We start from the raw sequence: 57671 nt of genomic DNA on the forward strand, positions 1-57671 counted from the left end.
TCAGGTCGCCGGGCGATTCGGCGGTGCCGGCCAGCAAGCTGCCCAGCATCACGGTGGAGGCGCCGGAGGCGATGGCCTTGGCGATGTCGCCCGAGTACTGGATGCCGCCGTCGCCGATCACCGGGACCCCGGCCGGGCGGCAGGCCTGGTCGGCCTCGTAGATCGCGGAGATCTGCGGTACGCCGACCCCCGCGACGATCCGCGTGGTGCAGATCGAGCCCGGGCCGACGCCGACCTTGACCCCGTCCACCCCCGCGTCCACCAGCGCCTGCGCGCCCGCGCGGGTGGCCACGTTGCCGCCGACGATGTCGACGGTGTCGCCCAGCTCCTTCTTCAGCAGCCGCACGGCCTCCACCACGGCGCGGGAGTGGCCGTGGGCGGTGTCCACCATGAGCACGTCGACCCCGGCCTCGGCCAGCGTCATCGCGCGCTTGTGCCCGTCCGGTCCGACGCCGACCGCGGCGCCGACGATCAGCCGCCCGTCGGTGTCCTTGGTGGCGTTCGGGTACTGCTCGGTCTTGACGAAGTCCTTGACCGTGATCAGCCCGCGGAGCTTGCCCGCCCCGTCGACGATCGGCAGCTTCTCGATCTTGTGCCGGCGCAGCAGGCCCAGCGCCGCCTCCGCGGTGACCCCGACCTGCGCGGTGACCAGCGGGGCCTTGGTCATCACCTCGCTGACCAGGCGGGTGAAGTCCACCTCGAACCGCATGTCGCGGTTGGTGATGATGCCCACCAGCGAGCCGGCGGCGTCGGTGACCGGCACGCCGGAGATGCGGAACCGGGCGCACAGGGCGTCGACCTCGGCCAGCGTGTCGTCCGGCGAGCAGGTGACCGGGTCGGTGACCATGCCGGCTTCCGAGCGCTTCACGACCTCGACGGCCGCGGCCTGCTCCTCGATCGGCAGGTTGCGCTGGAGCACGCCGATCCCGCCCTGGCGCGCCATCGCGATCGCCATCCGGCCCTCGGTCACGGTGTCCATCGCGGCGGAGACCAGCGGGATGTTCAGCGTGATGTTGCGGGTGAGCCGGGTGCTGGTGTCGACCCCGCTGGGCACCACGTCGGATTCGGCCGGCAGCAGCAGCACGTCGTCGAAGGTCAGGCCGAGCATCGCGAACTTGCTCGGCACGGGGGCGGTGATGCTTTCGCTGGTCATAGCGGGCGAAGGGCCTTCCTGGCAGGGGTGTGCGGAGTCGCGGGGGCTGGCGACCTACGGGGCTGGGCCTTCCCCTCATGATATCCGGGCCGGACCCCCGACCTGGGCGGGTGGGGACGCCCACCGCGTGAGCAGGTACCGTGCAGGCCGTGCCGCACGACGTGTTGCCCCCAGACCCGTTCGCGGATGATCCGGACGATCCGGCCCGGGCCTTCCTCGACCCCGAAGACCACCTGGACGAGCCGATCAGCGCGGACGAACGCACCGAGCTGTTGGCCGACCTCTCCGATCTCGCCGTCTACCAGGCCCTCCTGGAGCCGCGGGGCGTGCGCGGCATCGTCGTGGACTGCGGCGAATGCGACGAGCCCCACTACCACGACTGGCACCTGCTGCGGGCCAGCCTCGAGCAGTTGCTGGCCGACGGGCGCATGCGCCCGCACGAGCCGGCCTTCGACCCCAACCCCGGCGACTACGTGAGCTGGGACTACTGCCGCGGCTTCGCGGACGGGGTCACGGCCAACGAAAGCGCCTACTGAACCGGCTGGAGCTTGATCCACGGCCTCGGTGACTTTGCTCACCGAGGCCGTTCTTGTGTCCGGACACCGGATTTTTCCGGCGTTGTCACCGACGAAAGCAGGGCCCCGGCGGACGCGGTCCGCTGGGGCCCTGCTCAATCGAAACGGGTCTACTGGGGGCTTCGGGGCCTACGGGGTCTGCGAAGCCCCGTCGCTCTGCGCCTCGCCGCTGGTGTCGTTGCGCGGGCTGCCGCTGTTGCCGCCCGAGCCCGGGTTGCTGCCGGTGACGCCGGTCGGCGTGGTGGGCGGGGTCGTGGTCGTGTCGCCCGTGCTCGGCGGCGGCTGCTCGACACTGGTGACCGGCGGCAGCGGGCTGGCGCTGCCGCCCGTACCGGGCAGCGAGGTGGGCTGACCGGTGACCTGCGGCGATCCGGTGGTGGCGGGGTTGTTCGCCGGCGGCTTGGCCGTCGGGTTCACCGGGTTGCCGCCCGGGTTGGGCGCCGCCGGGTCGTCGAGCTGCGCGGCGAGCTGGCGGTGCTGGGCCAGCAGCTCGTTGCGGTTGTCGTCGTCGGTGACCTGGCTGAGCGCGGCCTGCGCGTCGTCGAGCGCCTTGCGGGCGTCGGAGAGGCGGTTGTCGGCCAGCGCGAGGTTGGCCCGCTCCAGGTCGAGCTTCACCGCGGCGGCGGCTTCGACCGAGTGGGCACGGTCGGCGTAGAGGACCTTCGTCAGACCCCAGAGCGTGTCGCCCGGCTGCGCGTCACGCGCGGCCAGACCGGTGCCGGTGAAGGCGATCGCGGCGGCGGCGCACGCGGCCGCGACCGGCACGAAGAACCGGCGGCGGTGCCCGCGCTGGGAGTGCCGTTGCGCCAGCGACGCCGTGCGGACGGTGGTGACCGCGGTGCCGACGTCGACCAGCTCGGACAGCGGCTCGCTGTCGATGTCGCGCCGCCAGGCCAGCAGCAGGGCGTTGAGCTCCTGGTCGCCGAGGCCGTCGGCGATGGCCGGGTCCGTGCCCCCGAGCGCGTCCAGCAGCGCGTCGTCGGCCTGGATGGCCGACAGGTCACCGTCGGCTTCGGCGTCGAACGCCGTCATGCCGCTCGGCCACGCGGATGGCGACAGGTCACGGTCGTCCTCACGATCGGTCACTCAGATCACCTCCTCGGCGGCGAGCACCTTGCGCAGGCGGGCCAGGGCTCGGTGCTGGGCGACGCGGACCGCGCCCGGTGTCGAGCCGACGGCCTCCGCGGTCTCCTCCGCCGAAAGCCCCACCACGACCCGCAACACGACGATCTCCCGTTGCTTGTCCGGCAGTACCTGCAACAACTGCGACATCCGCTCGTTCAGCTCACCCTGCAGCGCGCGCTGCTCGGGTCCGACCCCGCCCTCGACCTCGTCGGGGACTTCGGCGACGGGCTCAGCCCGGTTGCGAGCCGCCGCGCGGTGCGCGTCGGCCACCTTGTGCTGGGCGATGCCGTAGACGAACGCGAGGAAGGGGCGCCCCTGGTCGCGGTACGAAGGCAAGGCCGTGAGCACCGCGAGACACACCTCCTGCGCAACATCGTCGGCAGAAGCGAAGGACCGCTCCTGCCTGCCAACCCGAGCACGGCAGTACCGCACTACGAGAGGACGGATGGCCGCCAGCAACCGCTCGACCGCTTGAGGGTCACCCTCAACAGCAGCGGCGACTGGCTCATCCAGTCCATCCCCCACATTGGCCATCGCAGACAACAGTCCCAGTGTTACGTGTAGGCGTGCATAGAATCCGGCGCGTGGTCATCCTGTCCGACCGCCGATGACAGTTACCGTACCGTCGGCGACCCCCCGGACAACCGCCAGAGGTGGTCCCCGGCGCGCCGGGTTCGCCGCGACCGGGAAAACCCGGGTTTTACAGGCACTTGTCCGGTGCTTGCCCACTCTCGCCGATTCCGGCCGAACGGCTGGCCAATGCGGTGCGCGAACGGCCCGAGCGGGGCGGCGACCGGCCCGGGCGGTGGGGGCGACGGCTTCACCCGTGACCGGGAACACACAGGTACGGGCCAGGGCGCGAACCCTGGCCCGTCGTCACCGTGCGGCCGACCGCGACACCGCTGGAGAGCGTTTGCCCCGGGAGCCGGCCGAGGCTCGTGAGCTTCCGCCGGCCGGAGACCTCAGGAGGCGGGAAGCCTCAGGAGACGAGACCGCGGCGGAAGCCGTGGGCCACCGCCTGGGCCCGGTCGCGGACCCCGAGCTTGCGGAACAGCCGCCGCGCGTGGGTCTTCACCGTGTCCTCGGACAGGTAGAGCTCACGGCCGATCTGGCCGTTGCTCTTGCCCTGGCTCATGCCGCGCAGCACCTGCAGCTCGCGCTCGGTGAGCTGCACGCCGGGGTCCGAGGGCTGGCGCGGGGCCGGCACCGAGGTGCTGGCGAGGGTGTGGGCCAGTGCGGCGACCAGTTCGGGCCGCGAGGCGTCCCAGCGCAGGTACCCGCGGGCTCCGCCGGCGATCGCCGCGGCGATGCTGCCCGCGTCGTCCGGGGCACCGAAAACGATGACGTTCGCCTGGGGGTTCGCGGAGACGAGCCTTCGCGTGGCTTCGACGCCCGTCGGGACCGCGCGCTGCGTCCCGACCAGCACGACGTCGACCGGCTGACGGGTGTACCGGGCCAGCAGCTCGTCACCGTGCGCTACGCAGTCGATGCGACTGACCCCTGGGACCGCGGACATCACGCGGGTGAGCCCTTCGCGGACACTGCGTCGGTCGTCGCAGATCAAGACCGTCGTCACGGGGTTTCCTTCCTGCAGCCGGGTGACATTCCACTTCCCCTATCGGACGCTTTAGCCCGAACCTTGACACGATCCGGTGGCTTTTTTTGAAGTTTCTTAGCCCGGATGCCGGAACGCCCACTCCGGGAGGCTCAACCGGACCCGGTGGGAACCCACGGCGAATCCTGTGCGGTACGCATCACGCAAGGATCGACGCGTCGTAACACTGCGTGCAACACTTCGCGGCTTCTGAATCGATACTCCTCGGCGTGTCGGGCCCCGAGATCAGCGGCAACGCGCGTGGCAACCCAAATAAGCGAAAAGAGTTCGCATTTTTCGGCTTCCTTCAATGCGCTTTCGACCAGGGTGAGCCCGGCGGCCCGGCCCTCGGCGTCACCGGCCGCCGACAGCGCGACCCCGAGCACGATGTCCGATTTCACCCCGTGCCGCCGCGCTCCCCGTTCCCGTGCGATTTCCGCCGCCCGCCGCGCCGGGGCGACGGCCTCGGCGGGCCGCCCGGCCGCCAGCTCGATCTCGGCCCCGACCCAGCCGGCCCGCACCGCCGCCCGCCACCGCCCGTCCTCGGCCACCGCCCGGGCCGCCAGCCGCCGCGCCGCCGCGATCCGGCCCAGGGCGAGGTTGTCGGCCGCCAGGCCGAGCAGCGCATCGGCCCGGGCCCCGGGGTAGTCGAGGCCGTCGGGATCGGCGGCCGAGGGGGCGGCGGGGTCGGCGCGGGTGGCGTTGACGGGGGTGGAGTCGGCGGGGCGGCAACGGATGGGGTTGCCGGAAGTGGGGTCGGCGCGGGTGGCGTTGACGAGAGCGGGATCGGCGGCAGCGGGATCGACGCGGGTGGGGTCGGCCGCAATGGAGCCGGTGGAGATGGGGTTGGCCGAGGTAGGGCCGGTGGCGGGGGTGGAGTCGGCAGGAGCGGGATCGCTGGCGGAATCGTCGGGATCGGGATGGGGAGCGGCGGCGGGGATGGGGCCGGTGGGGTCAGCAGCAGCGACGGCGGGGGTGGAGGTGGCGGGGGCGGTGGGGGTGAGAGCGGCGGCAGGGGCGGCGGTGGGATTGAGGTGGGTGGGGCCGACGCGGGTGGGGTCATGGGGTTGGCCGGGCTGGAAATCTTGGCTGAGTTCCGGGCTGGCGACGGAGGCGGGATCGGCGGGAACGCCGCTCGGGAGGCTCGGGGCGAGATGGCGGCCGCGGGCGGTGGGATCGGCGTAGCGGTCGCCTTGCGGGTCGGAGGCCGGTTCCGAGCCCTCAGGGGCGGCCCCACTCACGGACGGGCCGCCCAGTCGGGGGCGGGCCGAGGGCGGGGTCGCGGTGCCCAGTACGAGCGCCAGGGCCTCGCCGTCCAGGGTTCGGGCCGCGGTGTGGCCGCCGAGCTGGCGGCGGTGGGAGGCCAGCGTGGTCGCGGCCAGGGAGGCCAGCAGCGGGTCACGGCTCCGGCGGAGGTCCGCCAGGGCCGTGGCGGCCGCGGCGTAACGGCCCTGGGCGCCCAGCACGATCGCGGCCAGCAGCCGGTTCCACGGCGCGGCCGAGGGCGGCGCCGTGATCGGCGAGGGCGGCGGCGGGTGGGCGCCGAAGGCCAGCGCGCGCAGGGTGTGTTCCTCCACCCGTACTTTCTAGCGCGCCCCACCGACAAAATCCTTTGCGCCGATCACGGCCACGGCCAAGCAGCCGAGCCGACGCGGCCACCAGAGCGTCCCGTCCGGCCCGGCCGTCCGGTCTAGTCCGGCGTTCCCACCAGCACGTGCTCCACCCGGTCGGCGGCGGCCGGGAGGTCCGGCAGGAGTTCGACCCGGTCCGGCAGCGTTGCCGGGTCCCAGCCGGGGCCGCAGGCGAACAGGCGGCTGCGGTGGCGGCCTCGGGAGACCCGGGTGAACAGGCGGGGGTCCGCCACCGTCCGGCGGTGGGCCCAGAGCACCACGGCGGCGGGCGCGCTGCGCCGGACGGCCACCGTCAAGACCTCCGCCGGCAGTGGTGCGCCGAACAACTGCGTGCCGATCCGGCGGCCCGCCAGCGCCGCCGCCAGCGCGTACGCCGGGTTGCTGTCCCGCTCCTCCGGCACGCAGCTCAGCAGCACGGGCCGGAGGTTGCGCGGGTGCTCCAGCACCGGGGTCGCGCGGACGAGCGACGCGTGTACGCACTCGGCCAGCAGGTACTCGACCTCCGCCCCCGCGCTGACACCGCGCCAGCGCGCGCCCAGTGCCGTCAGCACCGGGTCGATCACGCCGGACCAGGCGGCGAGCACGCCCAGTTCGCCGATGGCGTCGGCGAGCATGCGCTGGACGGCGCCGACGTCCATGGCCAGCGCGGCCGTGCTCAGCCTGCGAGCCAGCCGGGACGGCACCTCGCGGTCGTGGGAGGTGTCCTCGGAGGTCGGCGGCAGGTAGCGGGACGCGTCGCCGCCGGACCGGTCCGCGTGGTCGGGGCCGGGCCGATCCGGACCCGCCTCGGTCTCGGTGTCAGTCTCGGCCGGGTCCAGGTCGTCGGCCTGGGCTCGTGGCATGTGCTCCAGGGCGAAGCGCGCGGCCTCCGCCGTCGACGCGCCGCGGAGCAACGCTCGCTGCATGAGTTCCAGACGTCCGATGTCGGAGCTGCCGTACCGGCGGTGACGGCCGTCGGTGTGCCGGCTGGGGCCCAATCCGTAGCGGCGGTCCCAAGTACGAAGGGTGGACGGGGCGACCCCGAGCCGGCGAGCGACCGAGGCCACCGGCAGGGTGGGTTCTCCTTCGCTCGACCCGGATCCCACCGGCCCAATATCCAGGCCGGGGCCGGTCCCGGCAACCGGAGCCAAAAGCCCTGCTCACACGTACGGGGGATGCCTAACGGCTGAATCGGCCCGGATCCCTTGAACAACTATTGGCGCGCTTCTAACGTTACCGCCGTTGCACCGAATGGAGTATCGGCACCACAGCAGAGCAGCTAATGGCATCGACCGGATGACGGAGGCGGTCAGGATGGCGGACACGCGCAGGCTCCCCGGCCCCAATGCGGACATGTGGGACTGGCAGCTGGAGGGGTCGTGCCGGGGGATGGACAGCGCGTCCTTCTTTCACCCGGACGGCGAACGGGGGCCGGCGAGGGCACGGCGCGAGGCCAGGGCCAAGGCGGTCTGCCTGGCCTGTCCGGTTCTGGAGATGTGCCGGCGGCACGCCCTGGCCGTGCACGAGCCCTACGGGATCTGGGGCGGGCTGTCGGAATCGGAGCGGGAGAACCTGATCAAGCAGGACAAGCGAGCACTGAGTCTGTCCAACGGCTGAGCCTGTCCAACGGCTGAGCCTCATCCCCCGAGCACGAAAAGGGGCGGCGTCCACCTCGGGCGCCGCCCCTTTCCCGTCCCCTCGACCCGATCGCAGCACCCGGTCGCACGAGAACGGGGCGGCACCCCCGAAGGAGTGCCGCCCCGATTCCCGGTGCGGTGCGACCGAAGTGACTAGTGCGAGTGGCCGTGGCCCGTTTCGCCCTCTTCCTCGGCCGGCTTCTCGACGACGGCGCTCTCCGTGGTGAGCACGAGGCGGGCGATGGACGCCGCGTTCGCGACCGCGGAGCGGGTCACCTTGACCGGGTCGACGATGCCGGCCGCGATCAGGTCGGTGAGCTCGCCGGTGGCGGCGTTGAAGCCCTGGCCCCAGGACTGCTCCTTGACCTTGTTCACGATGACGGCGCCTTCGTGGCCGGCGTTCGTCGCGATCCAGAACAGCGGGGCGGTCAGCGCGTCGCGCACGATGCGCACGCCGGTGGCCTCGTCGCCGGAAAGGTCCGACTCGAGCCCGGTGAGCTCCTTGACCGCGTGCACCAGCGCCGAGCCGCCACCGGGGAGGATGCCCTCCTCGACGGCTGCCTTCGTGGACGCGACGGCGTCCTCGATGCGGTGCTTGCGCTCGTTGAGCTCGGTCTCGGTGGCCGCGCCGACCTTGATCACGGCCACGCCGCCGCCGAGCTTCGCGAGCCGCTCCTGCAGCTTCTCGCGGTCCCAGTCGGAGTCGGTGGTCTCGATCTCCTTGCGGATCTGCGCGGTGCGGGCGGACAGCGCGTCCTTGGTGCCGCCGCCGTCGACGATCGTGGTGTCGTCCTTGCTGACGACGATCCGGCGGGCACGGCCCAGCGAGCCGAGGTCGGTCTCGGACAGCTTGCTGCCGATCTCGGCCGAGACGACCTCACCACCGGTGACGACGGCGAGGTCGTCCAGGAACGCCTTGCGGCGGTCGCCGAAGAACGGCGCCTTGACCGCGACGGCGGTGATCGTCTTGCGCAGCGAGTTCACCACGAGGGTGGACAGCGCCTCGCCGTCGACGTCCTCGGCGATGATCAGCAGCGGCTTCTTCGCCTCGACGACCTTCTCCAGCACCGGGAGCAGGTCCGCCAGCGACGAGATCTTCTCGCGGCTCAGCAGGATGTAGGCGTCCTCGAGGACGGCCTTCTGGTCCTCGGGGTTGGTGGCGAAGTGCGCCGACAGGAAACCCTTGTCGAACTGCACGCCCTCGGTGACCACCAGCTCGGTCGCCAGGGTCGACGACTCCTCGATGGTGATGACGCCGTCCTCGCCCACGCGCTCGACGGCCTCGCCGAGCAGCTGGCCGATCGCGGCGTCGCGGGAGGTCACGGTGCCGACCTGGGCGATGTTCTCGCGGCCCTTGACCGGGGTGGCCTTGGCCTTGAGGATCTCGACGACCTTGTCGGCCGCCTTCTCGATGCCGCGGCCGACCGCGGTCGGGTTGGCGCCGGCGGCCACGTTGCGCAGGCCCACGCGGACCAGCGACTGGGCCAGCACCGTGGCGGTGGTGGTGCCGTCGCCGGCGACGTCGTTGGTCTTGGTGGCCACGTTCTTGGCCAGCTGGGCGCCGAGGTTCTCGAACGGGTCGTCGAGCTCGATCTCACGGGCGACGGTCACGCCGTCGAGGGTGATGGTCGGTCCGCCGAACTTCTTGTCCAGGACGACGTGGCGACCGCGCGGGCCGAGGGTGACCTTGACCGCGTCGGCGAGCTTGTTCACCCCGCGCTCCAGCGCGCGACGAGCGTCCTCGTCGAAACTGATCTGCTTGGGCATAGCGTTTTCCGCTTACCTTTCAGGTGGCTTGGGACACAACAACGCCCCGTACCCCGGCTTGTGCGGGGCCCGGGGCGTCATTGCGCTGCGAGTGGGACGTCAGTTGATGACGGCCAGCACGTCGCGGGCGGAGAGGATCAGGTAGTCCTCACCGTTGTACTTGACCTCGGTACCGCCGTACTTGGAGTAGATCACGACGTCGCCCACGGCCACGTCGAGCGGCACGCGGTTGCCCTTGTCGTCGATCCGGCCCGGGCCAACGGCCAGAACCTTGCCCTCCTGGGGCTTCTCCTTGGCGGTGTCGGGGATGACGAGGCCGGAAGCGGTCGTCTCCTCGGCCTCACTCGTCTGGACAACGATCTTGTCCTCGAGCGGCTTGATGTTCACGCTCACCGGGTTGACCTCCACGGTCGTCGAAAGCGTCGGCAGGATGACTTACGGCTCCTACCACCCCCGCCGTCGCGGGTGCCGGGCGTGTTCGGGCCGTGCGATTAGCACTCTAGCCATGGGAGTGCCAGCTTCGCAAGGAGGGTCGGTTCAGGCCGGCGCGGACGCCCGTGGAGCCAGTATGCCCGGCCTCGCGCGCGGCCGTCGGCGGCCAGTGGATCACCCCCGGGGGAAACCGGCCGCGAGCCGTGGCGGAACCACCCGGACCAGCACTTACCCACCAGCCCCGGTTCTGGTTAAGTCTTGACCGGACCGCACTCACCCTCGGGGGTCACACCATGTCGTTCGCTCCCCTTCCCCGCCGGCTGGCCGTGGCGGCCACCGTGGTTTCGCTCGGCGCCGGGCTGTTCGCGGCGCCGGCAGTGGCTCAACCGCCCGGCCGGCAGCGGCAACGGGACTTCGCGGCCGCCGCGGGCGAGTTCGGCGTGCCGCTCGACGTGCTGCTCGGCGTGTCGTACCTGGAGTCGCGGTGGGACTACAACGCGGGCACGCCCAGCACCTCCGCCGGGTACGGGCCGATGCACCTGACCGATCTGCGGTCGGCGGGCGGGGCCGGCACCGAGTTCGACCAGGGGGCCGAGGATCCGCGCGGGGACACCGCCCGCCCGGCGCTGCGGCCGAAGGCGAGCGGGCCGGCCGCGCCGCCGCCGACGCTTCAGACCGCCGACACCGCGGCCTCGCTCCTGCGCACCGACGCCGCCACCCTGCGCACCGACCCGAAGCAGAACATCCGTGGCGGCGCCGCGCTGCTCGCGGACTACCAGCGCCGGCTCGGCGTCCACAGCCAGGACCCGAAGGACTGGTACGGCGCCGTTGCGCGCTACAGCGGGTCCGACGACGTCGAGGCCGCCCGGACGTTCGCCGACGAGGTCTTCGACACCATCGGCACCGGCGTGAACCGCACCACCGACGACGGCCAGCAGCTGACCCTCGCGGCGACGCCCGGACTCGCGCCGGACCGGACGCAGGCGAACCGGCTCGGGCTGCGAGCCGACGCGCCCGCCGCGACGGAGTGCCCGAGGGGCGTCGCCTGCGAATCGGTGCCCGCGCCGTACCAGGAGCTGCCGGGCGGTGACTACGGCAACCACGACCTGGCGAACCGGCCGCAGAGCCAGAAGATCGACTACATCGTCATCCACGACACCGAGGGCTACTGGGCCGACGCGCTGAAGCTGGTGCAGGACCCGAGCTACCTCGGCTGGCACTACACCGTGCGCTCCGCCGACGGGCTGATCGCCCAGCACGTGCCGACGAAGGACGTCGGCTGGCACGCGGGCAACTGGTACATCAACTCGAAGTCGATCGGCATCGAGCACGAGGGCTTCGCGGTGAAGGGCACCTGGTACACCGAAGCCATGTACCGCGCTTCGGCGAAGCTCGTCGGCTACCTCGCGAAGCGCTACGACATCCCGCTCGACCGCGCGCACATCATCGGCCACGACAACGTCCCCGGCACCACGCCGGCCACCATCCCCGGCATGCACTGGGACCCGGGTCCCTACTGGGACTGGTCGCACTACTTCGACCTGCTCGGCGCGCCGCTGATGGGCCTCGGACGGCCGAACTCGGCGCTGGTCACCATCGACCCGTCGTTCGCGGCGAACCGGCCGGCCTTCACCGGTTGCGACCAGCTCGGCTCGGGCACGCCGTGCGCCCCCCGCGGCTCCGAGGCCGTGGTGCTGCGCACGGCCCCGAGCGACACCGCTTCGCTGCTCACCGACCCCGGGCTGCACCCGGACGGCCGTCCGTCCACCATGGACGTCGCCGACATCGGGAGCCGGGTGGCGACCGGGCAGAGGTACGCCGTGGCCGGGGTTCAGGGCGACTGGACGGCGATCTGGTACCTCGGCCAGAAGGGCTGGTTCCGCAACGCCCCCGGCGCCCGCACCGCCGTGCCCGCCGTGGGGCTGGTGGCCACGCCGAAACCCGGCCGCGCCACGATCCCGGTCTACGGCCGCGCGTTCCCGGAGGCCTCGGCCTACCCGGCGAACGTGCCGGTGCAGGCGCTCGCGCCGATGCCGTACACGCTGGCGGCGGGCCAGAGGTACTCCGCCGGCGCCGTGGTGTGCTCCGAGTACTTCTCGGCCACCACGTTCGACCCGGCCGAGCACGTGGTGGTGCGGGGCCGGACGAAGTACGTCGAGATCCAGTTCGGCCACCGCATCGAGTACGTCGACCTCGACGACGTGGTGCTGCGGCCGGCCTACTGACGCGCCCGCTCACGAGTCCAGCGCGACCTGCACGCCCGCGGTCGCCTCGGTGTTGCGGCGGGTCTTGGCCCAGCCGTTGCGACCGCGGACCAGGCGCAGGAGCGCGCGCCAGGACGTGATGTAGAAGGTGTAGATGTAGGCCGCGTACAGCAGGCCCAGACCGAGCCCACGGAGGATGTTCTTGCTGCGCAAGCACTTGAGCTGGTAGATCGGGCCCCAGACGACGAACGGCAGCAGGCCGAACGAACCGTAGATGGCGAACAGGATCCAGGCCCCGCCGCTGAACCAGGACCAGACCTGGCCCGGATCGCCGGCCGTGCCGATCAGCAGCAGGATGAACGGCACCGGGTAGAGCAGGGAGCCGAGCAGCTGCATCCACGGCTGCGCCAGGTAGTACATCATCTCCGCGGCGCCCAGGGTGGACACGTGGGGCGAGTCCCAGATCCGGCGCAGGTAGCGGGAGCACTGCATGGTGCCCTGGCCCCAGCGCGTGCGCTGCACCAGGAACCGCCGCAGGCTGTACAGACCCTCCTGCGCGACATGGGAATCCGGGGTGAAGCCGGTGCGCCAGCCCGCGGTGAGCAGGTGCACGCCGAGTTCGAAGTCCTCCAGCAGCGATCCGCGCCACGGCCGGGCTTCGCCGCCCGCGATGGAGTCGAGCGCGGACAGGCGGGTGAACTGGCCGTTGCCGCCCATCGAGATGGTGCCGGTGAAGCCGCGGGAGGTCTGGATCGCCGCGATCGCCGTGCGGAACTCCAGGTCCTGCAACTGCGCCAGCTTCAGCCCGAACGCGCGGGCGGCCCAGGTGCGCCCGGGCGGGCGGGTGCGGGCGTTGCTCATCCGCACGTCGAGCTGCACGGCGCCGATCTTCTCGTCGCCGAACAGGTGGCCGGCGGCGCAGACCTCCAGGCAGTTCGCGGCCGGCCGCCCGTCGGCGTCCACCACCACGACCACCACGTCCTCCCGCGGTTTCGCGGGGTCCAGCCACTCGTCGAGGGCCTGGTACGCGGCGTTCAGCGCGTCGCCCTTGCCCGTGCGGGCCTCCGGCCGGGTGCGCTCGACCAGGTGGAGGTTCCGGTCGTAGCCGCCGTTGCGCCGCCAGAGCGCGCGCACGACGCGGGCGGTGCGGTCCTCGGAATCGTCGTCGACGACCCAGACGTGCGCCCGGCGGAAGGTGGCGCGCAGGTAGCGCACGGTGTCGCGGATCACCGCCTGCTCGTCGCGGCAGGGCACGAAGAAGTGCCATTCGAACTCGTCCGGATCGCCCACCGGCGCGGGCTTGCGGCGCAGGTACGGGACCACGATCACCACGACGTACACGATGAACGCGACGCTCATGGTCAGCGCGAACGCCTGGGTGATCGAGAGCAGGACCTTCAGCCCGTCGCCGCTCACGCGGCGGCGCTCTTCTCGGCCTTGCTCCGCCGGGTGGCGAGCCAGACGAACAGCACCAGCGACACCGCGCCGCCGAACACGCTGACCATCGAACCGAGCAGGGTGTGGCCCCAGTAGTAGCCCTCGTCCGGGCCGAACGCGTGGACCAGCCCGACGATGGTGAGAATGCGCAGCTGATTCACCAGAACCACCGCCACCGCGGATACGCCCAGCGAAAAGAATAGCCTTTTCGCATTTCCCGGGCGGAAGTGGAGCATCACCGCGGTGACGAGCAGCAGGGGTAGCAGGAGGAATGCCGAGGAACATTCCGGCGTCATTCTCAACCCGAATGGAGTAGCGCTGGATAACCCGAAGTAGACCGACTCCCGGCTGCCCGCTACATAAACACCCGATGAGGTGATCACCCTGAGTATCACTCCGGCTAGCTGTACTTCGAACTGCCGGTACAGCCGCTCGACCAGCACCAGCCCGGCGCCGGCGGCCACCACCCCCAGCACGGCGATCCGCCGGGGAAACCGGGCGGCACCAGGGACGGGCGCGTTCACTACTGCCACGACGAACCTTTCGACCGGAAACGGGGACGGACCGGTGGACCCGGCGTCAGCCTAAGCCGAACCACCTCGGAACCATGACGGATCCCCCTCATGAGGGTGACTCGAAAGCGTTTTTCGGCACTCGGGGCGAGAACCTTGCTACGCCGTTCAGGTGAATGTTCACCCGACCTGCGTGAACACCCAAGAGAAACCACTCGATACGGTGACGTCCAGGAAATCGTGTGTCATTTCCGCCGGTTCCCTCGATATTCGATTCGCGTGCCGACTCCTGGCCCAGCGGGCTGCTTCCGTGCCGCGGCTCGCTCTGACAAAAATTAGGAGGACCAGTGAAAAGATCCCTCGTGCAACGGGGCGGAATGCTCGCCGCGGTGGTGGCGTGCGTCGCTCTCGCCGGCGCCGCTCCGGCTTCGGCGGCCCCCGGCGACGGCTCCGCCTACGGCGTCGACGTGAAACTGCTCGGCCAGCCCGCGGTCAAGCTCGGGCCGCTGGCCGCGGCGAGCACCACCGGGCCGACCGCCAACACCGCCGCCGGCGCCACCGTGGCCGGCGTTCTCACCGCCGGGGTGATCAACACTTCAGCGGTGCGGGACGACAACTCCGGCTCGGTCACGGCGAAGGCGTCGGTCGCCGACGTCGGGCTGCCGGTGCTGCAGCCCGCGCTGGGCGCGGTCGGCATCAAGGCGGTCGAGGCGGTCTGCACCGCGACCCAGGAGGGCGTGAAGGGCAGCAGCACGCTGGCCGACGCCAAGCTCGGCAGCGTCGGCGCGGTGGACGCCAACCCGGCCCCCAACACGCAGGTCAAGGTCGCGCTCGGCCCGGTCAACGTGGCCACGCTCGTCCTCAACGAACAGATCAAGAACTCCGACGGCAGCCTCACGGTGAACGCCCTGCACCTGAAGCTGCTCGGCGGGGTGGTCGGCGCGCTCGGCTCGGGTGACGTGATCCTCTCGTCGGCCACCTGCGGCCCGGCCGCGCCGCCGATGCCGCTGGCGTCCGGGGCCGGCCTGTGGGTGGGCCTCGGCGTGCTCGGGGCCGTCGCCGTCCCGGTGGGCCTGCGGTTCTCCCGCCGCCGCACGGGTGCGGACGCCTGATCCGGCCCGGGGTGATCCGATGTACAAGATGCCAGGCACGGGGGTCGGCGTCGCCGGAGGCGGCGTCGGGACCCTGGCCACCACCGGGGCCGACGTCGGCTGGTGGCTGGCGATCGGCGTGCTGCTGGTGGTCCTCGGGACCGTCGCGGTGATCGCCGCCCACCGCCGCAATCGCCGCCTCGCCCGGACTCGGGGCTAGAGGAACCCGGGCTGCCGGCCGAGCGGGTCGGCAGCCCGGGATCTCCGGAACACTCGAAAGCGTGGAACCTGTGGAAGTGATGTTGCTGGCCGGCACCCGGCCGGAAGCCGTGAAGCTCGCCCCGCTGGCCCTGGCCCTCGGCCGGGGGCGGGGGCTGCACCCGCTGCTCGTGCACAGCGGGCAGCACCAGGGCATGGTCGAGCAGGCGCTGGCTCCGTTCGGGCTCGGCGTCGACGCGTGGCTGGACGTCCCGCCGCGGGTCGCGGGCACGCAGGCCGAGCTGGTGTCCGGGCTGCTGCCGGCACTCGACGCGTTGCTGCGGCGGCTCTCCCCGGCCGCCGTCGTGGTACAGGGCGACACGACCACTGGGCTGGCCGGCGCGCTCGCCGCGTTCTGGCTCGGAATCCCCGTGGTGCACCTGGAAGCCGGTTTGCGCACGCACGATCTGGCCGCGCCGTTCCCCGAGGAGGGCACGCGCCAGCTCATCTCGCGGATCGCGGCACTGCACCTCGCGCCCACCGCCGGCGCGGTGGCGGCGCTGCGCGCGGAGGGCATCGACCCCGCCCGGATCGCGCTGACCGGGAACACCGTGGTCGACGCGGTGCTGGCCATCGTGGCCCGGGATCGGCCGGCCGGCAACCCGGGCCTGGCCCTGCTGGAGATGGAGATCGCCGAGACCGGGGGCCGGCTGGTGCTGGTCACCTCGCACCGGCGCGAATCCTGGGGCGAGCCGCTGGCCCGGACGCTGGACGCGGTCCGGCGGATCGTCGACGGGCACCCGGACGTGCAGGTGCTGTTCCCGGTGCACCCCAACCCGGACGTGCGCGCGCAGGTGGTCGAAGCGCTCGGCCGATGCCCGCGGGTGACCGTCACCGAGCCGCTGGAGTACCCGGACCTGGTCCGCGCGCTGCAGCTCGCGGCCCTGGTGCTGACCGATTCCGGCGGCATCCAGGAGGAGGCCCCGACCTTCGGAACCCCGGTGCTGGTGCTGCGCGAGGTGACCGAACGCGCGGAGGCGATCGAGGCCGGCTGTGCCTGGCTGGTCGGCACCGACCCGGCTGCGATCATCAGTACCGCGGGCCGGGTGCTGCGCGGCGAACTGCGTGCGTCTTCGGCCGGGAACCCTTACGGGGACGGCAAAGCAGCCGAGCTGGCGACCGCCGCGATCGAGCGGCTGCTGGGCGTGGCCGAGGAGCGCTTGCCCGATCTGGAGCAGATCCGCGGCTGAGCCCGGCCTACAGCGACACCCGGCTTACAGCGACACCCGGCTCACAAGGACACGATGTCCACCGGCAGCGCCGGGTCGGCCGAGAAGTCCAGGGCCGCCACCGGACGGTCCGCCGCGACCACGTGCGCGCCCAGGGCCGCGATCATCGCGCCGTTGTCCGTGCACAGACGGGGGCGGGGCACGCGCAGTTCGATGCCCGCCGCGGCGCAGCGTTCGGCCGCCAGCGAGGACAGCCGGGAGTTCGCCGCGACGCCGCCGGAGATGACCAGGGTGCCGATGCCCTGCTCCTTCGCCGCGCGGACGGCCTTGGCGGTCAGCACGTCGGCCACCGCCTCCTGGAACGAGGCGGCCACGTCGTTCACCGGGATCTCGGCGCCGCCGCGCTCGGCGTTCTCCACCCAGCGCGCGACGGCCGTCTTCAGGCCCGAGAACGAGAAGTCGTACTTGGCGTCGCGGGGCCCGGTCATGCCGCGTGGGAACGCGATGGCGGACGGGTTGCCCTCCCTCGCGGCCTGGTCGATCGGCGGACCACCCGGGTAGGGCAGGCCCAGCACCCGCGCCACCTTGTCGTAGGCCTCGCCCGCGGCGTCGTCCACAGTGGACCCCAGCTCGGTGATCTTCGAAGCGATGTCGTCCACCCGCAGCAGTTGCGTGTGCCCGCCCGAGACGAGCAGCGCCAGCACCGGCGAGGGCAGCGGACCGTGCTGAAGCGTGTCCACCGCGATGTGGCCGGCCAGGTGGTTCACGCCGTAGAGCGGCACGTCGAGCGCCGTGGCGTAGGCCTTCGCCGCCGAGACGCCGACCAGCAGCGCACCCGCCAGCCCGGGGCCCGCGGTCACCGCGATGGCGTCCACATCGGACAGCTTCAGGCCCGCGGTCGCGAACGCCCGCTCGGCCGTGGGCACCATGGCTTCCAGGTGCGCCCGGCTCGCCACCTCCGGCACCACCCCGCCGAACCGCGCGTGCTGCTCGACGCTGGAGGCGACCTCGTCGGCGAGCAGCTCGACCGTGCCGTCGCCGGCCAGCCGGACGAGCCCGACGCCGGTCTCGTCGCACGAGCTCTCGATCCCCATGATGATGCGCGACATCAGCCGGCCACCTCGTCTCGCTCCGCGGCCCGCACCGGGCGGGCCATGGTGTACGCGTCGGCCCCGGAGGGCTGGTAGTAACGCTTCCGGACGCCGAGCTTCCGGAAGCCGTGCCGCTCGTACAGGCCGACCGCCGTGGTGTTGTCCGTGCGGACCTCGAGGAACACCGGCGCCCCCAGTTCGTCGGCCCGCTCCAGCAGCGCCCGCAGCAGCGCCTTGCCGACGCCCTGGCCCTGGGCCTCCGGCACGACGCCGATGGTGTGCACGCTGGTCTCGTACTCCCCGCGCCGGCCCACCACGGCGAGACCCGCGTAGCCGAGCAGCTCCCGGCCGTCGTCGGAGCGCGCGGCGAGGTAGTGGTGCCCCTGGTCCAGCTCGGAGTGGAAGGCCTGCGCGTTCCACGGGTCGTCGCCGGGGAACAGCACCCCCTCGATCTCCGCGCACTTGCGGACGTCGCTGCGGCGCAGCCGGTCGAGCTTCACGGCGCGGTCACCCGCTTGCGGCCGGTGGGTTCGACGGCATCCGGGCGGCGCAGGTACAGCGGGGTCAGCGGCTCCGGCTCGGCGCCGGACAGCAGGGCTTCGCGCGCCGTGGAGACCAGCCCGGCCGGGGAGGGGAAGCGTGGTTCGATCGGCGTCACCCCGGCGGCTTCGGCGTAGAGCACCGCGCCTTCGCCCGCGGCCAGGCGCACGGTGGTCTCGACCTCGGCCGGACGCTGCACGTGCGGCCCGTCCACCCGGGCGCCCGCGGCGTCGTAGGCGGCCCAGTAGACCTCGCGGCGACGCGCGTCGGTGAGCACGAGGAACGGGTCCTCGGTCCGCGCGGTGCCGAGCACGCCGGCGGCGATCGCGTCCAGGCTGCACACCGGGTACGCCGGGATGCCGAGCGCGTGCGAGAGCGCGGCGGCCGTGGCCAGTCCCGCGCGCAGACCGGTGAACGGACCGGGGCCGACGCCGCACACGACCGCCTCCAGCTCACGCAGGGTCACACCGGCCGCTTCGGCGGCGGCGAGGGCGTGCGGGGTGATCAGCTCGCCGTGGGCCCGCGCGTCGACCGTCACCCGGTCGGCACGGGTGCTCAGCCCCGCCTGGTCCACGGTGACGATGCCCGCGGTCACGGCCGGGGTCGAGGTGTCGATCGCCAGTACTAACACGGTGTCCCAGCCTACGACCAGGTCCGGGACGCATGACTGCCGGGCCGAATGGGCAACCCCGCAACACTGTGAACCGCGTCGCAGGTGGCGGGCGCCGCGGCGCGGTACCGTGCGAAGCCAGGCGCCGGTCGACGAAACGACGCAGGAGGTCCACGAAGTGACCGATCCGCTGTTCCCCGCGATCTCCACCGGTTCGGACACCGAGGCCCTGCGCTTCGGTGAGCGGGCCCTCAGTCACGCCCAGCTCGCGGCGGTGGCCGGTGCGCTGGCCCGGCGGCTGCCGGCCGACCGGGTGGCGGTGTGGGCCACGTCCACGCTCTCGACCAGCGTCGCCGTGGTGGCCGCGCTGCTCGCGGGGGTGCCCGCGGTGCCGGTGAACCCGAAGATCGGCGAACGCGAGCTGGCCCACATCGTCGCCGACAGCCGGCCCGCGCTGGTGCTGGCCGAACCCGGCGTCGAGCTGCCCGCCGGGCTGTCCGGGCTGCCGCGCCTCGACGTCACGCTCGACGGCGAAGGCCCGGTGCCCATCGACGAGCCCGATCCGGAGTCGCCGGCCCTGATCGTCTACACCTCGGGCACCACCGGCCCGCCCAAGGGCGTGGTGCTCTCCCGGCGCGCGATCTCCACGACCCTCGACGCGTTGGAGGACGCCTGGGACTGGCGGGCGGAAGACGTGCTCGTGCACGCCCTCCCGCTGTTCCACGTGCACGGGCTGATCCTCGGCATCCTCGGCCCGCTGCGCCGGGGCGGCTCGGTGCGCCACCTCGGCCGGTTCTCGACCGAGGGCGTCGCGCACGAGCTGGCCCACGGCGCGACCATGCTGTTCGGCGTGCCGACGATGTACCACCGGATCGCCGAGGCCGTGGCGGCCGACGACGAGCTGTCGGCCGCGCTGCGCGGCGCCCGGCTGCTGGTGTCCGGCTCCGCGGCGCTGCCGGTGCACGACCACCAGCGGATCACCGCGGCGACCGGGCAGCAGGTGGTGGAGCGGTACGGGATGACCGAGACGCTGATGAACACCAGCGTCCGCGCCGACGGCGAGCGCAAGCCGGGCACGGTCGGCGTACCGCTGGCCGGGGTCGGGCTGCGGCTGGTCGACGAGGCCGGGGCCGAGATCACCGAGCTGGAGACGGTCGGGGAGATCCAGGTCCGCGGGCCCAACCTGTTCACCGGGTACCTGAACCGGCCGGACGCCACGGCCGCCGCGTTCGACGGCGGCTGGTTCCGCACCGGCGACATGGCCACCCGCGACGCCGACGGGTACGTGAAGATCGTCGGCCGCAAGGCCACCGACCTGATCAAGAGCGGCGGGTACAAGATCGGCGCCGGGGAGATCGAGAACGCGCTGCTGGAGCACCCTCGGGTGGCCGAAGCGGCGGTCACCGGCGAGCCGGACGACGACCTCGGCGAGCGGATCGTCGCGTGGGTGGTGCCGGACGGCGAGCGGCCGACGGCCGAGGAGCTGGCCGGCCACGTCACCAGACTCCTGGCCCCGCACAAGCGGCCCCGGGTCGTGCGGTATCTGGAAGCGTTGCCGCGCAACGACATGGGCAAGGTCATGAAGCGGGCGCTGGGATGAGGCGGGCCCGCGAGGTGATCGAAGCGGTCTCGACCGGCTTCGAGGAACTGGACGTGTCCCCCGCCGACACCACCGGCACCGCCGGCACAACCCACACCACCGGCACCGATGGCCCGGACGGCCCGATCGGCTGGCCCGGCCACGGTGAGGCCCGGGCCGCGGCGGCCGCGCGCAGTGGCGAATCCGAGTCGGTGGTCGTCGGCACGGCGCGCATCGGCGACGTCGAGGCGGTGCTGATCACCTGGGAGTTCGAGTTCCTCGGTGGTTCGATCGGGCCGCGCACCGGCGACCGGGTGGAAGCCGCTTTCGCCAAGGCGTGTGCGCTGAAGCTGCCCGTGGTCTCGCTGATCGCGACCGGCGGCAGCCGGACGCAGCACGGTATGCGCGCGCTCTCGCAGCTACAACGGATTGCGCGCGCTTCGGCGTCGGCCAGGAAAGCCGGCGTCGCGCAGATCTCCGTGCTGCGTGATCCGACGACGGGCGGTGGCTGGGCGACGCTCGGTGCGGGCGCCGATGTGGTGCTCGCGCTGCCGGAGGCTCAGGTCGGCTTCGCGGGCTCGCGGGTCCGGCCGGCGACGTCGCCAGCCGAGGCGTACACGGCCGAGGCCAAGTACGAGTGGGGCCAGATCGATCAGCTCGTCGAGCCCGAAGACCTGCCTGACGTACTGGCGCGGTGGCTGCTCCTTCTGACCTCTCGCTCGACCGCAGCCGTCTCGCCCCCTTCGGCGTTACGCGCGGTGAAGCCGCCGGAGTCGGGTTGGGACGCTGTACGCGCCGCACGTGCGTCTTCCCGCGCCCACGCCGCTGAGTACCTCGACAGCTACTTCGACTGGCGCGAACCGATCCACGGCGACCGCACCGGCAGCGTCGACGAAGGCGTGCTGTGCGGCTTCGGACGGCTCGGTGACCGCTCGGTCGCGTACGCGGCTCAGTGCGGCACCGCCACGCGTCCGGCCGGTTTTCGCACGGCGGCCCGTCTCGTACGGCTGGCGTCAAGGCTGGGCATTCCCGTGCTGACGCTGGTCGACACCCCGGGCGCGGCCAACGACGCGGACGCCGAGCAGTCCGGGGCCGGGGCGGCCATCGCGGAGCTGTTCGAGGCGATCGCCTCGGCCGAGGTCCCGGTGACCACCCTGGTCATCGGTGAGGGCGGTTCGGGCGGCGCGATGGCGTTCGCGGCGCCGGGCTCGACCTGGATCGCACCGGACGCGTACTTCTCCGTCACCTCACCGGAAGCGGCCGCGGCGATCCTGAAACGGCCGATGACGGAGATCTCGGAAATCGCCGAGCGGCTGCGGCTGCGCCCGCAGGACCTGGTCGAGCTGGGCATCGCGAAGGGGATCGTGAGGGCCTCGGGGGCAGCTTCGTCGTGATCGAGTGGCTGCTCGACTCGGACCCGGCCCTGCGCTGGCAGGTCGAGCGCGACCTGGGCCACGAACCGCCCGAGGTCTGGCAGGCGACGCGGGCCCGGGTCGCGACCGAGGGTTTCGGCGCGCGTCTGCTCGCGCTCCAGGACCGGGACGGCCAGTGGGCGGGCGGCGCGTTCTTCCCGGCCGGCTACCGCGGTGACGAGGAAGGCCAGCCGTGGACGGCCACGACCTGGTCACTGAACTCGCTGCGGGAGTGGGGACTGGACCCCGCCGTGTTGCGGGAGCGCCGCACGGTCGAGCTGCTCACGCAGAACTGCCGCTGGGAGTACGAAAACCGGCCGTACTGGGGCGGGGAGGTCGACTGCTGCATCAACGCCTGGACGGTGCTGAACGGCCTGTGGCTCGGCGCCGAGGTCACCGGCGTCGTCGACTGGTTCGTCGAGCACCGGCTGCCGGACGGCGGCTGGAACTGCGCGTGGGTCGAGGGTTCGACCCGGTCGTCGGTCCACTCGACCCTGAACGCGCTCAAGGGCCTGCTCGCCCACGAGGTGGCCACCGGCGGTACGGACGCCACCCGTTCGGCTCGCCGCTCGGGTGAGGAATACCTGTTGCGGCGCAAGCTTTTCCGCCGGCTTTCGACGGGCGAGCCGATAGCGCCGTGGGTGCGCGAGTTCGGTTACCCGTTCCGCTGGTCCTACACCGTGCTCACCGCGGCCGGGTACTTCCGCGAGGCCGCGCTGTTCGACGGCCGCCCGCCGGACCCGCGGATGGCCGAGGCGATCGAGCTGATCCGCGCCGCCCGGCCGCCGGACGGGCGCTGGCTCCAGGCCCGCCGCCACCCGGGCCGGGTGTGGTTCGAGGTGGACGCGGCGCCGGGCGAGCCGTCGAAGTGGCTCACCTTCGCGGGCCGCCGGGTGCTGGACTGGTGGGAAGGGCTGGGTTAAGCCCGGCCCGAAGCGCGCACGAGGCGGCTCAGGCCGGCCGCCGCAGATCCGCCGTGCGCGCGGCCCAGGTGCCGTGCGGCTCCAGCTCCACCACGCGCACGTCGTCTTCGCGGCGGTCGAGGCGGACCACCAGGTAATCGGCCGACAGCCGGTCCGCCGTGCCCTCGCCCCATTCGACCACCACGGCCGAGCGCTCCAGGTCCGTGTCCAGGTCCAGGTCGTCGAGCTGGGAGAGGTCGCCGCCCAGCCGGTAGGCGTCCACGTGGATCAGCGGCACGCCCGCGGTCCCGGCCGGGTGCACGCGGGCCAGCACGAACGTCGGCGAGCTGACCCGGCCGCCGACCCCGAGGCCGTCCGCGACGCCGCGGGTCAGCGTGGTCTTGCCCGCGCCGAGCGGGCCGGCCAGCAGCACCAGGTCGCCCGCGCGCAGGGACGCGCCGAGCGCCCGGCCGAACGCCATCGTGTCCTCGGGGGTCGTGAGCAGGAAGGTCACCGTTTCCACCACCAGTTCCGCCGGTTCGGGGTCGCGCTGCCGAAGCAGCGTTGCAGCAGGTCGATCAGGTGGCTGGTGACCAGCTCGGGCTGTTCCAGCAGCACCATGTGCCCGGCGCCGCGCACGCGGACCAGCTCCGCGTCGGGCAGCTCGGAGGCGATGCGCTCGGCGTGCGCGAACGGGGTGAACCGGTCGGAGTCGCCGCCGATCACCAGCACCTCGGCCGTTTTCAGACCGGCCAGCGCGGCGTAGCGGTTGTGGCTGCCGAGGGTGTCGATGAAGTTCACCAGCCCGCGCACCGGCGTCAGGTCCAGCATCCGGAGCATGAAGTCGACCAGCCGCGGCGAGACGTCGCGGCTGCCGAAGGCCAGTCTGCGCACGGCCTGGCGGGTGAGCTGGCCGCCCGCGGCCCGCACGAACTCCACCAGCCCCGGCTGCCAGCCCGCGAGGTTGCCGACGCCGCGGGTCAGCGGGTTGTACTTGGAAAGCAGCGGTCGCGGCAGCCCGTGCGCGCCCACTTCGCCGGCCGCGGTGGCGATGAACGCGACGCCGCGGACCCGTTCGGCGAACAACCCCGGGTTCTCGGCCGCCAGCTCCATGATCACCATGCCGCCCATGGAGTGTCCCATGAGGACGATCGGGCCGTCGGGCACCATCGCCCGCAGCACGCTGTCGAGGTCGCGCGCCAATTGCTCGATCGTGCTGGTCTCGGCCGAAGCCTGGCCGGACAGCCCGTGGCCGCGGTGGTCGTAGTACACCTGCCGCACGCGGGGCAGCCGCAGCGTGGCCAGGTCGCGGCGCTGGAAGTGCCAGCAACGGCGCGACAGCGCGAAACCGTGCACGCCGACGACCGTCAGCTCCGGTGTCCCACCGTCTTCCGGGTCGATCTCCTCGACCGAGAGGGGGGTGCCGTCCTCGGCCGCGACGGTGGAGGTCCGGTCGGGCTTCAGCTCGCCGAACGGCTCGTCCGCGTACGGGTCTTCGACCGGCCGGCGCTGCTGCGCGGCGACGAGCGCGGCCGCCGCCGTGCCGGTGGCCATGGCACCGACCCCGCCGACGATGGCCCACAGCCTTCGTGAAGGAGTCACGCCGTCTCCCCCCGGTACCGGCGGCGCACCCGCGGCCGGTACATCGAAGTGACGATCTCGTAGTCGATGGTGCCGAGCTTGTCGGCCCACTCCCGCGCGGTCGGCGCCCCGGCCGGGCCCGGTCCGAAGAGGACGACCTCGTCCCCGACCGCGGGCGCCTCGTCCCCGCAGTCGACCACGAGCTGGTCCATGCACACGCGCCCGGCCACCGGCCGCCGCCGCCCGCCCAGCCACACGTCCATCCGGCCGGACAGCGAGCGCGGCACCCCGTCGGCGTAGCCGACCGGCACCAGGGCCAGCGTGGTGTCGCGCTCGGCGGTCCACGTGTGTCCGTAGGAGACGGACTCGCCGGCCGGCAGCCGCTTGGTCAGCGCCACGGCGGAGCGGAAGGTCATCACCGGACGCAGGTCCTCGGGCCGCGGCACGGGGTTGAGCCCGTACACCGCGATCCCGGGGCGCACGAGGTCGAAGTGCAGGTCCGGCCGGGTCAGCACGGCGGCGGAGTTGGCCAGGTGGCGGATCGGTTCCAGACCGGCGGCCCGCGCGATGTCGTAGGCCTCCGAGAAGCGCTTCGCCTGCGCGTCGACCGACGGGTGGTCCGGCTCGTCCGCGCAGGCCAGGTGCGACCAGACGGCGACGACCTCGACCCGGGGCTCGGCCGCCGCGGCCTCGACCAGCTCCGGCCACTCGGCCGGCGGGCAGCCGTTGCGGGAGAGCCCGGTGTCGATCTTGAGGTGCACCCGCGCCCGTTTACCGGCCCGGCCGGCCGCCTCGGCGATCCGGGCGAGCTCGCCGGCGGAGCTGGCCGTGAGGTCGACGTCCGCTTCGACGCCGGGGGCGAAATCGGCCGTCGGCAGGTCGAGCCAGCTCAGCAGCCGGGCGGTGATGCCGCCCTCCCGCAGGTCCAGCGCCTCGCGCAACGAGCACGTGCCCAGCCAGGTGGCCCCGGCCTCGACCGCCGCGCGCGCGACGGGCAGCGCGCCGTGGCCGTACGCGTCGGCCTTGACCACGGCCATCACTTCGGCGCCGGACGCGCGTTCGGCCAGCAGGGTCACGTTGTGGCGCAGGGCGTGGAGGTCGATGAGCACCTCGGCCCGCGGGAAACCGGCAGTCATAACGACCACCAGCTTCCCACGTCACGGCGTCAGGGCAGGCGCAGCCCGGTGGTGCCGGAGAACACATGCAGTTCGTCCGAGCGGATCCGCAGGTGCAGGGTGTCGCCCATGCGGGGCGGGGTGCGCGGGTCGACGCGCGCGACGACGGTGGGCTGCGTGCCCTCGGCGTCCTCGCCGGCCAGCTTGCCGTAGACGTAGGCGTCCGAGCCCAGCTCCTCGACCAGCTCGACCTTCATCGGCAGCGTGCCCGCGGTGTCCGTGGTCACCTCCAGCGATTCCGGGCGGAAGCCCAGCGTGACCCGGCCGCCGTCGGCCGCGTCGAGGGTCTCCCGGCCCAGCGCCACGCTCGCACCGCCGAGCTCGGCCCCGTCGGCGGTCAGCTTCGCCGAAGCCAGGTTCATGGCCGGCGAGCCGATGAACCCGGCGACGAACACGTTCGCCGGGTGGTCGTAGAGCGCGCGCGGGGTGTCGCACTGCTGCAGCCGGCCGTCGGACAGCACCGCGACGCGGTCGCCCATGGTCATGGCCTCGACCTGGTCGTGCGTGACGTACACGGTGGTGACGCCGAGGCGGCGCTGCAGCGCGGCGATCTGCGTGCGGGTGGACACCCGCAGCTTGGCGTCCAGGTTGGACAGCGGCTCGTCCATCAGGAACACCTGCGGCTCACGCACGATCGCGCGGCCCATCGCGACCCGCTGGCGCTGGCCGCCCGACAGCGCCTTGGGCTTGCGGTCGAGGTAGTCCTCGATGTCGAGCAGCTTCGCCGCGTCGAGCACCTTCTGCTTGATCTCCGACGCCGGGCGGCCCGCGATCTTCAGCGCGAAGCCCATGTTCTGCGCCACGGTCATGTGCGGGTACAGCGCGTAGTTCTGGAAGACCATCGCGATGTCACGCGAGCGCGGCGGCAACTGCGTGACGTCGCGGTCGCCGATCCAGACGGCGCCGTCGTCGATGTCCTCGAGCCCGGCCAGCATGCGCAGCGCGGTCGACTTGCCGGAGCCGGACGGGCCGACGAGCACCAGGAACTCGCCGTCGGCGATCTCCAGTTCGAGCGCGTCGACGGCGGGCCGCTCGGTCCCGGCGTAGCGCCGGGACGCCTTGTCGTAGGTGATGGTGGCCATCGGTCAGTCCTCTCCGAATTTCGCGGGAACCCCGTGCGCGGCTTCGCGTGCCTCGAGGTGGCGTTGCTGGATCTCGTGGCCCGCGGCGCGCTGGGCCGCGGTCGGCTCGTCCAGTTCGAGCCGGTTTCCGGGTCCCTTCCCGGTCCAGGCGGGCGGCTCGGCGGAGCCGGCCAGCGCCCAGGCGGCCTGCCGCGCCGCGCCGAGGGCGACGTATTCGCCGACCTCGGGGATCACCACGGGCACGCCGAACACGATCGGCGCCACGGCCCGCACGGCCGCGGACTGCGCGCCGCCGCCGATCAGCAGCACCCGCCGGACCTCCAGGCCCTGGGCGCGGACGGCGTCGAGGCCGGCCAGCAGACCGCACAGCATGCCTTCGACCGAGGCGCGGGCCAGGTTCTCCGGGCTCATGTTCGCCCGGGTCAGGCCGTGCAGTGAGCCGGTGGCGCCGGGCAGGTTCGGCGTCCGCTCGCCGTCGAGGTAGGGCAGCAGCGTGAGCCCGCCCGCGCCCGGTTCGGCGGCCAGCGCGAGCCGGTCGAACCCGGCCAGGTCGACGCCCAGCACCGCGGCCCCCGAGGTGAGCACCCGGGCGGCGTTGAGGGCCGCGGTGAGCGGGAGGAACCGGCCGGTCGCGTCGGCGAACCCGGCGACCAGCCCGCTCGAGTCGGCCGAGCCCTGCTCCGCCAGCCCGAAGACGGTTCCGCTGGTGCCGATCGACACCACCGCGTCACCCGGTGCCAGCTCCAGGGCCAGCGCGGCGGCCATGTTGTCGCCGGTGCCGGCCGAGACGAGCATCCCGCTCTCGGTGTGCCCGGCGGCCTCGGCCGGGCCCAGTACCGAAGGCAGCTCGGGCGTGCGGCCGCCGAAGGCGTGGGCCAGCACGTCCAGCCGGTAGGTGTTCTCGGTCGGCGAGAAGTAGCCGGTGCCGGACGCGTCCCCGCGGTCGGTCACCGCCTTCTCGGGCCGGCCGAGCAGCTGCCAGGTCAGCCAGTCGTGCGGCAGCAGGACCCGCGCCACGCGGTCGGCGTGCTCCGGCTCGTGCTCGGCGAGCCAGCGCAGCTTGGTGACGGTGAAACTGGCGACCGGCACGGACCCGACGGACTCGGCCCAGGCCCCCGGCCCGCCCAGCTCGCCGGTGAGGTCCCGGGCGGCCTGCGCCGAGCGGGTGTCGTTCCACAGCAGCGCCGGGCGGACCACCGCACCGGCCTCGTCGACGGTGACCAGGCCGTGCTGCTGACCGCCGATGCCGATGGCCCCGACGCCGTCGAGCACGCCCTCGGTGGCCGCCCCGAACGCCGTCCACCACTCGGCGGGGTCCACCTCGGTGCCGTCCGGGTGCGGCGCGCGACCGGTGCGCACGACCTCACCCGTGCGCGCGTCGCAGACCACCACCTTCGACGACTGGGTCGACGAATCGACCCCGGCCACCAGCTCAGCTGTCATAGGGCTGCCCCTCCTCGACGTGTTCGACGGTCTCCACGGCCGTGCCCTCGTTCAGCGCGGCCTCGATCTCCTCGGTCGGGGTGAACTCGCTGGTCACCAGCAGGTCGTAGTCGCCGACGGAACCGTGCGCGTGGGTGGCGGTGCGGCCGAACCTCGAGTGCTCCAGCACCAGCACGGTGCGGTTCGCGGCGCGCAGCACGGCCTTCTTGAGCTCGGCGTAGTCGCGCACGGGGTGGTAGAGCCGCCCGACGGCCACGGCGCTGGCGGAGACGAACGCCACGTCGGCCCGGGTGCGCTCCAGCAGGGCCAGCACCTCCGGGCCGGAGCAGGAGTCGTACTCGGCGAGGTAACGGCCGCCGGCGAGCACCACCTCGGGCTGGGGGCCCAGCAGCCGCGCGGCCCGCAGGGAGTTGGTGACCACGGTCAGCCCCGGCACCTCGGCCAGCCGCTCGGCCAGCGGGAACAGGGTGGCGGAGTCGTCGAGGAACACGGTCTGCCCGGGCTCCACCTGCCGGATCGCGGCTTCGGCGAGCGCCGCCTTCTCGGCCGAGTGGAGCGTGAACCGGCTCGCGGTCTCCACGGTGAGCGCCGGGTACGCCTCGACCTTGCCGCGGAGCTTGCGCAGGAGCCGCCGCTCGTCGAGGTCGTCGAGGTCGCGGTGCACGGTCATCAGGCTGACCCCGAACCGGGCGGTGAGGTCGTCGATCCGTGCCGTCCCCACCTCGATGACGTGGTCGAGGATCGCCTGACGCCGCTGCTCGACCACGGCGTCCGAGGACCGGGTCCTAGACACGGTTCACCCCGACGGGGGTCGCCTGATCCGGGGTGTCGCCGATCACCCGAGATTTTTACCAGATATCGACGCGGGAGTTAACAGCAAACTCGATAACAAGCCGGCGCGAGTTGAGAACGGTACGGACCGCTCATGCGCCCTGAGCCCGACCGGCGGCCCGGACCACCCGCAGCGCCGCCGGGATCGCGTCGACGATGCCCGAGGCCGAGGTCGGCACGCCCTCCGCGCCCAGCGCCCCGGCCAGCGAGTGCACCTGCGCCGCCGCCGACGCCGCCAGCCACGGGTCCACACCGGCCGCCAGCAGGGAGCCGACCAGGCCGGTCAGCACGTCGCCGGAACCGGCGGTGGCCAGCCAGGAGCCACGCGGGGGGTTGACCGAGACTCGGCCGTCCGGCGCGGCGACCACGGTGCAGTGGCCCTTCAGCAGGATCACCGCGTTGTACTTCTTCGCCGCTTCGCGAGCGGCAGTGAGCCTGTCCGCACCGGGCTTGCGGCCCATCAGGCGCTCGTACTCCCCGGCGTGCGGCGTCAGCACGAGCGGGGTGTCCGGGTCACGCGCGTCGAGCACCGCCGGGTCGTGCGCGATGATCGTGGTGGCGTCGGCGTCCGCGCACACCGGCACGCCCTGGGACAGGACGTGGCGCAGCAGCTCACGGCCGTCCGCGCCGGTGCCGATGCCCGGGCCGACCACCCAGGCCTGCACGCGCCCGGCGTCGGTGACCGAGCCCGTCGCGACGATCTCCGGCCAGCGGGACCGGACGACCTCGGCCGCGTGCCCGGCGTAGCGGACCATCCCGGCCGTCGCGTGCACGGCCGAGCCGGAGGCGAGCACCGCCGCGCCCGGGTACGTCGCCGAGCCCGCCGCGATGCCGACGACGCCCTGGCTGTACTTGTCGTCCGCCGGGCCCGGGATGGGCCACACCGCGGCCACGTCGGCGAGTTCGAGCTGCCACAGGTCCGGCTCGTCCAGCCAGGGCCGCAGGCCGATGTCCACCAGCACCACTTCGCCGCACTCCCCCGGCGCCAGCGCGTGCACCGGCTTCAGCGCGCCGAAGGTGACCGTGCGGGTGGCCGTGACGTGCGGCCCGTCCACGGCACCGGTGTCCGGGTCCACGCCGCTCGGCAGGTCCACCGCGACCACGGGCGCTTCCACCCGCTCGACCAGCTTCGCCGCGTCCGGGCGCAGCGGGCCCTTCGCGGAGATGCCGACCACGCCGTCGACCACCACGTCCGCCCGCTCGATCCACTGTGGACCGTCCTCGACCGGCACCACGCGGCCCCCGAGGCGGCGCAGGGCGGCCAGTCCCGCCGCGTGCGCCTTCTCCGGCTTGAGCAGCACGGCCGAGACGGCCACGCCCCGGCGGCGCAGGAACGCGCCGGCCCACAGGGCGTCACCACCGTTGTCGCCGGACCCGACGAGCAGCACGACCCGGCGCCCGGACACCGAGCCGGTCGTCTCGGCCAGCAGGCCCGCGACCGACCCGGCCAGCCCGAAGGCGGCCCGGCGCATCAGCTCCCCGTCCGGGGTGCGGGCGAGCAGCCGCCCCTCCGCCGCCCGAATCCGTTCCGTGGTCCAGATCCCCAACACGGCGGCGGCCTCCCTCGTTGCTCCCCGCCGCTACTCGACGGTGACGGACTTCGCCAGGTTACGCGGCTTGTCGACGTCGTACCCGCGGGCGCGGGCGATCTCCGCCGCCAGCACCTGCAGCGGCACGGTGGACACCAGCGGTTGCAGCAGCGTCGGCACGGCCGGGATCTCGATCAGCTCGTCGGCGAACGGCCGCACGGTCTCGTCGCCCTCTTCGGCGATCACGATCGTGCGCGCGCCCCGGGCCTGGATCTCGCTGATGTTCGACACGAGCTTGGAGTGCAGCACCGCGCGGCCCTTCGGCGAAGGCATCACGACCACCACCGGAAGGCCCTCTTCGATCAGCGCGATCGGACCGTGCTTCAGCTCACCGGCCGCGAAACCCTCGGCGTGCATGTACGCCAGCTCCTTGAGCTTCAGCGCGCCTTCCAGCGCCACTGGGAACCCGACGTGGCGGCCGAGGAACAGCACCGCGCGCGAATCGGCGATGCGCCGGGCCAGCTCGCGGGTCTGCTCCACAGTGGACAGCACCTTCTGCACCGCGGCCGGCATGGCTTCCAGCTCGGCGAACTCGCGGGCCACCTCGTCCGGGTACTTCGTGCCGCGGGCCTGCGCCAGGGCCAGGCCCACCAGGTAGTTGGCCGCGATCTGGGCGAGGAACGCCTTGGTCGAGGCGACGCCGATCTCCGGGCCGGCGTGGGTGTAGAGCACGGCGTCGGACTCACGCGGGATCTGCGCGCCGTTGGTGTTGCAGACGGCCAGCACCCGCGCCTTCTGCTCACGCGCGTGGCGAACGGCCTCCAGCGTGTCGGCCGTCTCGCCGGACTGGGACACGGCGACGACCAGCGTGTCGCGGTCCAGCACCGGGTCGCGGTAGCGGAATTCGCTGGCCAGCTCGACCTCGACCGGCAGCCGGGTCCAGTGCTCGATCGCGTACTTGGCGACCAGCCCGGAGTGGTAGGCCGAACCGCAGGCCACCACGAAGACCTTGTCGACGTCGCGCAGGTCCTGGTCGGAGATGCGCTGCTCGTCGAGGATGATGCGGCCGGACTCGAAGTGCCCGCGCAGCGTGTTGGCCAGCGCCTCGGGCTGCTCGTCGATCTCCTTGAGCATGAAGTACTCGTGGCCGCCCTTCTCGGCGGCGCTGAGGTCCCAGTCGACGGTGAACGGCTTGGCCTGCGCGGCATCGCCGTGGAAGTCGGTCACCTGGTAGCCGTCGCGGGTGATCACCACGAGCTGGTCCTGCCCCAGCTCGACGGCCTCGCGCGTGTGCTCGATGAACGCGGCGACGTCGGAAGCGACGAAGGTCTCGCCCTCGCCGACCCCCACCACCAGCGGCGAGGACCGGCGCGCGGCGACGATCGTGTCCGGGTGGTCGGCGTGCGTCACGACCAGCGTGAACGCACCTTCCAACCGGCGGCAGACGGCGGCGACGCAGGCCGCGAAGTCACCCTCGGTCTCGCCGCGGTCGTAGGCGCGGGCGACCAGGTGCGCGGCGGTTTCGGAGTCGGTGTCGCTGGCCATCTCGACGCCTTCCGCCTCCAGCTCGGACCGGAGGGCGGCGAAGTTCTCGATGATGCCGTTGTGCACCACGGCGACGCGCTGGGACGCGTCACGGTGCGGGTGCGAGTTGCGGTCCACCGGGGCGCCGTGCGTCGCCCAGCGGGTGTGCCCCATGCCGGCGGTGCCCGCGAAGGCCCCCCGGCCGACCTCGTCGAGCCGGGCCTCCAGGTTCGCCAGGCGACCGGCCTTGCGCTCGACGTTCAGCGCCCCGGCGCCGTCCAGCACCGCGACGCCGGCCGAGTCGTAGCCGCGGTACTCCATGCGCCGCAGACCGCCGAGAACGACGTCCAGAGCCGACCGGTGTCCGACATATCCCACGATTCCACACACGCCGACAAGCCTAACGAGGGATGTCCAGTCCCCTACTCCGGTACCTTGACGAGCGGTTTCGTACCGGTTGACCAGGTGTTTCGCTCACCGGGACGGGATCGGGCGGCCCGGTCCGCGGCCACCCCTCGAACGGGACCGGCACCGGTCGCCCGGGGGCCGGCGCGCGGGCCGGAGCGGCGGACGGGCCGGGCGCGGGCCCGGGCAGTAAGGTCACGCGCATGGCCAGCAAGCCCAAGCAGCTGCTCGCGGAGCTGTCACACCAGGGTCCCCACGAGGTCCTGCGCGGCAATCTCGCCCTGGTGGGGCTGCCCGGAATCGTGTTCACCCCCCGGAGCGGCCTCGGGCTGCCCGCCATCGCGTTCGGGCACGGCTGGGTGCAGCCCACCGGCCGGTACCGCCAGCTCCTGCACCACCTGGCCAGCTGGGGCGTGGTCGCCGCGGCGCCCGCCACCCAGCGCGGCCCGCTGCCCTCGCACCGGCTGCTGGCCACCGACCTGCTGACCACGCTCGACGTGATCACGACGGTCCGCCTCGGCCCGGACGGCATCAGCGTCGACCCGGAGAAGCTCGGCCTGGCCGGCCACTCCACCGGCGGCGGGGCCGCGGTGCTGGCCGCGGGCACCTCCGCCGCCGCCCACGCCACGGACCCGGACGGGCCCCGGACCGGCCGGGTCGAGGCGGCACCCGCGGCCGGTGGCGGCGCGACCCGGGCCGACGTCCCGTCCGGTTCGGCTTCCACCGACGCCGAGCTGTTCGGCCGGACCTACCCGCGGATCGGGGCCGTCGCCACCATCACCGCGGCCCAGACCCTCCCCCCGGCCACCGAGGCCGCGAAGCTGATCACCGCGCCCGGACTGCACCTGGCCGCGGAGGAGGACCTGGTCGCCCCGGCCGTCGGCCACGCCGAAGCGGTGGCCAACGCCTGGGCCGGACCGGTCCAGCTGCGCACGCTCGGGAAAGCCTCGCACCTCGGTGTCACGGAGGGCCGGCACTGGAGCCAGCTCCTGCTGCACGGCAAGCCCCACCGCGGCACCCAGCAGCTGACGCGCGCCCTGTTCACCGCGTTCTTCCTGACCCACCTGACCGGCACGGACAAGTACCGTCCGCTGCTGGAGTCGGACGTGAAGCGCGCCCCCATCGACCTGCCGGAGGAGCCTGCGGCCTGAGCCGCTGCCGCTCGAAACCACCGGCGCGGCGGAAGAGCCGGCGTGGGTCAGGTGGCCAGCCAGTCGGTGTCGGCGAAGTCGGCTTCGTCGGAGTTGGCCGCTTCACGCCGGTGCCGCCCGGATCCCGGCGGTACGGGCAGTGGCTCGGTCTTGGGCGGAGCGGGGCGGTCACCGGGCTCGGCCGGAGCGCGATAGCCGGTGCGGCGGTCCTTACCGGCGTCGTCGTCCTCGAACCCGAAGCTGCGCTCGGTGCCGGGTTTCTCCCCGACCGTCGACTCGGTCGCCCAGCCCCCCGCGGCCTTGGCCCGGCGGTTGCGCTCCTGCAGGCGGACGAACACCGCACCCTGGATCTTGCCCTGCTTCTCGAGCTTTTCCCGGCTCTGCGCGACGGCCTCTTCCCGGCTGCGGTCCAGCAACGCGGACCGGGCCGTGTTCTCCGCCTCGAGGCTCGACAGCTTCGCGCGCATCGCCGCCAGCGCGTCTTCGGAACTCATCGGGCCCTTCTCCTTCCGGCCCCGGTCACCGCGAGCCGACGGCGCTATCGTCGTCGAGCGAACCGCTGATCCGCCCACCCGAGCCGGACGAGCCGAACAACCCGCGGTCCACCCGGTACGGCCCGGCGGAGCGCTCCTGCTCCGGCGCGCCGTTGCCACCGGCGGCACCACCCATCAGACCGCCGCCCATCAGACCGCCGCCCATCGTGTCCATCGGGGCGGACTCCACGTGCTGGCCGTCGGGAGTGGGCGCGTCGCCCAACCCGGACTCGGCCGGATCGCTCGCCCCACCGCCACCCGGCCCGCCCGGGTCCACGGTCGCGCCCAGCCCGTCGTCGGGCGGCCCGCCGAGCCCGCTGTGACTGTCCAGCGGATTGAGCAGCGACTGGGCCGAAGTCGCCTCATCGGGCCCGGAATCCCCTGGCGCCGCAACCACCTGCGCCGGTCCGGGCCCGGCCGGAACCGCCTGAGCCGCGGGGTGGCCGTACGTGGCCGCGCCGGGGTGGACCGCATCCGGTGGCGCCGCCGGGTCGTGGCCGCCAGCACCGGGGTGGTCGACGGGCACCGGGCCCGGCGCGCTGGGGTCGCCCGGTACGGCCGCGCTGCCGACCTCGGCGGCGCTACCGGACGTGGCGGCGCTGCCAGGCGTGGCGGCGCCGTCGTAGCCGCCGGTAGTCGTGGAACCACTGATGGGCTCCGCGGCGGCCGGATCGGCGCCGAGGGTGTACTTGACCGGATCGCCGCTGCCGTCGTCGACCGTCACCACGGTCGGGCCACCGGCGCCTTCGGGCCGTTCGGCGGTGATCTCGAGGGAGCCGTCCTCGACGTGGATCTTGCCGTCCGGGCCGGGGTGGTGGTCACCGCCCGCGCCGGCACCCCCCGTGCCGTCGCCCGGAGTCCCGTTCGGCGCCCCGTTCAGCGCGGACCGGTCCTCGGGGCCGAAGCCGAGCCGGTAGTCCTTCCCCGGGCCGGAGCCGTCGCCGACCTCGATGTCCAGCCGGCCGTCCGGACCCGGTCCGGTCATGACGATCCGGTGGCCGCCCTGCTCGACGGTCATCGATTCCGGGGTGGCCGCACCGGTCTTGATCGCGGCGCCCGTGCGGGGGTCGATCGGGTAAGGCGGCCCGGTCCCGGGATCGGACTCGAGCGCCTGGTGGGTGACCGGGTTCCGGCTCGGGTCCGGCACCTCCGGCGGCTTCGGCGGCGGACCCGCCGGCGCGGGCGGCGGCGGGTTCACACCCCCGCCCCCGCTACCGACGCCGGGTCCGGAGGCCGGACCGGACCCGGGACCCGGGCCGGAACCGCCGGTCTTCGTCGCCCCACCGTCGTCCGCGGGCTTGCCGACGTCTGCGAACGGGTCCTCCGGCAGCTTCAGCAGGAAGTCCGACAACGCCTTCCACGCCCCGTCGACCGCCGTGTGCGTGTTGGCGCACATGGTCTTGAAGTCGCGGACGTACCCGTCGAAGAACTTGCCGAAGTTGTTCTTCAGGTACTCGGTGCACTGGTCGACGATGTGGTTGACGGTGTCGTCGTCGAGGTTGCAGTCGTCGTCGTCGATCAGGTCCTGCGACTCGCGGTCCAGGAACCTGGCGCAGTGCTTGAAGTCGTCCTGGCTCGCGTTGCCGCGCAGCTCGACGATGCGGATGATCCGGTCCAGGTCCTGCGCGGTGACCGGGCCGAGCGCGTCCACGCGGTACTTGATCACCCAGTTCGCCTTGTCCCGGCAGGCTTTGCCCACCGAGCCGACCGCCGCCAGCATCGCGTCGGCCGCGTGCCCCAGGCCGTCCGCGGTGGTCTTCGCGTCGGCGAAGTAGTTCTTCCGGAACGCTTTGGCCTGGTCCGCCGCGCCGCCCTGCCAGTTCGCGAGGTCGGTCGCGAGCTGCCCCTTCACGTCGTTCGACGAATCCGTGACGGCGGCCTTCAGCCTGGTGAACTCGTCCGCGCCCGCGACGAACTTCGTGAACGGGATCTTGCGCTGCTCGTTGTAGAGCTTGTACAGATCGTCCTTGTTGGCGGGCTGGTAAGTACCGACGGCGGCGACCGCGCGGTCGAACAGCGGCACGAAGACGTCGAACGTCCGCATCCCGGCCTGGCCGAGGTCGAGGATCTCGTCGGAGGTGTTCGCGCCAGCGTTCGTCGCGGACGCGCGCCCGGCCATCCCGTCGAGCTTGCCCTTGGCGTCGTCGGCGGCCTTCTTGTCCGCCTGACGGCCGTTGGCCTGGCTCTGGTCGTAGATGTCCTTCGCGTGCGAGTACGCGGAGTAGACGTCGCTCTCGTCGTGGTCGTCCTCGGCGTCTTCCGGCGGATCCTCGCTCAGCGCCAGGTCACGCTTGACCTTGTCCCGCCACTGCTCGAATTCGGCCTGGTCCTTGAAGCCGTACTGGGTGGGGTCGTCCTCGTCGTCGACGTACTCCAGGTACTTCCAGGCCAGGTCCGACCCGGCCTGGGTCTTCAGCAGCTGGGGGTCGTAGAGGATCTGCTCGATCTCCTGCTTGGACGGGACGTCGTCACCGGCGCTCGCGCTCATTCGCCCGCACCCCCGGCCGCCCGGGCGCTGTCGGCCTCGTTGGCCCGGTAACGCCCGCCCGCCGCGTTCAGCCTCTGCGAGAAGGCTTCCGAAGCCTTGAGGTAGGCGTCACCCATCCCGGCCAGCCGCAGCACGCCGGCGTGGTAGGAGTCGAAGTTGCCCCCGTGTGCCTCACCGAAATCGGCGGCGGCGATCCGGACGTCCTTGACGGCCGCCAACGGCTGCTGCACCGTGGCGTGCGGCGTCTCGCGCACGGCCCTGGCCGCACTCGTCAGCGCTTCCGTGTCGACCCTGTGGCCGCCCGCCATCGCTCGTCCTCCCTCGAAGCCCCTGCCCTGTACCGCGCACTTGGACGCACGGGAACGCCGTCCGGTGCCATCGGAATGTACCTGCTCAGCGAAGGCGGGCGCAGCGGTTCGGAAGAGGCCGGGAGCGCTCAGGAAGCGGAGGAGACGACCCCCGCGAGCCGGTCGGCGGCGGCCTGCGCGGTGGCGGGCGAAGGCGCCTCCACCATGACGCGGACCAGCTGCTCGGTGCCAGACGGGCGAAGCAGGACGCGGCCCTCTTCGCCGAGTTCGGCTTCGACCTCACCGACGGCGTCGCGGACCTCGACCGAGGCCGCGACGGCGGCCTTGTCCGCGACCGGGACGTTCACGAGCACCTGCGGGAGCCGGCTCATCACCGCGGCCAGCTCGGCCAGCGGTTTGCCGGTCGCGGCCATGCGGGCCATCAGGCGCAGGGCCGTGAGCAGTCCGTCGCCCGTGGTGGCGTGGGCCGGGAGCACCACGTGGCCCGACTGCTCGCCGCCCAGGGCCAGCCCGGACGCGCGCAGTTCCTCGAGCACGTACCGGTCGCCGACCGCCGTGGTGACCACGGTGATCCCGTTGGCCTTCATGGCCAGGTGCAGGCCCAGATTGCTCATCACGGTGGCGACCAGGGTGTCCTTGACCAGCTCGCCCCCTTCGGCCAGCGCGAGGGCCAGCACGGCCATGATCTGGTCGCCGTCCACCAGCTCGCCGGCGGCGTCGACGGCCACGCAGCGGTCGGCGTCGCCGTCGTGCGCGATGCCCAGGTCGGCCCCGTGCTCGACGACGGCGGCCCGCAGCAGCTCCGGGTGGTTCGAGCCGCAGCGCTCGTTGATGTTGATGCCGTCCGGGTCCGCGTGCAGGGCGATGACCTCGGCCCCGGCGCGGCGGTAGGCCTCCGGCGCGGCGACGGCCGAAGCGCCGTTCGCGCAGTCCACGACCAGCTTCAGCCCGGCGAGCGGGTGCGGCGTGGCCGAGAGCAGGTGCTCGATGTAGCGGTCCAGCGCGTCGGAGACGTCCGAGACCCGGCCGACGCCGGAGCCGGTCGGGCGGATGACCTCGCTGCTCAGGCCCGCTTCGATCTCGTCCTCGATGCCGTCGGGGAGCTTGTGCCCGCCCGAGGCGAAGAGCTTGATGCCGTTGTCCGGCATGGGGTTGTGCGAAGCCGAGATCATCACGCCCAGGTCGGCGTCGAGCGCGCCCACGAGGTGGGCGACCGCGGGCGTCGGGAGCACGCCGAGGCGCAGCACGTCGGCACCGGCGGAGGTGAGGCCCGCGACCACCGCGGCCTCCAGCATCTCGCCGCTGGCGCGCGGGTCACGGCCCACCACGGCGACCGGCCGGTGCGAACGGTCGTGGGCGGCGAGCACCCGGGCCGCACTGGCCGCGAGCGACAGGGCCAGCTCCGGCGTCAGCTCGGCGTTGGCCAGGCCACGTACCCCGTCGGTGCCGAATAGGCGAGCCATTCTCGACCTCCTTGTCCAGACGACCACGACAACCTAGCGGCCGCCGCGCACCCCGGGCCTCCGGCCCCACCCCGGAAATCCGGCGGAGCCGGTCCGGGGAGACGAGGGCGGGCGCGGCCGGGGCAAAAAACACGGAAGCGCCCATCCGATGGACGGATGGGCGCTCCCGGGGTTGCGCCAGAGGCGCGATCAGCGCTTGCTGTACTGCGGGGCCTTGCGGGCCTTCTTGAGGCCGTACTTCTTCCGCTCCGTGGCGCGGGCGTCACGGGTGAGGAAGCCGGCCTTCTTCAGGGCCGGGCGGTCCTCGGAGTCGACCTCGATGAGCGCACGGGCGATGGCGAGACGCAGCGCGCCGGCCTGGCCCGAGATGCCGCCACCGTGCAGGTTGGCGAAGATGTCGAACGAGTCGGGCTTGTCCACCAGGACCAGCGGCTCACGGATGAGCTGCTGGTGCACCTTGTTCGGGAAGTACTCCTCGAGGGTGCGGCCGTTCAGCTTGAACTCGCCGGAGCCGGGGATCACGCGAACGCGGACCACGGCCTCCTTGCGACGGCCGACCGTCTGGGCGTTGCCGCCCGCGGCCCGCGACGGGCGCGGGGCGGCGGCGGACTCGCTGGTCGCGACCGCGTCGGCGACCGCGGGGGTCTCCGACGTGGCGACGACGGCCTCGGTCTCGGTGCTGGTCACAGACTGTTCCTCACTCACTGCGCGACCTGCGCGATCTTGGTGATCTCGCGCGCCTGCGGCAGCTGCGCGGCGTGCGGGTGCTGCGGGCCGGCGTAGACCTTCAGCTTCTTCGCCTGGGCGCGGCCGAGCTTGTTCTTCGGCAGCATGCCCTTGACGACCTTCTCGAGCAGGTGCTCGGGCTTGGTGTCGAGCAGTTCGCCGAACGAACGCTTGCGCAGGCCACCGGGGTAACCGCTGTGGCGGTACGCGAACTTCTGCTCGCGCTTGTTGCCGGTGAGCGCGACCTTCTCGGCGTTGACGATGATGACGAAGTCACCGGTGTCCACGTGCGGGGCGTAGGTCGGCTTGTGCTTGCCGCGCAGCAGCGTGGCGACCTCGGTCGCGAGCCGGCCGAGCACGACATCCTCGGCGTCGATCACGTGCCAGGCACGAGTGACGTCGCCGGGCTTGGGGCTGTACGTGGGCAAGGGTCTACCTCGTCGTCAACATTGCGTGTGGGTTCTGTGCGGGCCTAGCGCTGACGCGCCGCAACGCACAACGACATATGAAGATACCCCCCTGTTCGCGGTGCCCGGAAAGCGGGGTGGCGAACAAGGTCTCAACCTATGGGTGCACGGTCGGCCCGGTCGCGAGCCAGTGTAGCGGGTGGATCGGGGGGAACCGCCTGCGCGTCCGGGCGTCGGACACGAGGATGAGACGATTCGGGGCGGGGACCGAGCAGCTGGGGGTGCCGACGGTGAAACGGGCAGTGCGGGTGATCGGCGCGGCGGGTGCCGTACTGGTGCTGGCGACCGCGTGCGGGCAGGCGCGCGCCGGCACCGCGCTGCCGGACGGCGACCAGGCGGCCTCGTACGTCGGCGCGAAGTTCGAGAAGGCGATGTCCAAGCTGGAGGACTCGATCCTCGACGCCCGCGACGTGACCAACTCCGCGGACGCGTACCTGCGCATCGACGAGAAGTACGTGCACAACCTCATCACCTCGGCCCGGACCGGCAGCCCGGAGAGCCGCGTGGTGCACAACCGCTCGCAGAAGAACCCCGACGAGGTGATCGACTCCTTCACCCCGGCCGACGGCCCGGTGGAGTACCTGTACCTCGGTCCGGCGTACAAATCGCTGGAACCGACCCCGTGGGTCTCGATGCCGAAGCCCGATGCGGGCCTGGTGCAGCCGTGCGCCTGGGGCGGCGTGCTGACCGCGTGCAAGATGGCCGATGCCGTCGACGCCTCGTACGAGGCCGACAAGCAGGCCGTGCGCGGCGCCAAGAGCATGGGCGACGGGACGACCGAGCTGACCGTGAACGTGCCGTTCGCGCAGTTCCTGGACAAGCGCGTGGAAGTCCTGCCGGCCGCCCTCCTGGCGAAGATCGGCCCGGACCTGCGCAAGTCCCCGGTCCCCACCACCATCCGCCTGAACCCGGACGGCTCGCTGATCGAGTTCGTGATGGACGCCAAGCTCCAGGACGCCGGAACGAAGATCGAGCTGCGCTACGACTTCCGCTTCACCGGCAAGGCCAGCGCGCAGGACCTGCCGAAGACCCCGGACCCGGCGCAGGTCACGGCCCTGCCGGACGCCGCGGCGAAGCAGGACTTCTACAACCGCCTCAGCCAGCTGCAGGGCAACTGATGAGCACCCGGGGTGATCTTCGATGAGCCAGCCGACCGAGCCACCGAACGGGTCCGGGGAAACCGGGGCGCCGGGGTCTGGAGTGCCCGACGGACAGTCCGGGCGACCGGGTGCTCCGAGCGGGCAGGCCGGGCCACCGGATGCTCCGAGCGGGCAGGCTGGGACGCCCGCCCCGCCTCCGAGCACGCCGTGGCCGCCCCGGACCGGCGGGAACTGGCCGCCGAGCGCACCGGTGCCGTCGGGCTCCTGGCCGCAGTCCGGCGGTTTTCCGCAGGGCTCTTGGCACCAGCCCGAAGGTGCCCCTGACGCTCAGCCGGGCCAGGGGCAGCAGCCTGACGCCAACCAGCCGGACCGAGGGCAGCAGCCCGGATTCGGTCAGCCAGCTCAGTGGCAACAGCCCGGGGCCAGCCAGGCGAGCCAGTGGCAGCAGCCTGACGCCGACCAGCCGGGCCAAGGGCAGCAGCCCGGGTTCGGTCAGCCAGCTCAGTGGCAACAGCCCGGGGCCAGCCAGGCGGGCCGGTGGCAGCAGCCTGACGCCAGCCAGCCGGGCCAGGAGCAGCAGCCCGGGGCCGGTCAGCCGGGGCCGTGGCCGGAAGGGCCCGGCGGGTCGCAGACCGGCGGGCCGCAGCCAGGTCGAACGCATCCGGGGCAGTCCGGGCCGCCGCTGGGTTGGGCTCAGCAACCGGCCCAGCCCGGTGCGTGGGCCCCAGCCGCCGCGGCGAACAGCGGCGGCTGGCCGGCGCAGCAGCAGCCCGGGTCGCAGCCCTCGGTCGGCGGGTTCGGTCAGCCGGGAACCGGAGCCCCGGCGCAGCCGGGAGCCGGATCCCAGCCACAGCCGGGGTTCGGGGTGCAGGCGCAGCCGGGGGCCGGGGTGCAGGCGCAGCCGGGGTGGGGTGGGCAGCAGTTCGGGGGTGGGTTCCAGCCGTCGCAGTACGGGGGGCTGGGGGCGTTTTCCGCGGCGGCGGTGCGCAAGGCGCCGCGGTCGAAGCGGCCGCTGCTGATCGGCGGCGTTGTGGTGGCGGTGGTCGTCGTGGGCGGGGTCGTCGCGTGGTTGCTGGGGGCGTTCCAAGGGGACACCCTCGAGCAGAACTCCTTGCAGGACGGCGTTTCCCGCGTGCTCAGCCAGAGCTACGGCGAGCCCGACGTGAAGAACGTCCAGTGCCCGGGCGGCGAGGCCGTGACCAACGGGACCACCTTCGATTGCCGCGTCCAGATCGGCGGGCAGGCGAAGAAGGTGACCGTGCGGGTGCTCAACGACAAGCCCGAATATTCGGTCGGCGCCCCGCACTGAATGCACGGCGGGACCGGGCGGGAGGCATTACCCGGTGAACCCGTCCGATCCCATTCCGATCGGCAACCCGGACGCCGCGAACCGAATACCATGACGTTGCGGCACACTCACCGCCCGTGGTCGAATTCTCGTGAAATGCGGGTGTCCCGCCGCTGAAAATCGGCTGAACACTTTGCACGACAACGAAAAACGGCGGACCCGCACCGAAGTGCCTGGCCCGCCGTGGTTTCGGCCGGAGGTGGCTCAGAACAGGTTCTGAACGCCCTTGTCCGTGCTCTGGTAGCCGTCCGCGATCTGCGGCAGCACAGCGGCGATCTGCGCGAGCACCTGCTTGAGGTCCTCGAACTTCTGGTCCCACTCGCGCTGCGCGTTCATGTACTGGTCCTTGGCTTCACCGGACCAGCTGTTGATCAGCGGGTTCAGGTCGTCCTTCAGGGTGTCGAAGGACTGCTGAAGCTCCTTGCCGGTCGAGGTGCAGTCGTCGGCCGCCGCGTGGATGGTGGCGTAATCGACAAGAATGCCGTCTGCCATGGTGCACTCCTTTGCGAATCAGTGGAGAAGAGTCTTGGGGTGGAACGAAATCCGGGCGGAAGGCCCAGGTCAGCCGAGGACGCCGAAGCCCTTGTTCATCGACTGCATGATCTCCTGCTGCTGCTCCTCGGAGCGCTTGTACTTGGAACCGGCTTCCTGGAGCAGGTTCGCGATGTTCTGCAGGGCCTCGTTCATGCCCCGGCCGTCCTCGTCGAAGCGCTGCATGACGTGGTCGAACGCCTTCTGCGCCTCACCCTGCCACCCGGCGCGGGTGGCCTCGATGCGGTCGCGCAGCTGCGAGAGGTTCTGGTCCATCCGGGCGCGCACGTCGGTGACGCGACCCTCAGCGTCGGTGAACTGCTCCGGAGTCCCTGTAAAACCGCCAGCCATGGGAGCTACCCCCTTCATTTAGTGGTTGTCCGCACTAGCTCGTGTTTGTTTCGTACGGACCTACGACGAAGACATTGCCACGACTGGTTCCCCCTTGTCGCTGTTTGGCGGCAAGTAGTTGCTTGCGGGAACGCGGGATCCGGGAACCGCTGACCAGGCCCCGGCCACCCAGCCGGGCGGTCGCCGCGGCGTTTTCGGAAAAGAAGACTTCCACCTGCGTGGTTAGCAGACGCACAGCGGGGTCCGAAGCGGATTCACTACACCTGGCGCATGATTCGCAACTGCGAAAAGTCTTCGTCGTCTTCACTCGGCCGTGCGGCCCGCGCGGTGGAATTCGGGTTCGCCGCCGCCCATTCCGCGGCGGGGGGAACCTCCGGCAGCGGCAGGCCACGCGCGGCCCGGAACCGCTGCGCCGCGCCGCGCAGCACGCTCGGCACCGCCTCGGCCCCGGCGAGCCGCTGGCGGCCGAACTGCTTCAGCAGCTCCCGGTTTTCCGCGCGGTGCCGTTCGTTGCGGGCGAGCGCGGTCCCGGCGACCCGGCGCGCGTAGGTGACCGCGTCCTGCCCCGCTCGGGTGAAGGCCGCCGTTGCGGACTCGGGTTCGGACGGCACGGGCACTCCTCAGCTGGTGATCTTCAACGTCCGCACGACCTGTTCACAGGCCGCGGCAATCCGCTGCTGCAACGCCGGCGCGTTGTACTGACAGCCGACGTGCACGCGGAACTTCCCCTGCACGACCACGTACCAGTCGACCGCCAGCTGATCGCCCTTGGTTTCGCGGTAACCGATGACGGTGCGGCCACCATAGGTCATGCCGGGGTCGAATCCGCTGTACTCCGCTTGACCGGCCGCCTTCGCCCCCAGCGCGGTGACGAGCCGCTGCCGGTCGGCCGTCGCGTCGTAGTCCATGACGTACTCCTGCGCGACGACGAGATCATTGCCCTTGGCCGATTCCTGCGGGTGCAGGATCACCTGGCGCTGGGCCACCTGATCGTCGGTCTGCACCCAGTCCTCGGGCGCGGCGAAGCTGAAATCGTACTGCGCGTACGTCCGGCCCGGCGGCGGACCGGTCGGCTCGCCCGGCCGGTTCACCAGGAACACCACCAGCCCCACGATGAGCACGACCACCGCAGCGGGCCCGACGGCCCACCACAGTTTCGAACTTCGTTCGCCGCCCTTCGTCTCGGCCTCTGCCCGGGCCGACGACGGCGCCCACGAAGGCCGCCCACCCGGGCCGGCGGCGCTCGGGCCGGGTGCTCCGGCGGGAGCCGAGCCACCGGCTGACCCCGGACCACTGCCGAGAGCCGAGCCACCGGCGGATCCAGGGCCACTGCCGAGCATCGGGCCACCGGCGGATCCAGGGCCACCACCGAGCGCGGGGCCGCGGCCGGATTCGGGGCCGGGGGCCGGTCCGCCCGCAGGTCCGCTCCCGGTGGCGGGGTGGCCGCCGGAGCCAGGGGCGCCGTAACCGCTTCGGCCGGGTGACGGCGGGCGCACCACCGGGGTCGGGCCCGATGGGGGGCGGCCCGGTCGGGACGGCAGCTCCGTGCGGCCGTCGGCCGGACCTTCGTGGGACGGGTCCACCGGGCGGACGATTTCGGTGCGCGGTCCGGGCTGGTCCCGGCGCCCCACCGGGGCACCGGGACGGTTCGGAGGTCCGGGTGGGGTGGCGGAGCGGTCCGGGTTCGTGAGCACCGCGCGCAGCGCACCCCGCGCCACCACGGTTTCCGGCTGGTCCAAGCTGGTCGGCACAACGCCGGTGCGTTCGTGCACGAGCCGCGAGATCATCGGGATCCGGCTGGACCCGCCGACCAGGAAAATCGCCTTCAACTGCTTCGGCCGCAGACCCGCTTCGGCGATGGCCGCGCTGGTGAGTTCGACCGCGCGGCCCAGGGGGGCGGCGATCAGCCGCTCCAAGTCCTCACGGGTCACATGCGCGTCGGCGAACGGCGGTGGCAGTGGGACGTCGGTGTAGACGTGGCGGGAAAGCGTCTCCTTCGCCCCGCGGATGTCCTGGCGCAGCACTCGCCGACGGCGGCGGTCGGTCAGCTCGCGGCCCTCCACGAGCTGACGCCACGCCTCGGTGTCGGTGGCCGGCACCAGCGAGCCCAGGTGCTCCAGCAGGGCCTGGTCGATGTCGGCGCCGCCGAAGCCCGGGTCGCCGCGGGTGGCCAGCACCTGGAACCCGCCGCGCGCGGGCACCCCGGGCCCCGCTCCGGTCGCCCGCCGATCAGCCCGGTCACCCGGCCCGGACGGCGGCCGTCCGGCCCCGGGCTCCACTGCGGCCCCGGGCTTCGCCCAGCCGGACACGGCCCCGGTTCCCGGTGCCGGTCCACCGGCCCCGCGGGCGGCCCGGTCGTCCGGCAGCCGCCGCACGACGCTGACGTCCACGGTGCCGCCGCCGAGGTCCAGGACCGCGAGGACGTCGCCGGGACGGCCGCTGAACTCGACCGTACGGTCGCCGGCCGAGGCGCCGGGGGTGAAGGTGGCCGCGTGGTACACCGCCGCGGCCACCGGTTCGGGCACCAGTGCGACCTCGCGGGCCAGGCCGCCCGCGGCCTGGCGCAGCAGCCGGGTGCGGATCGCGCCCCATTCCGCGGGGTGGGTGAGCACCAGCAGGTCGACCTCGGCGTCGCCGGCGATCCGCCGGGCCTCGGTCACCGCCCGGGCCAGGACGGCGTGCACGACGTCGGTCACCCGCAGCACCGAATCGCCGAGCAGCAGCTCGCCCTCGTCGATCCGGCGCTTCGGGTGGGGCTCGTACCGCGACGGGTCGACCGCGGCCTGCCGCTCGGCCTCCTGGCCGACGAACAGCGTGCCGTCGGCGGCCGCGTAGACCGCCGACGACATCAGCGGATGCCCGTCGATGACCACGACCTGGGGCTCGCGGCCGTGGACGGAGGCGACGACGCAGGTGCTCGAGGTCCCGAAGTCCACCGCCACCCGCACCGTCACCGGAAGCCCCCGCCGACGCCGTTACGCACTACGGAGGGCCTCAGTCCGGCTGGATCCACGACACCTGGACGAGCTGCTTGCCCGCTTTGCGGGTGAGCAGGTTGCCCCGCCCCGGCGGCATGGGGCCGGGCCGGATGTTGCCGATCAGGGCGCCTTCGTCCTTGGAGCCGTTCATGACCATGCCCGGGGCCGCGATCTCCTTGAGCTTGCCGATCACCGGGTCGTACGACGCCCGGCTCGCGCCACCGGTGCGGCGCACGACGACCAGGTGCAGGCCGACGTCCTTGGCCTGGGCCAGGAAGTCCGAAAGCGGTTTGAGCGGGTTGTTGGTCTGGGTGACGACCAGGTCGTAGTCGTCGACCAGGATGAACAGCTCCGGCCCGGTCCACCACGACCGGGTCTTGAGCTGTTCCTGGGTGACGTCCGGACCCGGTAGCCGCCGGGTCATCGATCCGTGGACGTCCTGGATCATGCTGTCGAGCTGGGCCGAGGACACCGCGTACCCGAGCAGCGAGTCGCCGGAGAGGAACCCGAGCATCGTGCGCCGGTAGTCGACCAGCAGGATCACCGCCTCCTGCGGGGTGAACCGGTCGGTGATGCCCCGCACGATCTGGCGCAGCAGGTTCGTCTTGCCCGACTCGCCGTCGGCGAACGCGAAGAAGTGCGGATCGGCGTTGAAGTCCAGGTAGACCGGCTGCAGGTCTTCCTCGTTGACCCCGATCGGGACCAGCTTCGAGTCCCGCCGGGTGTCGGCCCGCAGCACGTCCTCGTAGGTGATCATCTCCGGCAGCAGCCGCACCTGCGGCGCCGGCCGGCCCCGCCACGCCCCGCGGATCTTCGCCACCGCGTCGGCGACCCCGGCGGCCACGGTGTCGGGGTCGCTCGACCCGTCGATCCGCGGCAGCCCGGTCAGCATGTGCAGCTTCTCCCGGGTCAGGCCCCGCCCCGGGCGCCCGGCCGGGACGTTGACCGCGGTCCGGCGGTCGATGTCGGACTCGCTCGGGTCACCCAGGCGCAGCTCGAACCGGGTGCCCAGCATGTCCTTGATCGCCGGGCGCAGGTCGGCCCACCGGTTGGCCGACACGACCACGTGCACCCCGTAGGCCAGGCCCTGCGTCGCCAGCCGGGTGATCGAGGTCTCCAGCTCCTCGAAGTCGTCGCGCAGCGCCCGCCAGTTGTCCACCACCAGGAACGCGTCACCGAAGGCGTCCTGCTCGGCCGGGATCTCGCCCCGGCGCTTGCGGTTGCGGAACTCGTTCATCGAGTCGATGCCCATCGCCCCGAACCGGCCCTCCCGCTCGGTCAGCAGGGTGGTCAGCTCGGCCACGATGCGGCGGGCCTTGTCCGGCTCGCGCCGGGCCACCGCGACCCCGCCCACGTGCGGCAGGTCGGCCAGGCCGGACAGGGTGCCGCCACCGAGGTCCAGGCAGTAGAACTGGACCTCCTCCGGGGTGTGGGTCAGCGCCATCGACATGATCAGCGTGCGCAGCATCGTCGACTTGCCCGACTGCGGACCGCCGGCCAGCACCCCGTGCCCGGCCGCGCCCGCGAAGTCCGCCCACAGCATGTCGCGGCGCTGCTCGTAGGGCCGGTCCACGATCCCCATCGGCACCTGCAGCCGGCCGTTGCCGAAGAACCCGACCGGCGACAACCCGCGGTCATCGGTGGGGTTCAGGTTCGGCAGCAGCGTGTCCAGCGAGTTCGGCTCGTTCAACGGCGGCAGCCACACCTCGTGCGCCGGCGGGCCCTGGCCCACCAGCCGCGAGACGATGACGTCGAGCTCGCTCGGCTCCACCGCCTCCTCGGGCTGCTTCTCCTCCGCCTTCGGCGCTTCCTCGATCTGCTGCGGCTCGGGCTCCTTCGGCAGCTCCACGAAGTCCGGCACGAACAACTGCGGCCGCTTGTCCGCGCTCACCACCGTCGCCGCCGGCCCGGCCGCCTGGATCCCCGCCGGCCGGTAGGCGCCCGACACGTACGACGCCTTGAACCGCACCAGGGTCGAGGTGTCGAACTTCAGGTACCCGCCACCCGGGACCGAAGGCAGCTCGAACGCGTCCGGCACCCCGATCGCCGCGCGCGACTCCGCCGCGGAGAACGTCTTCAGGCCGATCCGGTAGGACAGGTGCGAGTCCAGCCCGCGCAGCTTGCCCTCTTCGAGCCGCTGCGAGGCCAGGAGCATGTGCATCTGCAGCGACCGGCCCAGCCGGCCGATCGCGACGAACAGATCGATGAAGTCCGGCTTCGCCGCCAGCAGTTCCGAGAACTCGTCGCAGACGATGAACAACGCCGGCAACGGGTCCAGGTCGGCGCCGTTCTCCCGCGCCTTCTCGTACTCCCAGACGTTCTTGAAGTTGCCGCCGTTCTTCAGCGCCTCCTGGCGCCGGTTCATCTCACCGGCCAGCGCGTCGCGCATGCGGTCGACCAGGGTGACCTCGTCCGCGAGGTTGGTGATGACCGCGGACACGTGCGGCGCCTTGTCCAGGCCGAGGAACGTCGCGCCACCCTTGAAGTCGACCAGGACGAAGTTCAGCGTGCTCGACGAGTGGGTCGCCAGCATGCCCAGCACCAGGGTGCGGAGGAACTCCGACTTGCCCGAACCGGTCGCGCCGATGCACAGGCCGTGCGGGCCCATGCCCTCGACCGCGGCCTCCTTGATGTCCAGCTCCACCGGCTGCCCGTACTCCCCCACCCCGAACGGCACGCGGTACCGGTCGCGGATCGGGCGCGGCCGCCAGGCCTGCTGCACGTCGAACGTCATCGGGTCGCCCGGGATGCCGAGCAGCTCCAGCAACGACGGGTTCGACAGCAGCGGCTCCTCCTCGCTGACGTCGGCGCCGCTCGCCGTGCCCACCCGGTACGGCGCGATCAACCGCGACAGAGCCTCGGCCTCGACCACCGAAAGCGTGTCCGGGCGGCCGAACCACTCCACCCCGCCCGCGCTGCGGGCGCCGAGGCGGGCTTCCTCCACGACCAGCCGCAGACCACGACGGGCGGCGAGGTTGCCGATGGACTCCGACAGGTCGATCAGCGTGACGCCGACCAGCCCCTCCTCCAGGATGATCTGCTCCTCGCGGGTGACCTCACCGTCGTCGACGATGATCACCACGTGCGGCTGGTCCGGCGCCGGGGTCGCGTTGCGCGAGAACCGCTGCCGGTCCCGCAGCTCCTCGTCGAGCCACTGCTCGATCTGCGCCAGCGAACCCGCCATCATCCGCAACTGGCCGATGCCGTCGGACATCGTGGGGTGCTGGACGTGCGGGAGCCACTTCGCCCACTCCCACTCCTCCTTCGCCCGCCCGGCCGTCGCGATCGCGATCATCACGTCGTCGGGGCCGTGGAAGGCGACCAGCTGCGCGAGCATCGCGCGGGCCAGGCCGCGGGTCAGCGCGCGGTCGCCCTGCATGCTCACCGCGGCGAACCCGCGCAGGGTGATCTGGGTGGGCAGGTCGGGCACGATCGAGTGCGCGCGCACGAAGCGGCGCAGCGCGAGGGTGGCGATGGGCTCCAGCTCGTCGACCGGGCCGGTCTGGGGCGGGACCAGCCGGGTGGCGAGGCGGTGCGAACTGCGCCCGACGCGCAGGTGCAGGAAGTCCTGGTCGTTCGTCCGGCGCTCCCACATGCGGCGGCTGGCCGCCAGCGACCACAGGCTCTGCGGGTCGGGGTGCACCCATTCGAGCGCGGCGCGCTGGTCGACCATGGCCTCACGGGCGCGGTCGCGCATCTGGCCGAGGTAACGCAGGTAGTCCTTGCGGTCCTCGTCCATCTCGGCCTTCTTGGCGCCGCCGCCCCGGCCACCGCCGCCGGCCAGCATGCCGACGGTGCCCATCAGCATCATGCCGCTCATCATGATCGTCTGCGGGTTCCGGCCGCCCGCGGTGAACATGTAGCCCATCATCCCGAGCGAGGCGAAGATCATCACGCCCGGAATCAGCTTCTGGACGATGTTGCCCGGGATCGTGCGGGGCACCTCGGGCGGAGGCTCGAGGTGCACCTCGCCCCCCGGCGGGCGCGGCGCGGCCAGCCGCGGCGACTTCTTGAACTGCAGCGTGCTCATCGAGGCCCCTCTATTCCTACTCGACGATGGCGGCCGGCGGTCTGCGCTCGGGTGCGCGGGACAACCTATCGAACGCCTTCGGCGAAATCCGGGCAACGCCCGGATCCGGCCCGATCGACCCCCGCTGCGGTCGCCCGCCCACCCGTTTCCTCTGGTCACCCGAGTCTACGACCCACCACCGACAGCAACGGCCCGCTCACCGGATCCGGCCCCGCTCCCCGGGATCCGGCGAGGGACTTTCGCCGCTCGTTTCCGGACAGCCGGTGCAACCGTCACCCGGGTTCGGTATAAGTTCCCCCCGGGAGCTGATCCAGCAGAGCGGGGGCATCGAGTGGCAACGGGCACGACGGTTTTCAGCAGGGTGACGGTGGTGGCGCCCAACACCCGGATCGACGTCGCGCTGCCGGCGGACGTCGCGGTGGCCGACCTGCTGCCCATGCTGCTGGACATGGCCAAGGAGACCTCGCCCGACGGCGGTGCCCGCCACGGCGGCTGGGCGCTGGCGAAGCTCGGCGACGCCGCGCTCGACCCGAGCCGGACGCTGGCCTCGCTCGGCATCATCGACGGTGAGCTGCTCCAGCTGCGCAAGCGCAACGAAAACCCGCCGCCGCCGCTGTACGACGACGTGGTGGACGCCATCGCGGAGGCGACACCGGACAGCTTCCGCCCCTGGACCAAAGAGACCGCGCGCCGCTTCGGCCACGTCGCGGGCGGGCTGGCGCTGGTGCTGTCCGCGGTCGCCCTGTTCCTGAGCGGCCCGCTCTTCGGCGGCAGCTCGATCGCCCCCGCCATCGCCGGCGGCATCGGCGCGATCGCCTGCGTGGCGATCGGCGCGACGCTGGCCAAGGCCTACCAGGCCGAGGCCACGGGGGTGCTGGTCGCCGCCTCGGGCGGGCTGTCGCTGGCCTTCGTCAGCGGGTTCTCCATCGTGCCGGGGATCTCGGTGCGGGCGAACCTGCTGCTGGGCAGCGTGCTGGTGCTGATCGTCGCGGCCGTGTGCATCGCGATCATCGGCGCGGGCATCACCGTGTTCATCGCCGCCGCCGCGGTCGGCACCTTCGGTGCGCTGGCCTTCCTGGCCGCGACGCTGATCTCGGACGAACCGGGTTACGGCATCGCCGCCGGCGCGGTCGCCGTCGCGCTCGCCTGCATCTCGATCCTGCCCCGCGCGACCATCTGGCTCGCGAAGCTCCCGCTGCCGCACGTGCCCAGCAACGCCGAGGAGCTCAAGGAGGACACCGGTTTCCCGGACTACCGGGCCATCGAGCAGCGCACCGCCGTCGCCCACGACTACATGACCGGCCTGATGACCGGCTGCGGCATCGTCACGGCGATCTCGGCCGTGATCTCGGCGACCGCCCCCGGCGCCTTCGGCATCATCCTCGGCGTGGTCGCCACGCTCGTGCTCCTGCTGCGCGCGCGGGCGTACGCGAACGGCGCGCAGGCCATCGCGCTGCTGACCACCGGCATGGTGGCGGCCGCGGGCATCCTGATCGGCTGGATGGTCTCCGCCTCGGCCGAGCAGCGCGTGCTGTACGTGTTCGGCGCGCTGATCCTGGTCGGCGCGGGTGCCCTGGTGGTCGGCGTGATCTTCCCGAACCAGCGCTTCTCGCCGCCGCTGCGCCGGACCGTGGAGATCATCGAGGCGATCGCCATCGCGGTGGTGATCCCGCTCGCGCTGGGCGTGATGGACCTCTACACGACCCTGCGACACCTGAACCTCAAGTGACCGGCCGGATGCGTCCCACCGCCAGGAAGCTCGGCCGCACCGGCCGGGCCGGGGTCGTCCTGCTGACCGCCGGGATCGGGGTGCTGTCCCCGTTCGCCCCGACCGCGTTCGCGCAGCAGCCCACGAGCTCCGCCACCTCCTGGGCGGTGCCGCCGCCGGTGGACCCGAACAAGCTGCCGACGGACGAGAAGAAGCCGGACAAGCCCTACAAGCAGAAGACCATGTGCGTGCAGCGCAGCACGCTCGGCAACGTCGACATCAACTACCGCCCCTGGGGCCAGGACTACCTGCAGTTGCAGAAGGCGCAGGACATCGTCCGCTCCGCGAAGGGCAGCGTCGGCGGCAACCAGAAGATCGGCGTGATCGACACCGGCGTCACCCCGCACCCGTGGTTCCAGAACCGGGTGGAAAGCGGTGGCGCCGACTACGTCGCCCCGCCGCTCAACGGCGCGAAGCCGAGCCTGCAGGACTGCGACGGCCACGGCACCGAGGTCGCCGGCATCATCGCGGCCAAGCCGGACAACCCGGCCGTGGGGTTCATCGGGGTCGCCCCGGACGCCACGATCGTGTCCTACCGGCAGCTGAGCGAGAACTACGAAGAGGACACCAGCTCGAGCAGCACGGCCGGCGGCGGCAGCTCGAACGCGCCCACCAGCGGGCCGCCCAGTGGTAGCTCCTCGCTCCCCCCGTCGAACTCCGGCGGCGGCGGACAGCCCGGCGGCACCGACCCCCAGCAGGACGACAAGGGCGATCAGCGCCAGCTGGAAAAGGGCGGCACCGCGGGCACGCTCAAGACGCTCGCCGAGATCATCCACAACATCGCCGACCGGGGCGACATCAAGGTCGTCAACATGTCGGTGGACCACTGCCGCCCGGCCGACGGCACCGGCGGCATCGAGGACAGCGAGCAGGCGGTCCAGGCCGCGGTGAAGTACGCGGCGGACCGGGGCGTGGTGATCGTCGCCGCCGCGGGCAACGTCTCCGAGTCCTGCCCGCAGAACGACCAGGCCGACCCGAACAAGCCGCGCTCGATCGTCACCCCGCCCTGGTTCGCCGACGACGTGCTCTCGGTCGGCGCGATCGACCGCACCGGCGGCGTGGCGAGCTTCAGCGTGCACGGCCCGTGGGTCGGCGTCGCGGCGCCGGGCACCGAGATCGTCTCGCTGGACCCGGCCGAGGGCTCGACCGGGCTGGCCAACCTGACCATCTCCAGCGGCAGCCAGACCTCGCCGATCCAGGGCACCAGCTTCGCCTCGCCCTACGTGGCCGGAGTGGCCGCGCTGGTGCGGCAGATGTTCCCGGACCTCGACGCGCGCCAGGTGATCCAGCGCATCAAGGTGACCGCGCAGCACCCGGCGGCCCCGGCCGGGCGGGACGACTACGTCGGCTACGGCGTGATCGACCCGGTGGCCGCGCTGACCGCCAACCTGCCGGCCGACGTCGGCTCGCTGACCGTGCCGAAGCCGATGGTGCAGCCGGCGCAGCTTCCCGCGGGCGACGCGACCAGCTCCACGCCGATGATCGTCGCGCTGACCGGCACCGGCGGCGGGGTGCTGGCGCTGCTGATCACGCTGTTCGTCATGCACACGATCCGGCGCAACCGCACCACGACACCACGCTGACCGGCCGTCCCGAAGGCCCCTGCACCGCCTCACCCGGCGGTGCAGGGGCCTTCGGTCATTTCCCGGTCTTCGGCTTCTTACCGGGCTTCTGAGCGCTCTTCGGGTCTACGCCGAGCACCGGCGGGGCGACGTTGGCCGGCTCGCCGAACAGCTCGGGCCGCTTCGCGATGGTCTGGTTCTTCCTCTTGTGCTCCGAACCGCCGCCACCGCCGCCCACGGGTCCCATGCCGCCCATCGGCATCATCGCCATCCCGCCGGACTGGCCCGGTTCGGCGGCCGGGGTCGCGGCGGCCGGGTCCGGCAGCACCGGGACGGCGCCCGCCTGGCCCTGTTCGACCCCCGGCTCGGCGGCGCTGTGCTTGCCGTCGTGCAGTTCGCCGGCCGCGGACGGGGAGGTGGAATCGTCGGCGCCGGAAGGGGAAACCCCGCGGCCGGCCGATACCGGCACCGAGCCGTCGGCCGAGTCACGGTGCGGCGCCGGACTGTCGGGAACCGTGCCGGAAACCCGTTCCGAAGCACTCGCGACGGGCGGGGCCGGCTCCTCGCGCAGCCGGAACTGCTCCTGCGGGTACCGGTGCCGCACCTCGATGCCGGACGCCGCACCGGCCGGGGCGTCGACGCCGTCGCACAGCCGGCCGAAGCCCTCCAGCAGGTGCTCGGCGGCGTCGTGGAACGCCTTCAGCGACTGTTCGGTCTCATGCAGCTGCGCGCGGGCTCGGCTGGTGCCCCCCGAAGGCAGCATCGCCGATTCGGACAGCACGTCGGCCGCGTCCACGAGCACCTCCTCGGCGTCGTGGACGATTCCGGTCATCGAGGTGAACAGCTCGTCCAACGCGCCGGCGAGGGCGTCGAGAGCGTCCTCGACGCCCTCGCTGGCCGAGCGGATCTCGCCCAGGTAAGCGACGAAGGAATCAGCGTCCGCACCGGACCAGGACGCGTCGAGGCGGCCCAGCTCGTCGGTCAGGCCGCCGGAGGCGACGGCCGCGGTCTTCGCCGCCGCGCGCAGCCGTCCGGCTTCCGCGCCCAGCCCGTCCCAGTGCGCGACGAGCGGACGGTAGTAGGTCTCGACCGGGTCGGTCGCGCCGAGTTCCCGCGCGAGCTCCGAGATGAAGGCGAGCGACGGCTCGGTCACGAGGTCCTCCCGGCGCGGTCGATCCGGTCGGCCGCGTCGGCGTCGCGCCGCGCGTGGCCCGAGGCGAGCTGCCCCAGCGCGGCCGCCGCGGACCGCAGCGCGACGGCCCCGGTGGCGAGCTGCCGGCGGAGCGCGTCCGACGCCCGCGCGTACGACTGGTCCAGACCCAGCCGTGCGCCCAGCTCACCGAACGGCTCGGGCGTGCCCGCGACGGCACCCACCCCGGCCACCGCGCCGTCCAGATCCTCGGCCGCTCGTTCGACCTTCTTCGCGTAACCGCCGACGACGACCCCGTCGATCCGCAACGCGCTCTGCCCTGGGGCCACGACGCCCTCCACTTCACCCGACTGTGTGCTCCAGTGTGGACGGTCGGGACACCCCCGTGGTTCCGGCGGTCAGTTACCGGCCGGCTGGGCCGAGGCCGAGGGGAAGGCGCCCGCGTTCGGGTCGATCGGCACGGAGTCGAACTGCTTGAGCACGTTCTGCGTGTTCAGCGAAGCGCCGGTGGGCAGCAGGCCGATGATCGCCTCCGGGGCCGGCAGCCGGTCGCCGAGGCCGAGCCCGTCGGCGGTGGCCGCGTCCGGCACGCCGTAGCGGATGCCGCGGTCGGAGATCAGCTGGATCGGGCCCTTGCCGAAGGTGGCGGGCGACTCGGTGGCCGACTGCACCACCGCGCCGAAACCCGGCTGCATGTAGAAGCCGGTGATGGGCAGCCCGTTCGGCCCGGTGGAGCTGACCGGGAGCACCTTCGACGAGCCGTCGGCGTTCTTGTCCACCGGCAGGTCGCGTCCCACGTAGACGGAGGTGTGCGCGCTCGACTTGTCCGCGCTGAGCGACCAGCCGAGACAGGCCACGGGCGAGCCCTGGGTGGCGTCGAGCACGGTCGGCACCCTGGCCGGGAAGTCGTCGACCTTGATGTAACCCGGGTCGCTCGGCTGAAGCTGCTGGGTGATCTTGGTCCGGTCGAGGCCGAGCGTGCGGATCACCCCGCTGTCGCCGTTGCGGGCCACGCGGATGATGTCGGCGACGGCCGGGGTCACCTTTTCGATCCCGGTCGGGGTGATCAGCCAGAACTCCGCCTCGTGCCCGGCGGGTGAGGTCTGGAACACGTCGCCGACGGTCAGTCCGTCGAAGTCCGCGGACGGTTTGGTGCCCTGACCGGCGATGGCCGGCGCCACCAGCCTGCCGACCTCCGGGATGGCGTTGAGGAAAGCCTGCGAAGCCTTGCGCGCGCGTGAGGGCAGCTGCAGCGCGGAGTGCGCCGGGTCGGTGGCGTCCATGCTGACCTCGGCCTTGACCGTGTTCGCGTACGGGCGGCTCTGGCTGGCCGGGAGGCGGTAGACCAGGTAGGTCTTGCCGTTGTCGGCGGCGGCCAGCAGGGACTGGCTCGGCTGCAGCTCGGCGCCCACGTTCGCCACCCCGGCGACGACCGTGGTGGCGGTCTTGCCGATGTCCGGCTGCGGCAGCTGCGGGTCGAGCTGCACCTGGTCGCAGACCGCCCAGTTGGCCGAGATGCGCTGGGAGGCGTCGGGGAGCAGCTGCGGGCCGTCCGGGATCCCGGTCAGCTTCGTGCGCGGGATGTTCTTGAGCTGTTCATCCGAGACGACGGTCGGGCTCTTCAGTTCGGCCGCGGGCTGCGGCGCGCCGGCGGCCGGCGCCTGCCCCTGGCCCTGTCCCTGCGACGCGTTCTTCTTCTGCGCCATCAGGATCAGCCGCGCGGAGGCGAGGTTGAACGTCGGGGTCAGCTTGATCGGATTGCCGGAAACCACGTACACGGTGCCCGACTGCTCGCCGATCACGATGTTGTCCGCCGGCGGCACCACGGGGGATGGGCTGAGCAGGGCGACCAGCACGAAGACCACCGCGCCGAGGACACCGAGGACCACACCCGCCACGGTCGCGCGCGAGTGCGTGCGCATCGGGTCGTGAAGCATCACGGCATCGCGCCGGACCAGCGCCGACTGCATCCGCCGCAGCACGAACTTGTAGGCCTGGACCTGAGACTTCGTCGTGGGTGTTGATGGCATTCTCGACCTACAGTCCTCCCCGTCGCGGTACGGTTCCGCAGGATAGCCGTACGGGGACCGTCTGGTGTGGGGTTTCTACCAACCCAGGCTAGGGTCGAACACCTCGGGACCGGCTTTCCGGGTACGCAGCACGCACGAGGGGAAGAGACCGCGCGGATGTCCGTCAGCACGCCTCCACGCCAACCTGGTCCCCCGGGGCCGCCACCGCCGCCGGGGGGACGTCCCCTCGGTCCGCCCCAGCGGCCCGGGAGACCCGGTGGACCTGGCGGCCCGGCTGGACCCGGCGGCCCCGGCGGGCCCGGTATGCCTCCGCGTGGACCCGGTGGACCCGGCGCGCCCGGTGGGCCTGGTGGTCCTGGCGGACCCGGTGGACCCGGCGGTCCTGGCGGAATGCCCGGCGGACCTCGTCCCGGCGGACCCGGCAGTCCGGGTGGCCCCGGTGGACCGGGCGGGCCGGGAATTCCCCACGGCCCCAAGGGTCCTGGCGGACCCGGTGGTCCGGGTGGCCCCAAGGGGCCGGGTGGTCCCGGTGGACCGGGCGGGCCTAAGGGACCCGGTGGCCCCGGCCCGGGTGGACCCGGCGGCCCCAAGGGACCCGGCGGCCCGGGCGGTCCCGGTGGCGGCGGTCCGAGCGGCCCCGGCGGACCTGGCGGCAACGGCCCGGGCGGTCCCGGAGGCGGCGGTCCCGGAGGCCCCGGCGGTAACGGCCCAGGGGGTCCCGGTGGCGGCGGCCCGGGTGGTCCCGGCGGTAATGGCCCGGGTGGCCCCGGCGCGGAAGGCCCCGACGCGCATCAGCCGAGTGCCGCTTCGGCGGTGCGGATGGCGCCGCCCTCACGTCGTCGCACCGGGGGGATCAGCCTCGGTCCGCTGCCGGTGGCGAACCTGGTGCTGCTCGAGGTCGGGGTCGCGATCGGGCTGGTGCTGCTGGCGATCGACCTGTCGCTGAAATACGTGGCGATCGGCATCGCCGCGGTCGGCCTGATCTTCGCGTTCCTGCGCTGGGGCGGGCGCTGGTTCACCCAGTGGCTCGGGCTGACCGTGCGCTACCGCTTCCGTTCGCACGACCACGTCGCGACCCCGCCGCCGCCCAGCAGCCTCGAAGCGCTGGCGGCCGAGGGCGAGGACAACGCGGTCACCGGTCCGGACGACGCGCGGGTGAACCTGCTGCGCCTGGCCGTGCCCGACCTCGTGGTGGCGCACGGCGTCGACCACGAGCGGCAGCAGGTCGGCCTCGCCTGGAACGACGGCACCTGGACCGCCGTGCTGCTGGTCGAGCCGGCGCCCGCGCTGATCACGCAGGCCGGGGGTGCGCCGAGCCTGCCGTTGTCCGCGCTCGCCCCGTGCCTCGAAGACCGCGGGGTGGTCCTCGACTCGATCCAGATGATCTGGCACAGCTACCCCGGCTCCGCGGCGCTGCCC

At 72.6% G+C, this 57671-nt stretch carries 50 protein-coding genes (2 of these 50 only partly in view); 15 read left to right on the plus strand and 35 right to left on the minus strand.

The window, feature by feature from the left end; genetic code table 11:
* Positions 1 to 1153: the 5' portion of an IMP dehydrogenase gene (gene guaB / locus NYF13_RS01810; protein WP_315653734.1), read on the minus strand. The gene continues 359 nt to the left of window position 1, outside the view; the window shows 1153 of its 1512 coding nt (coding positions 1–1153); the start codon lies at positions 1151 to 1153; its stop codon lies beyond the left edge, outside the window.
* Positions 1154 to 1293: 140 nt separating this feature from the next.
* Between guaB and NYF13_RS01815 the strand changes: the two genes are divergently transcribed.
* Positions 1294 to 1689, plus strand: coding sequence for a DUF5319 domain-containing protein (locus NYF13_RS01815; RefSeq protein ID WP_315653735.1), 396 nt, complete (start codon positions 1294 to 1296; stop codon positions 1687 to 1689).
* A 168-nt stretch (positions 1690 to 1857) separates the two neighbouring features.
* Here the strand turns inward: NYF13_RS01815 and NYF13_RS01820 are convergent, their stop codons facing one another.
* From NYF13_RS01820 to NYF13_RS01845, 5 genes are all read right to left on the minus strand, one after another.
* On the minus strand, positions 1858 to 2814 hold the full coding sequence (locus NYF13_RS01820; protein WP_396286367.1) for an anti-sigma-D factor RsdA: 957 nt from the start codon (positions 2812 to 2814) through the stop codon (positions 1858 to 1860).
* Positions 2815 to 3387 (minus strand): sigma-70 family RNA polymerase sigma factor, encoded by a 573-nt coding sequence (locus NYF13_RS01825; RefSeq protein ID WP_091623879.1) that lies wholly within the window; start codon positions 3385 to 3387, stop codon positions 2815 to 2817.
* A gap of 445 nt (positions 3388 to 3832) precedes the next feature.
* Positions 3833 to 4429, minus strand: a complete 597-nt coding sequence (locus tag NYF13_RS01830; protein ID WP_020662719.1) for a response regulator transcription factor — start codon at positions 4427 to 4429, stop codon at positions 3833 to 3835.
* Between the two features lie 131 nt (positions 4430 to 4560).
* The gene (locus NYF13_RS36650) at positions 4561 to 6024 is read right to left on the minus strand and encodes a hypothetical protein (protein WP_396286369.1); all 1464 of its coding nucleotides are present in this window, start codon (positions 6022 to 6024) and stop codon (positions 4561 to 4563) included.
* 113 nt (positions 6025 to 6137) lie between these two features.
* Positions 6138 to 7124: a MerR family transcriptional regulator gene (locus NYF13_RS01845; RefSeq protein ID WP_315653736.1), complete on the minus strand. Its 987-nt coding sequence runs from the start codon at positions 7122 to 7124 to the stop codon at positions 6138 to 6140.
* A gap of 229 nt (positions 7125 to 7353) precedes the next feature.
* Between NYF13_RS01845 and NYF13_RS01850 the strand changes: the two genes are divergently transcribed.
* Positions 7354 to 7674: a WhiB family transcriptional regulator gene (locus tag NYF13_RS01850; protein ID WP_315653737.1), complete on the plus strand. Its 321-nt coding sequence runs from the start codon at positions 7354 to 7356 to the stop codon at positions 7672 to 7674.
* Between the two features lie 173 nt (positions 7675 to 7847).
* Here the strand turns inward: NYF13_RS01850 and groL are convergent, their stop codons facing one another.
* Together groL and groES are read right to left on the minus strand one after the other, a co-directional pair.
* On the minus strand, positions 7848 to 9461 hold the full coding sequence (gene groL, locus NYF13_RS01855) for a chaperonin GroEL (protein ID WP_315653738.1): 1614 nt from the start codon (positions 9459 to 9461) through the stop codon (positions 7848 to 7850).
* A gap of 99 nt (positions 9462 to 9560) precedes the next feature.
* Positions 9561 to 9854, minus strand: a complete 294-nt coding sequence (groES, locus tag NYF13_RS01860) for a co-chaperone GroES (protein WP_009072407.1) — start codon at positions 9852 to 9854, stop codon at positions 9561 to 9563.
* 332 nt (positions 9855 to 10186) lie between these two features.
* Between groES and NYF13_RS01865 the strand changes: the two genes are divergently transcribed.
* Positions 10187 to 12118 carry a peptidoglycan recognition family protein gene (locus NYF13_RS01865; protein WP_315653739.1) on the plus strand — a complete coding sequence of 644 codons (1932 nt, stop codon included), beginning with the start codon at positions 10187 to 10189 and terminating at the stop codon, positions 12116 to 12118.
* A gap of 9 nt (positions 12119 to 12127) precedes the next feature.
* Here NYF13_RS01865 and NYF13_RS01870 read toward each other — a convergent pair whose 3' ends face one another.
* Both NYF13_RS01870 and xrtP read right to left on the minus strand, forming a co-directional pair.
* Entirely contained in the window at positions 12128 to 13456 is a 1329-nt protein-coding gene (locus NYF13_RS01870) for a glycosyltransferase (protein ID WP_315657149.1), read from the minus strand.
* Between the two features lie 53 nt (positions 13457 to 13509).
* The gene (xrtP, locus tag NYF13_RS01875) at positions 13510 to 14058 is read right to left on the minus strand and encodes an exosortase P (RefSeq protein WP_396287213.1); all 549 of its coding nucleotides are present in this window, start codon (positions 14056 to 14058) and stop codon (positions 13510 to 13512) included.
* A gap of 335 nt (positions 14059 to 14393) precedes the next feature.
* On the opposite strand from xrtP, the gene NYF13_RS01880 reads away from it, so the two are divergent.
* The 3 genes from NYF13_RS01880 (at position 14394) to wecB (ending at position 16585) form a co-directional block, all read left to right on the plus strand.
* Positions 14394 to 15158: a choice-of-anchor P family protein gene (locus tag NYF13_RS01880; protein ID WP_315653741.1), complete on the plus strand. Its 765-nt coding sequence runs from the start codon at positions 14394 to 14396 to the stop codon at positions 15156 to 15158.
* 19 nt (positions 15159 to 15177) lie between these two features.
* On the plus strand, positions 15178 to 15357 hold the full coding sequence (locus tag NYF13_RS01885) for an LPXTG cell wall anchor domain-containing protein (protein ID WP_315653742.1): 180 nt from the start codon (positions 15178 to 15180) through the stop codon (positions 15355 to 15357).
* Positions 15358 to 15427: 70 nt separating this feature from the next.
* Positions 15428 to 16585: a non-hydrolyzing UDP-N-acetylglucosamine 2-epimerase gene (gene wecB, locus NYF13_RS01890; protein WP_315657151.1), complete on the plus strand. Its 1158-nt coding sequence runs from the start codon at positions 15428 to 15430 to the stop codon at positions 16583 to 16585.
* Between the two features lie 41 nt (positions 16586 to 16626).
* Here wecB and tsaD read toward each other — a convergent pair whose 3' ends face one another.
* The 3 genes from tsaD to tsaB are packed head-to-tail and all read right to left on the minus strand — an operon-like array spanning position 16627 to position 18826.
* Entirely contained in the window at positions 16627 to 17673 is a 1047-nt protein-coding gene (tsaD, locus tag NYF13_RS01895; protein ID WP_315653743.1) for a tRNA (adenosine(37)-N6)-threonylcarbamoyltransferase complex transferase subunit TsaD, read from the minus strand.
* Positions 17673 to 18155, minus strand: coding sequence for a ribosomal protein S18-alanine N-acetyltransferase (rimI, locus tag NYF13_RS01900; RefSeq protein WP_315653744.1), 483 nt, complete (start codon positions 18153 to 18155; stop codon positions 17673 to 17675). The genes tsaD and rimI overlap by 1 nt, the downstream gene beginning before the upstream one ends.
* Positions 18152 to 18826 carry a tRNA (adenosine(37)-N6)-threonylcarbamoyltransferase complex dimerization subunit type 1 TsaB gene (gene tsaB, locus NYF13_RS01905; RefSeq protein ID WP_315653745.1) on the minus strand — a complete coding sequence of 225 codons (675 nt, stop codon included), beginning with the start codon at positions 18824 to 18826 and terminating at the stop codon, positions 18152 to 18154. Before tsaB ends, rimI begins: the two co-directional genes overlap by 4 nt.
* 157 nt (positions 18827 to 18983) lie before the next feature.
* On the opposite strand from tsaB, the gene NYF13_RS01910 reads away from it, so the two are divergent.
* The 3 genes from NYF13_RS01910 to NYF13_RS01920 are packed head-to-tail and all read left to right on the plus strand — an operon-like array spanning position 18984 to position 22719.
* Entirely contained in the window at positions 18984 to 20405 is a 1422-nt protein-coding gene (locus NYF13_RS01910) for an acyl-CoA synthetase (RefSeq protein ID WP_315653746.1), read from the plus strand.
* Positions 20402 to 21778, plus strand: coding sequence for a carboxyl transferase domain-containing protein (locus tag NYF13_RS01915; RefSeq protein WP_315653747.1), 1377 nt, complete (start codon positions 20402 to 20404; stop codon positions 21776 to 21778). The genes NYF13_RS01910 and NYF13_RS01915 overlap by 4 nt, the downstream gene beginning before the upstream one ends.
* The gene (locus NYF13_RS01920) at positions 21775 to 22719 is read left to right on the plus strand and encodes a squalene cyclase (RefSeq protein WP_315653748.1); all 945 of its coding nucleotides are present in this window, start codon (positions 21775 to 21777) and stop codon (positions 22717 to 22719) included. The genes NYF13_RS01915 and NYF13_RS01920 overlap by 4 nt, the downstream gene beginning before the upstream one ends.
* A gap of 28 nt (positions 22720 to 22747) precedes the next feature.
* On the opposite strand, the gene tsaE is transcribed toward NYF13_RS01920, so the two are convergent.
* The 8 genes from tsaE to glmS form a co-directional block, all read right to left on the minus strand.
* A complete protein-coding gene (gene tsaE, locus NYF13_RS01925; RefSeq protein WP_396286376.1) occupies positions 22748 to 23212 on the minus strand; it encodes a tRNA (adenosine(37)-N6)-threonylcarbamoyltransferase complex ATPase subunit type 1 TsaE in 465 nt (154 codons plus the stop codon).
* Entirely contained in the window at positions 23209 to 24300 is a 1092-nt protein-coding gene (locus NYF13_RS01930) for an alpha/beta hydrolase (RefSeq protein ID WP_315653750.1), read from the minus strand. The genes tsaE and NYF13_RS01930 overlap by 4 nt, the downstream gene beginning before the upstream one ends.
* Positions 24297 to 25415, minus strand: coding sequence for an alanine racemase (gene alr, locus NYF13_RS01935; RefSeq protein ID WP_315653751.1), 1119 nt, complete (start codon positions 25413 to 25415; stop codon positions 24297 to 24299). Before alr ends, NYF13_RS01930 begins: the two co-directional genes overlap by 4 nt.
* 29 nt (positions 25416 to 25444) lie before the next feature.
* Complete coding sequence (locus tag NYF13_RS01940; protein ID WP_315653752.1) at positions 25445 to 26536, minus strand: sn-glycerol-3-phosphate ABC transporter ATP-binding protein UgpC; 1092 nt, start codon at positions 26534 to 26536, stop codon at positions 25445 to 25447.
* Between the two features lie 3 nt (positions 26537 to 26539).
* The gene (xylB, locus tag NYF13_RS01945) at positions 26540 to 27979 is read right to left on the minus strand and encodes a xylulokinase (protein WP_315653753.1); all 1440 of its coding nucleotides are present in this window, start codon (positions 27977 to 27979) and stop codon (positions 26540 to 26542) included.
* Positions 27969 to 28772: a DeoR/GlpR family DNA-binding transcription regulator gene (locus NYF13_RS01950; RefSeq protein ID WP_315653754.1), complete on the minus strand. Its 804-nt coding sequence runs from the start codon at positions 28770 to 28772 to the stop codon at positions 27969 to 27971. Before NYF13_RS01950 ends, xylB begins: the two co-directional genes overlap by 11 nt.
* A gap of 130 nt (positions 28773 to 28902) precedes the next feature.
* On the minus strand, positions 28903 to 30360 hold the full coding sequence (locus NYF13_RS01955; protein ID WP_315653755.1) for an NAD(P)H-hydrate dehydratase: 1458 nt from the start codon (positions 30358 to 30360) through the stop codon (positions 28903 to 28905).
* A 30-nt stretch (positions 30361 to 30390) separates the two neighbouring features.
* Entirely contained in the window at positions 30391 to 32253 is a 1863-nt protein-coding gene (gene glmS, locus NYF13_RS01960; RefSeq protein WP_315653756.1) for a glutamine--fructose-6-phosphate transaminase (isomerizing), read from the minus strand.
* Positions 32254 to 32471: 218 nt separating this feature from the next.
* Between glmS and NYF13_RS01965 the strand changes: the two genes are divergently transcribed.
* Positions 32472 to 33419, plus strand: a complete 948-nt coding sequence (locus NYF13_RS01965) for a chlorophyllase/cutinase-like alpha/beta fold protein (protein WP_315653757.1) — start codon at positions 32472 to 32474, stop codon at positions 33417 to 33419.
* Positions 33420 to 33466: 47 nt separating this feature from the next.
* Here NYF13_RS01965 and NYF13_RS01970 read toward each other — a convergent pair whose 3' ends face one another.
* The 6 genes from NYF13_RS01970 to rplM form a co-directional block, all read right to left on the minus strand.
* Positions 33467 to 33913: a hypothetical protein gene (locus NYF13_RS01970; RefSeq protein WP_315653758.1), complete on the minus strand. Its 447-nt coding sequence runs from the start codon at positions 33911 to 33913 to the stop codon at positions 33467 to 33469.
* Between the two features lie 25 nt (positions 33914 to 33938).
* Positions 33939 to 36440: a hypothetical protein gene (locus NYF13_RS01975; protein WP_315653759.1), complete on the minus strand. Its 2502-nt coding sequence runs from the start codon at positions 36438 to 36440 to the stop codon at positions 33939 to 33941.
* The gene (locus tag NYF13_RS01980; RefSeq protein WP_315653760.1) at positions 36437 to 36748 is read right to left on the minus strand and encodes a hypothetical protein; all 312 of its coding nucleotides are present in this window, start codon (positions 36746 to 36748) and stop codon (positions 36437 to 36439) included. Before NYF13_RS01980 ends, NYF13_RS01975 begins: the two co-directional genes overlap by 4 nt.
* A 128-nt stretch (positions 36749 to 36876) precedes the next feature.
* Positions 36877 to 38211 (minus strand): phosphoglucosamine mutase, encoded by a 1335-nt coding sequence (glmM, locus tag NYF13_RS01985; protein ID WP_315653761.1) that lies wholly within the window; start codon positions 38209 to 38211, stop codon positions 36877 to 36879.
* Between the two features lie 189 nt (positions 38212 to 38400).
* A complete protein-coding gene (rpsI, locus tag NYF13_RS01990) occupies positions 38401 to 38898 on the minus strand; it encodes a 30S ribosomal protein S9 (RefSeq protein ID WP_315653762.1) in 498 nt (165 codons plus the stop codon).
* 14 nt (positions 38899 to 38912) lie between these two features.
* Positions 38913 to 39365, minus strand: coding sequence for a 50S ribosomal protein L13 (gene rplM, locus NYF13_RS01995; protein WP_091623802.1), 453 nt, complete (start codon positions 39363 to 39365; stop codon positions 38913 to 38915).
* 269 nt (positions 39366 to 39634) lie between these two features.
* Between rplM and NYF13_RS02000 the strand changes: the two genes are divergently transcribed.
* Together NYF13_RS02000 and NYF13_RS02005 are read left to right on the plus strand one after the other, a co-directional pair.
* Positions 39635 to 40522 carry a hypothetical protein gene (locus NYF13_RS02000; RefSeq protein ID WP_315653763.1) on the plus strand — a complete coding sequence of 296 codons (888 nt, stop codon included), beginning with the start codon at positions 39635 to 39637 and terminating at the stop codon, positions 40520 to 40522.
* An 847-nt stretch (positions 40523 to 41369) separates the two neighbouring features.
* The gene (locus tag NYF13_RS02005) at positions 41370 to 41813 is read left to right on the plus strand and encodes a DUF4333 domain-containing protein (protein WP_315653764.1); all 444 of its coding nucleotides are present in this window, start codon (positions 41370 to 41372) and stop codon (positions 41811 to 41813) included.
* Between the two features lie 243 nt (positions 41814 to 42056).
* On the opposite strand, the gene NYF13_RS02010 is transcribed toward NYF13_RS02005, so the two are convergent.
* From NYF13_RS02010 to eccCa, 5 genes are all read right to left on the minus strand, one after another.
* Positions 42057 to 42344 carry a WXG100 family type VII secretion target gene (locus NYF13_RS02010; RefSeq protein WP_315653765.1) on the minus strand — a complete coding sequence of 96 codons (288 nt, stop codon included), beginning with the start codon at positions 42342 to 42344 and terminating at the stop codon, positions 42057 to 42059.
* A gap of 69 nt (positions 42345 to 42413) precedes the next feature.
* On the minus strand, positions 42414 to 42734 hold the full coding sequence (locus tag NYF13_RS02015; protein WP_315653766.1) for a WXG100 family type VII secretion target: 321 nt from the start codon (positions 42732 to 42734) through the stop codon (positions 42414 to 42416).
* Positions 42735 to 42991: 257 nt separating this feature from the next.
* Positions 42992 to 43345, minus strand: coding sequence for a hypothetical protein (locus NYF13_RS02020; RefSeq protein ID WP_315653767.1), 354 nt, complete (start codon positions 43343 to 43345; stop codon positions 42992 to 42994).
* Between the two features lie 9 nt (positions 43346 to 43354).
* A complete protein-coding gene (locus tag NYF13_RS02025; RefSeq protein WP_315653768.1) occupies positions 43355 to 45688 on the minus strand; it encodes a type VII secretion-associated protein in 2334 nt (777 codons plus the stop codon).
* A gap of 40 nt (positions 45689 to 45728) precedes the next feature.
* Entirely contained in the window at positions 45729 to 49742 is a 4014-nt protein-coding gene (gene eccCa, locus NYF13_RS02030; RefSeq protein WP_315653769.1) for a type VII secretion protein EccCa, read from the minus strand.
* A gap of 361 nt (positions 49743 to 50103) precedes the next feature.
* On the opposite strand from eccCa, the gene eccD reads away from it, so the two are divergent.
* Both eccD and NYF13_RS02040 read left to right on the plus strand, forming a co-directional pair.
* On the plus strand, positions 50104 to 51471 hold the full coding sequence (eccD, locus tag NYF13_RS02035) for a type VII secretion integral membrane protein EccD (protein WP_315653770.1): 1368 nt from the start codon (positions 50104 to 50106) through the stop codon (positions 51469 to 51471).
* Positions 51472 to 51479: 8 nt separating this feature from the next.
* Positions 51480 to 53093 (plus strand): S8 family serine peptidase, encoded by a 1614-nt coding sequence (locus NYF13_RS02040; protein ID WP_315653771.1) that lies wholly within the window; start codon positions 51480 to 51482, stop codon positions 53091 to 53093.
* 55 nt (positions 53094 to 53148) lie between these two features.
* Here NYF13_RS02040 and NYF13_RS02045 read toward each other — a convergent pair whose 3' ends face one another.
* The 3 genes from NYF13_RS02045 to eccB form a co-directional block, all read right to left on the minus strand.
* Complete coding sequence (locus NYF13_RS02045; RefSeq protein ID WP_315653772.1) at positions 53149 to 54225, minus strand: WXG100 family type VII secretion target; 1077 nt, start codon at positions 54223 to 54225, stop codon at positions 53149 to 53151.
* Positions 54222 to 54551, minus strand: a complete 330-nt coding sequence (locus NYF13_RS02050) for a hypothetical protein (protein ID WP_315653773.1) — start codon at positions 54549 to 54551, stop codon at positions 54222 to 54224. The genes NYF13_RS02045 and NYF13_RS02050 overlap by 4 nt, the downstream gene beginning before the upstream one ends.
* Before the next feature lie 69 nt (positions 54552 to 54620).
* Positions 54621 to 56252, minus strand: a complete 1632-nt coding sequence (eccB, locus tag NYF13_RS02055) for a type VII secretion protein EccB (protein ID WP_315653774.1) — start codon at positions 56250 to 56252, stop codon at positions 54621 to 54623.
* Between the two features lie 819 nt (positions 56253 to 57071).
* Here eccB and eccE point away from each other — a divergent pair.
* Positions 57072 to 57671: the beginning of a type VII secretion protein EccE gene (gene eccE / locus NYF13_RS02060; protein ID WP_315653775.1), read on the plus strand. Its footprint extends 642 nt past the window's final position; the window shows 600 of its 1242 coding nt (coding positions 1–600); it begins with the start codon at positions 57072 to 57074; the stop codon falls past the right edge of the window.

It is taken from the genome of Amycolatopsis sp. PS_44_ISF1, assembly GCF_032335455.1.
In the GTDB taxonomy this organism is placed as follows: domain Bacteria; phylum Actinomycetota; class Actinomycetes; order Mycobacteriales; family Pseudonocardiaceae; genus Amycolatopsis.

Bases quoted from the DNA above. Each gene is read 5' to 3' on its own strand.
- NYF13_RS01825 (WP_091623879.1), bottom strand. From the start codon at position 3,387: ATGGCCAATGTGGGGGATGGACTGGATGAGCCAGTCGCCGCTGCTGTT.
- NYF13_RS01850 (WP_315653737.1), top strand. From the start codon at position 7,354: ATGACGGAGGCGGTCAGGATGGCGGACACGCGCAGGCTCCCCGGCCCC.
- groL (WP_315653738.1), bottom strand. From the start codon at position 9,461: ATGCCCAAGCAGATCAGTTTCGACGAGGACGCTCGTCGCGCGCTGGAG.
- NYF13_RS01865 (WP_315653739.1), top strand. From the start codon at position 10,187: ATGTCGTTCGCTCCCCTTCCCCGCCGGCTGGCCGTGGCGGCCACCGTG.
- NYF13_RS01870 (WP_315657149.1), bottom strand. From the start codon at position 13,456: ATGAGCGTCGCGTTCATCGTGTACGTCGTGGTGATCGTGGTCCCGTAC.
- NYF13_RS01885 (WP_315653742.1), top strand. From the start codon at position 15,178: ATGTACAAGATGCCAGGCACGGGGGTCGGCGTCGCCGGAGGCGGCGTC.
- tsaD (WP_315653743.1), bottom strand. From the start codon at position 17,673: ATGTCGCGCATCATCATGGGGATCGAGAGCTCGTGCGACGAGACCGGC.
- NYF13_RS01915 (WP_315653747.1), top strand. From the start codon at position 20,402: ATGAGGCGGGCCCGCGAGGTGATCGAAGCGGTCTCGACCGGCTTCGAG.
- alr (WP_315653751.1), bottom strand. From the start codon at position 25,415: ATGACTGCCGGTTTCCCGCGGGCCGAGGTGCTCATCGACCTCCACGCC.
- NYF13_RS01940 (WP_315653752.1), bottom strand. From the start codon at position 26,536: ATGGCCACCATCACCTACGACAAGGCGTCCCGGCGCTACGCCGGGACC.
- xylB (WP_315653753.1), bottom strand. From the start codon at position 27,979: ATGACAGCTGAGCTGGTGGCCGGGGTCGATTCGTCGACCCAGTCGTCG.
- NYF13_RS01965 (WP_315653757.1), top strand. From the start codon at position 32,472: ATGGCCAGCAAGCCCAAGCAGCTGCTCGCGGAGCTGTCACACCAGGGT.
- NYF13_RS01970 (WP_315653758.1), bottom strand. From the start codon at position 33,913: ATGAGTTCCGAAGACGCGCTGGCGGCGATGCGCGCGAAGCTGTCGAGC.
- NYF13_RS01975 (WP_315653759.1), bottom strand. From the start codon at position 36,440: ATGAGCGCGAGCGCCGGTGACGACGTCCCGTCCAAGCAGGAGATCGAG.
- NYF13_RS01980 (WP_315653760.1), bottom strand. From the start codon at position 36,748: ATGGCGGGCGGCCACAGGGTCGACACGGAAGCGCTGACGAGTGCGGCC.
- glmM (WP_315653761.1), bottom strand. From the start codon at position 38,211: ATGGCTCGCCTATTCGGCACCGACGGGGTACGTGGCCTGGCCAACGCC.
- NYF13_RS02010 (WP_315653765.1), bottom strand. From the start codon at position 42,344: ATGGCAGACGGCATTCTTGTCGATTACGCCACCATCCACGCGGCGGCC.
- NYF13_RS02015 (WP_315653766.1), bottom strand. From the start codon at position 42,734: ATGGCTGGCGGTTTTACAGGGACTCCGGAGCAGTTCACCGACGCTGAG.
- eccCa (WP_315653769.1), bottom strand. From the start codon at position 49,742: ATGAGCACGCTGCAGTTCAAGAAGTCGCCGCGGCTGGCCGCGCCGCGC.
- NYF13_RS02040 (WP_315653771.1), top strand. From the start codon at position 51,480: ATGCGTCCCACCGCCAGGAAGCTCGGCCGCACCGGCCGGGCCGGGGTC.
- eccB (WP_315653774.1), bottom strand. From the start codon at position 56,252: ATGCCATCAACACCCACGACGAAGTCTCAGGTCCAGGCCTACAAGTTC.